The 57671-nt window shown below is 70.7% G+C and carries 32 protein-coding genes and 1 pseudogene (1 of these 33 running past the window's edge); 13 read left to right on the top strand and 20 right to left on the bottom strand.

The annotated features are described in order from the left end of the window. A protein-coding gene (locus BZZ08_RS02175) for an STAS domain-containing protein (RefSeq protein ID WP_198601258.1) crosses the window boundary here: on the bottom strand, positions 1-29 show its 5' portion. 373 nt of this gene lie to the left of the window's left edge; the window shows 29 of its 402 coding nt (coding positions 1-29); the start codon lies at positions 27-29; its stop codon lies off the left edge, out of view. 385 nt (positions 30-414) lie between these two features. On the opposite strand from BZZ08_RS02175, the gene BZZ08_RS02170 reads away from it, so the two are divergent. Continuing rightward, the gene (locus BZZ08_RS02170) at positions 415-777 is read left to right on the top strand and encodes a helix-turn-helix transcriptional regulator (RefSeq protein WP_104630406.1); all 363 of its coding nucleotides are present in this window, start codon (positions 415-417) and stop codon (positions 775-777) included. Between the two features lie 86 nt (positions 778-863). Further along, positions 864-2609 carry a SpoIIE family protein phosphatase gene (locus tag BZZ08_RS02165; protein WP_104630405.1) on the top strand — a complete coding sequence of 582 codons (1746 nt, stop codon included), beginning with the start codon at positions 864-866 and terminating at the stop codon, positions 2607-2609. A 420-nt stretch (positions 2610-3029) separates the two neighbouring features. On the opposite strand, the gene BZZ08_RS02160 is transcribed toward BZZ08_RS02165, so the two are convergent. The 8 genes from BZZ08_RS02160 to BZZ08_RS02125 form a co-directional block, all read right to left on the bottom strand. Next, the gene (locus tag BZZ08_RS02160; RefSeq protein WP_104630404.1) at positions 3030-3710 is read right to left on the bottom strand and encodes a GntR family transcriptional regulator; all 681 of its coding nucleotides are present in this window, start codon (positions 3708-3710) and stop codon (positions 3030-3032) included. A 590-nt stretch (positions 3711-4300) separates the two neighbouring features. Continuing rightward, positions 4301-5269 carry an MBL fold metallo-hydrolase gene (locus BZZ08_RS02155; protein WP_104630403.1) on the bottom strand — a complete coding sequence of 323 codons (969 nt, stop codon included), beginning with the start codon at positions 5267-5269 and terminating at the stop codon, positions 4301-4303. A gap of 331 nt (positions 5270-5600) precedes the next feature. After that, positions 5601-6473 (bottom strand): cupin domain-containing protein, encoded by an 873-nt coding sequence (locus BZZ08_RS02150; RefSeq protein ID WP_104630402.1) that lies wholly within the window; start codon positions 6471-6473, stop codon positions 5601-5603. 83 nt (positions 6474-6556) lie between these two features. Next, a complete protein-coding gene (locus BZZ08_RS02145) occupies positions 6557-9550 on the bottom strand; it encodes a BTAD domain-containing putative transcriptional regulator (protein WP_104630401.1) in 2994 nt (997 codons plus the stop codon). Between the two features lie 227 nt (positions 9551-9777). Next, the gene (locus BZZ08_RS02140; RefSeq protein ID WP_104630400.1) at positions 9778-10281 is read right to left on the bottom strand and encodes a VOC family protein; all 504 of its coding nucleotides are present in this window, start codon (positions 10279-10281) and stop codon (positions 9778-9780) included. Between the two features lie 43 nt (positions 10282-10324). Then, positions 10325-11182 carry a formyltetrahydrofolate deformylase gene (gene purU, locus BZZ08_RS02135; RefSeq protein WP_104630399.1) on the bottom strand — a complete coding sequence of 286 codons (858 nt, stop codon included), beginning with the start codon at positions 11180-11182 and terminating at the stop codon, positions 10325-10327. A 58-nt stretch (positions 11183-11240) separates the two neighbouring features. Beyond that, positions 11241-12587 carry an aminomethyltransferase family protein gene (locus BZZ08_RS02130; protein WP_104630595.1) on the bottom strand — a complete coding sequence of 449 codons (1347 nt, stop codon included), beginning with the start codon at positions 12585-12587 and terminating at the stop codon, positions 11241-11243. Positions 12588-12646: 59 nt separating this feature from the next. Then, positions 12647-13498 (bottom strand): methylenetetrahydrofolate reductase, encoded by an 852-nt coding sequence (locus tag BZZ08_RS02125; protein ID WP_157953303.1) that lies wholly within the window; start codon positions 13496-13498, stop codon positions 12647-12649. Between the two features lie 229 nt (positions 13499-13727). Between BZZ08_RS02125 and BZZ08_RS02120 the strand changes: the two genes are divergently transcribed. The 3 genes from BZZ08_RS02120 to BZZ08_RS02110 all read left to right on the top strand — a co-directional run bounded on the left by BZZ08_RS02120 (position 13728) and on the right by BZZ08_RS02110 (position 16103). Further along, entirely contained in the window at positions 13728-14534 is an 807-nt protein-coding gene (locus BZZ08_RS02120) for an SDR family NAD(P)-dependent oxidoreductase (RefSeq protein WP_104630397.1), read from the top strand. Between the two features lie 10 nt (positions 14535-14544). After that, entirely contained in the window at positions 14545-15429 is an 885-nt protein-coding gene (locus tag BZZ08_RS02115; protein WP_446750224.1) for an NAD(P)-dependent oxidoreductase, read from the top strand. Positions 15430-15518: 89 nt separating this feature from the next. Then, positions 15519-16103, top strand: coding sequence for a carboxymuconolactone decarboxylase family protein (locus tag BZZ08_RS02110; protein WP_104630395.1), 585 nt, complete (start codon positions 15519-15521; stop codon positions 16101-16103). A gap of 53 nt (positions 16104-16156) precedes the next feature. On the opposite strand, the gene BZZ08_RS02105 is transcribed toward BZZ08_RS02110, so the two are convergent. Continuing rightward, positions 16157-16726 (bottom strand): TetR/AcrR family transcriptional regulator, encoded by a 570-nt coding sequence (locus BZZ08_RS02105; protein ID WP_104630394.1) that lies wholly within the window; start codon positions 16724-16726, stop codon positions 16157-16159. Positions 16727-16958: 232 nt separating this feature from the next. Between BZZ08_RS02105 and BZZ08_RS02100 the strand changes: the two genes are divergently transcribed. Together BZZ08_RS02100 and BZZ08_RS02095 are read left to right on the top strand one after the other, a co-directional pair. Then, a complete protein-coding gene (locus tag BZZ08_RS02100) occupies positions 16959-18341 on the top strand; it encodes a carboxypeptidase regulatory-like domain-containing protein (protein ID WP_241965333.1) in 1383 nt (460 codons plus the stop codon). A gap of 574 nt (positions 18342-18915) precedes the next feature. Then, positions 18916-20109 (top strand): MFS transporter, encoded by a 1194-nt coding sequence (locus BZZ08_RS02095; RefSeq protein WP_241965332.1) that lies wholly within the window; start codon positions 18916-18918, stop codon positions 20107-20109. 237 nt (positions 20110-20346) lie between these two features. Here the strand turns inward: BZZ08_RS02095 and BZZ08_RS39255 are convergent. The 4 genes and pseudogenes from BZZ08_RS39255 to BZZ08_RS02075 form a co-directional block, all read right to left on the bottom strand. Further along, positions 20347-20595 (bottom strand): annotated as a pseudogene (locus tag BZZ08_RS39255) (hypothetical protein); the annotation flags it as partial. Further along, entirely contained in the window at positions 20577-21971 is a 1395-nt protein-coding gene (locus BZZ08_RS02085; RefSeq protein ID WP_104630392.1) for a M24 family metallopeptidase, read from the bottom strand. The gene BZZ08_RS02085 and the pseudogene BZZ08_RS39255, both read right to left, overlap by 19 nt. Positions 21972-22394: 423 nt before the next feature. Next, positions 22395-23717 carry a dihydrolipoamide acetyltransferase family protein gene (locus BZZ08_RS02080; RefSeq protein ID WP_104630593.1) on the bottom strand — a complete coding sequence of 441 codons (1323 nt, stop codon included), beginning with the start codon at positions 23715-23717 and terminating at the stop codon, positions 22395-22397. Positions 23718-23727: 10 nt separating this feature from the next. Beyond that, positions 23728-25803, bottom strand: a complete 2076-nt coding sequence (locus BZZ08_RS02075; protein ID WP_241965331.1) for an alpha-ketoacid dehydrogenase subunit alpha/beta — start codon at positions 25801-25803, stop codon at positions 23728-23730. Positions 25804-26287: 484 nt separating this feature from the next. On the opposite strand from BZZ08_RS02075, the gene BZZ08_RS02070 reads away from it, so the two are divergent. Together BZZ08_RS02070 and BZZ08_RS40005 are read left to right on the top strand one after the other, a co-directional pair. Then, a complete protein-coding gene (locus BZZ08_RS02070; RefSeq protein ID WP_104630390.1) occupies positions 26288-27664 on the top strand; it encodes an NADP-dependent succinic semialdehyde dehydrogenase in 1377 nt (458 codons plus the stop codon). Continuing rightward, entirely contained in the window at positions 27664-27816 is a 153-nt protein-coding gene (locus BZZ08_RS40005) for an NAD(P)-binding domain-containing protein (protein WP_107490995.1), read from the top strand. Before BZZ08_RS02070 ends, BZZ08_RS40005 begins: the two co-directional genes overlap by 1 nt. A gap of 89 nt (positions 27817-27905) precedes the next feature. On the opposite strand, the gene BZZ08_RS02060 is transcribed toward BZZ08_RS40005, so the two are convergent. Continuing rightward, entirely contained in the window at positions 27906-28658 is a 753-nt protein-coding gene (locus tag BZZ08_RS02060) for a helix-turn-helix domain-containing protein (RefSeq protein WP_198601233.1), read from the bottom strand. Positions 28659-28996: 338 nt separating this feature from the next. Here BZZ08_RS02060 and BZZ08_RS02055 point away from each other — a divergent pair, with 338 nt between their 5' ends. Then, positions 28997-29911, top strand: a complete 915-nt coding sequence (locus BZZ08_RS02055; protein WP_104630388.1) for an MBL fold metallo-hydrolase — start codon at positions 28997-28999, stop codon at positions 29909-29911. Positions 29912-30122: 211 nt separating this feature from the next. Here the strand turns inward: BZZ08_RS02055 and BZZ08_RS02050 are convergent, their stop codons facing one another. Together BZZ08_RS02050 and BZZ08_RS02045 are read right to left on the bottom strand one after the other, a co-directional pair. Further along, the gene (locus BZZ08_RS02050) at positions 30123-31673 is read right to left on the bottom strand and encodes a PTS ascorbate transporter subunit IIC (protein WP_104630387.1); all 1551 of its coding nucleotides are present in this window, start codon (positions 31671-31673) and stop codon (positions 30123-30125) included. A gap of 16 nt (positions 31674-31689) precedes the next feature. Then, complete coding sequence (locus tag BZZ08_RS02045) at positions 31690-32490, bottom strand: PTS sugar transporter subunit IIA (RefSeq protein WP_104630386.1); 801 nt, start codon at positions 32488-32490, stop codon at positions 31690-31692. Between the two features lie 221 nt (positions 32491-32711). Here BZZ08_RS02045 and BZZ08_RS02040 point away from each other — a divergent pair, with 221 nt between their 5' ends. Next, on the top strand, positions 32712-33728 hold the full coding sequence (locus BZZ08_RS02040) for a serine hydrolase (protein WP_104630592.1): 1017 nt from the start codon (positions 32712-32714) through the stop codon (positions 33726-33728). A gap of 194 nt (positions 33729-33922) precedes the next feature. Here the strand turns inward: BZZ08_RS02040 and BZZ08_RS02035 are convergent, their stop codons facing one another. Together BZZ08_RS02035 and BZZ08_RS02030 are read right to left on the bottom strand one after the other, a co-directional pair. After that, on the bottom strand, positions 33923-34474 hold the full coding sequence (locus tag BZZ08_RS02035) for an EF-hand domain-containing protein (protein WP_104630385.1): 552 nt from the start codon (positions 34472-34474) through the stop codon (positions 33923-33925). A gap of 173 nt (positions 34475-34647) precedes the next feature. Further along, positions 34648-36453 (bottom strand): NHL domain-containing thioredoxin family protein, encoded by a 1806-nt coding sequence (locus BZZ08_RS02030; protein WP_104630384.1) that lies wholly within the window; start codon positions 36451-36453, stop codon positions 34648-34650. Between the two features lie 398 nt (positions 36454-36851). Here BZZ08_RS02030 and BZZ08_RS02025 point away from each other — a divergent pair, with 398 nt between their 5' ends. Both BZZ08_RS02025 and BZZ08_RS02020 read left to right on the top strand, forming a co-directional pair. Next, positions 36852-37796 (top strand): RICIN domain-containing protein, encoded by a 945-nt coding sequence (locus BZZ08_RS02025; RefSeq protein WP_104630383.1) that lies wholly within the window; start codon positions 36852-36854, stop codon positions 37794-37796. A 48-nt stretch (positions 37797-37844) separates the two neighbouring features. Beyond that, positions 37845-38180: a YbaB/EbfC family nucleoid-associated protein gene (locus tag BZZ08_RS02020; protein ID WP_104630382.1), complete on the top strand. Its 336-nt coding sequence runs from the start codon at positions 37845-37847 to the stop codon at positions 38178-38180. Between the two features lie 103 nt (positions 38181-38283). Here the strand turns inward: BZZ08_RS02020 and BZZ08_RS38700 are convergent, their stop codons facing one another. Further along, the gene (locus BZZ08_RS38700) at positions 38284-57594 is read right to left on the bottom strand and encodes a toxin glutamine deamidase domain-containing protein (protein ID WP_206749085.1); all 19311 of its coding nucleotides are present in this window, start codon (positions 57592-57594) and stop codon (positions 38284-38286) included. Positions 57595-57671: the final 77 nt, after the last annotated feature.

The raw sequence follows: 57671 nt of genomic DNA, 5'->3' as shown, positions 1-57671 counted from the left end.
AAAGACACCTTCGGGTCCCTCCCGCACATACAGGCCCTGTCATCCATTACACGAAAAGTATGTCATGTACTTCGGTTCATACAAAGACGGTCCGCAGAAACGCCATGCAAGGTTCACGTGCCCGAGGTCATCCCGATTGGACCTCCGTCACCAGTCACGCCCCCGCGCTGGCGGCCGTCGACATCGCCGACCACTGCCGCCCCAAGGAACAAGCGATGTGGCAGAACCTCTTCACGGCCCCCGCCTACGGTCCCGAGGTCGGCGAGGACCTCGCGCATGGCGAAGCGCCGCTCCCCCGGCGTCCGCGACGGCGCCGCGATGGACGGGGCCGCATCCGGGCTGCCTGAGCATCGGAGCCGGTCCGCCACGGCGGACCGGCTACATTCCCGCCAGGATGATTAGTAGAATCAGTGCATGGCAGAGGCACCTCAAGCTCACTTCGGATGGACGTTCGTCACCAACCACGCGCGGGTGCTGGCGGCCATCGCCGACAACCCGAACATCCGGATCCGTGACATCGCCGCCCACTGTCGGCTCACCGAGCGCGCCGTCCAACGGATCATCTCCGACCTGGAGCAGGACGGCTACCTCTCCCACACCCGGGACGGGCGCACCAACACCTACCGCATCCAGCCGGACCAGGTCCTGCGCCACCCCGCCGAAGCGGGCCTGACCGTGGCCTCGCTTCTCTCCCTGCTCGTACAGGACGAAACCGACCGCGGACGATCGTCCGGCACCACGCTGTCGCCCTATGCTCACACGAGCGGTGCGCGATAGGGGCAGTGTCGCAGTCCGCCCACGACAGGGCGACTCGCTCCCGGCGCTTGTTGCACCGGCGCCGCATGCCCTGACAGCATGCCGTCATGGACGGTCCTCCGCGGCGCGACGGCCGGACGCAACACGACTCCCCCGAGCCCCGGAACCGGCCGCGGCCTGATGCCCTGCGCCACATCACGCTGGACGACGTGCCGACGTCCACCATCGTGTTGGACGACGACGGCGCCATCGTCGCAGCCAATGACGCGGCCCTCAGGATGCTGGGCAGAAGCCTCGTGGAGCTCGTCGGAGAGGACTTCCACGACCTGCTGCACCGGGACGACCATGGGCACACCATGCCCCGCACCAGCTGCCCACTGCGCAGAGCGCTGCTCGAAGGCAGCACCAGCCACGGCGACACCGGGCGGTTCGTCCTCGGGGACGGCTCCCTCGTCCCGCTGTCCTGGGTGGTCACACCCTACGCACTCGGCGCGAAGGCGCCGGGCGGACTCGTCCTCCTGTACAAACCGACCGCAGTGACACTCGCCAAGGGTGATGCAGGAGCCCCTGCTCCCCTGACGGAGCTGGAGCGCCTGGCCCTGCTGGCGGAGACGACCACGACGCTCACATCAACGCTGGACGTGGACGAGGCGCTGCACCGGCTGGTGGCCCTGACGGTGCCCCGGCTGGCGGACTGGGCGGTGTTCGACCTGCTCACCGAACGCGACGAGGTGACGCGCGCACTGGTGATGGAACACAAGGACGGCGTCCTGATCGAGCGGGAGGATCTGCAGGGGCCCATGCCACCGGTCCCCGAGGAGTCCCCGATGCCGCTGTCCAGGGCGCTGCGCGGCGTCGCCTCCTCACTCGCCGGCCCCTCCACCTACCAGGGCGAGCCCGACTCGGGCATCGCCGTCGAACAGCTCCGCCTCTTCACCACGACGGGCATGCACTCCGCGATCATCGCGCCCATCCGCGGTCTGCGGGACGTACTCGGCGCCCTGACCCTGGGTCGCTCGCAGCGCCCTGACGCCTTCACCGCCGCGGACCTGCCGCTGCTGGAGGATTTGACGCGCCGCACGGGTCTCGCTCTGGACAACGCCCGCTTGTACCAGCGCCAGCGCAAGGTCGCCGAAACCATGCAGCGCCATCTGCTGCCGCAGCTCCCCAGCGTGCCCGGCCTCGAGATGACGACGAGGTACCTGCCCGCACCGCACGCCTCCTCTGTGGGCGGAGACTGGTACGACGCTTTCGCCCTGTCCCCCGACGTGCACGCCCTGGCCATCGGTGACGTCGTCGGGCATGATCTCGACGCCGCGGCCGGCATGGCGCAAGTACGCAACATGCTGCGTGCCTTCGCCTGGTCCCAGCCAACGGCCGACCCCAGTGCCGTGGTCAAACAACTCGACGAGGCCGTGATGCACATCGCCGAGGTCCCCATGGTGACCATGATCCTCGGCAGGATCTGGCGCGGTGACGACGGTCTCTGGCACCTGCGGTGGACGAACGCCGGCCATCCGCCGCCCCTGCTCATCGCCCACGACGGCCAGGCCCGCTATCTGGACGACGCCCACGGCGTCCTCCTCGGCACCGGGGCCGACAGACCACGCCCCGACACCGTCACCGTGCTGCCGCCCCGCGCGACGCTGCTGCTGTACACCGATGGGCTGGTCGAGTCCCCGCACCATTCCATCGACCGGGGGCTGGACCGGCTGCGCCGGCACGCGGCGTCCCTCGCCCGCCGTCCACTCCCCCGGTTCTGCGACTCCCTGCTGCACGAGGTGCGACCGGACGACAACGACGACGACGTCGCCATGCTCGCCTTGCGCACGCCGGACCGATCCCAGGCATGATGCCCGCCGAACGGGGACGCCTGACGTCTTTCACATCGAAAGAACTCAACCGCCTCCCCGCTTTCCACCGCCACCACCGCTGAGAGAGCGGGGAGATGTCGCGCGCGGGTGTCAGCGGGATTGGCGCGCGCAGGCGCGCGAGGATCCGCCTGTGGGGTGCGATGGGTGTGGAGGGGCGATGTGGCAGTGGCCGACGCTGCCGACTGCGCGGGAAGAGGAGATCTGGTCCTGTTCCTGGTGCCACGCCGCCACCCATGCGGGTGGCGAGTGGTTCGAGGTCTCGCGGCCGCCGTACTTGCCTCTGGCGATGCGCTGGTCCGGTCGCAGATCAGGGTGCGCCTGGCGGCCTGGGACCGGTGGGCCGCACGGCCGGCCCTCCACCGCCGCCCGATACGCCGGTCCGCACGTCCCGGTCCGGTGTCACCGTCCGGCGAAGAGTTCGGGATGCGCCGTGAGTTCGACCCGGGTGCGACGGATGTGCCCCGTGAGATACCGCTCGCCGTCCTCGGCGTCACGGCGCCGCACGGCGTCCAGGATCAGCCGGTGTTCCGCGTTGACGACGGCGGCCCGCCCCGGGTCCGCCAGCTCCATGAACGCCCGGCGATAGTGCTGCGTCGAGTTCCACAGCCGCTCCGTCATGGCGAGCAGGTGGTCGCTGGGGCAGGCGGCGTAGGTCGTCATGTGGAAGTCCCGGTCCAGGAGCAGGAACCGCTTGACGTCTCTCTGGCTCTCGATCTCGCCCTGGATGCGTTCCAGGTCGGCCAGGTGGTCGGCGGTGAGACGGGGGAGGCTCTCCGTCAGGGTCAGGGGCTCGAGGCGTTCACGCATGCGGTAGTGGATGTACACGTCCTCAAGGCTGAGCACGGGTACGCGTGACCCTCGGTTGGGAAACGACTCCGTGAGTCCTTCCGACTCCAGGATCCGCAACGCCTCTCGGACCGGGATCCGGCTGGCACCGAGACGCGCCGCGAGTTCGTCCTGTCGCAGCCAGGTACCGGGGATCAGCTCTCCGGCCAGGATCTCTTCGCGCAGGATGTCGGCGATGTGCCGGCTCCTGACGCCTTCCGAGCCACCCGGACCACCGGCGCGTACAGGAGTCAAGAGCGGTCACCTCCAAGTAGTCCCGGTCCGCGATGGGCCCCGCTGCAAGGATAGGACACGGCCTCGTGCGGGCGAGGTCCCCGAGTGCCGCGCCCGGCCCCGTCGGCACACCGGCAGCCGGTACGGCCGGGCAGCGGGGCCGGCAGGCGCGGGTCGGGCCGCTCGGTGCCGTCGACGAAACCGAGCATGTCGCGTTCGTCGCCTGGCCGATCGGTTCGAGCGCTGCGCGGACACCGCACTGGCACGGAGGAATGCCTCCTCGGCCGTACCCGCACTGCGCCAGGCCGCCGACGTCGTCGACGATGCGCGCCGCCGAACCGGCCTCCTGGTCCGGGCCCGGCTCCTCGTGGTGTCCGACGGCGCCACCCACGGCCTCGCCGTGTCCCGCGGCCGGGTGGAGGACATGGTCACGGCGGCCGCGGACGCCTTCGGCGCCGGCACCGTGCCGATCGCGGAAGACCCACTGCGACGAGTGGGCCGCGGGGCGGCGCTAGTCCCGCCCCGGGCCGTCGTGCCTGGTCCCCGCCCTCCGGGAGGGCGGGGACCAGACACGACCGGCGACCCGCGGCCGGGGAGGTCATCGGCGCCGCTCACACCGTTTCGGTGGGCGGGAAGAACACGACCTGAGGCTCGGCGTTCTCGTCCAGGCGAAGGCTGTGGTACATCGTGAGCGTGTGGTTCACCCCGAGAGTCTCCACCCCGGCCAGCCGCCCGGACCACTTCTCGAGGAGCGGCTTCGACGCCTCCGCGGCGGCTGCCTCGTACATGGTCTTGAAGTAGACGTAGATGTGGTCCAACCCGACCGTGTCACGAGCCAGTTCGCGCTTCAGCGGCGTGATCTCCAGGGCGTGCCGGGCCGCGTCGCGGACGTCGTGCATGTACTCACGCTGGATCTCGATGTCCTCCCGGGTGCCGAGACGGGTGAGGTGTCCCGTGATCATCGTGTCGAAGTCGAACGAGAGCGCGTGGTCGTGGTGCGCCATGAAGCCCGGGATGTTCTTCGACTGGGCGATGTTCGTGAAGGGCACCCAGCCCGGGTAGATCACGTCGACCAGCATCAGGATCCGCTGCCGCGGCAGGTGGACAAAGCTGTTGCCCGGCGCGTGATTGCTCCCCTTGTAGTGCAGGTCGATCACCTGGCCGCCGACCTCCAGCCGGTACGAGTCCTTGAAGGTCACGTCGGGCAGTCGGCGCAGCGGATCGCTGTGCTCGCACAGCATCGAGTGCGTCTCCTGCTGCGCGACGCGGACGGCGTCGTCCGGGAACTGGTTCACGGAGCCGATGTGGTCACCGTGATAGTGCGTGTACACCACGTGCGTGATGGGTTTGTCGGTCACGTCCCGGATGGCCCGTGTGACGAGTCCGCCGAGCGAGGGCGGCGCGTCGACGGCGACGACTCCGTGATCGTGCACCACGAACGCGCACTGGTAGCCTCCGTCCGTCACCCAGTGGACGCCGCCGGTGATCTCCTCGACCAGGTACCCGCGCGCCGGCACCCTGGGGCCGATCGCGTTGCGGGGAACCGGCGGGATCTCGAATCCACGGGCTGTCTCGGTCATCGCTTCATCCTTCGGAACAGACGGTTCGCCGGGGCTCGGCCTGCTGGCGGTGGCCCCGGCACGGTGTGGGGACGCTCGCGTCGGCCGGCGATCCGGTCCTGCGGGCGGTTGAGGTGCGACTGCGGTCCGTGCACGTGCGGCGGCCGGCCACCGGCCGCGAGGGGACGCGGACCGGCGACCGGCAGTCGAGGAGCTCGGACGGTCCGGCGGGACCAGCAGCGGGGAGAGATCGGCTTCTCCCGCCGGATGGACGGGCCGACCGCGTGGCCCTACCGGAGCACGACGGGTACGCCGCCCCGTACCGGGAGCACGAGGCGGACCGACCCGTACGTCACCGGGTCTCTCCGGCCTCGGGCAGGCTCCGCCAGTCGTCGGGGAAGAAGAAGGCGTCCGAAGTGGGCGGCACCGGAGACTGGACTTCGATCCAACGGGCGGGCTCGTCACGCTCGTTGACGAATCCGTGCGTGCCGTCGGTGCTGACCCACACCAGGTCGCCGGTCTGGGTGACCTCCTCGTTGCCGTCGATCCAGCCGCGCATCCCGCCGCCGATGAAGTAGTAGATCTCCTCGAAGGGGTGGTAATGGACCTTCGCGGCCCGCCCCGGCCCGGAGCGTCCGGCGATGCTGGCGATGAAGGTCGTGTGGTGCTGCGCGCCGAGCAGTTGGTCGACCATCATGCGGATGCCGATGTTCTTGATGTTGGGCCCGTGATAGCCCGGCATGGACAGGTCACCGAAGGGGACCACGTCGGTCGATTCGCTGTAGTGGCCGACGAACCGGTGTCGCGGGTCGTTCTCCGACGGCCGTCCCAGGTACTCGCCGGACAGCGGCTCGGCCGAGATGTGGCTGCGCGCGCCGTCGAACGTCGGAGGCTTCGGCGCCCGGACCGAGAACCAGCTCAGGCCCTGGTCGCCGGCCGACAGCGAGTGCGGCATGCCGACGGGGGCCACCCCGTAGTCACCGGCACCGAGGTCGTACTCCAGGCCCGCGAGGGCCGCGCGGCCGTTGCCCCCCGTCACGAACCACGACTCCTCGAACGGGCAGCGGTTCCAGCCCAGGGTGGCGCCGGGTGCCAGTTCGTACAGGGAGATCTCCATGTGGTGCGACCCGTGGACCTCGCCGACCATCAGCGCCTGGCGCAGTCCGGGCACGTCCTTGACGTCGATCCATTCGCGTTCGGCGGCACGTGAAATGTGGTATGCCATGAGTTCCCTCCACGGTTGACGCGTAGTGGCGGGACCGAGTGTGGTCGCCGGGGTGTTAATCCCCCGGAAACCGTGCGCACCGTTCAGCGGCGCAGCCGGGAGACGAGGCGGCGCACCTCGGCGGACGGCGCGACGCCGAACTCGCGCATCACCGTGGTGTACCGCCGGTACAGCCCGAGCACCGAATCGTCGCTGCCGCTGGCGTGGGCCAGAGAGATGGCCAACTGCCATGCCTGCTCCCGGTGCGGGCTCGTCCTCAGCACCTCGTTCACGAGCCGCCGTGCCTCGCGGTACCTGCTGAGCCGGAACGCGAGTCGCGCCGCCTCGATCCGGCCACCGGTGACGCGTTCGTCGATCTCGGACCGGCGTTGCTCCACCCACAGGCTGGACACGGGCTCCAGGTAGGGCCCCCGGTCGGCGTGGGCCAGCGCCTCGGTCATGGTGCGCAGCCGGATCTCGCCGTCCTGGTGGTCCGCCTGCACAAGTGAGTCGAGCACGACCTGCGCGGTGCCGCTGACCAGGTCGGGGCAGGCGAGGGAGAACCGGTCGCCGTCCTGGTGCGGCACCAGTTCCTCCGGCAGCACCTCGCGCAGGCGGTAGAGCGTCTGCCGGAGGTAGCTGCGTCCGGCCGCGTTGTCACGGCCGTCGAACAGCGCGTCCAGCAGTTCCTGGCGCGGCACCTCGCGCCGGGCTCCGAGCAGGTAGCTGAGCAGTTCCATGCTCTTGCTCAGCCGCGGCGCGGTCTCCTGCCCGTCGACGGTCAGTACGGGCTCGCCGAACTCCTCCAGGGACAGCCGCGGTGCCCGCGCACTGACCCGCAGCGGGTCCTGGCTGGACAGCGTGGCGATCAGTTCGTGCCAGCGCGACATCCGAGTCGGTGAGGCGTCCGCCTCCCTCACCGCGACGGCGGGCACGTCCGTGAGCGCGGCCAGCAGCAGGTGCTGGGACCCCTGTGCCGCGGATTCGGTGAGGGCGAGTTCGGCGGCGGCGTCCGACGCCTCTTCCTCGCCCAGCCGCCAGTACGCCTCCGCCAGGTAGGCGGCGGCGGTGGCGAGTTCGAGCCGCCGGTCACCGCGGCGCATTCCGTCGACGCAGGTCTCCAGTTCGGTGCGTGCCTCGGTGTCACGGTTGCGGATGAGGAGGCTGAGTCCGCGCCACAGTTGGCCCAGTTCTCTGCTGAACGCGTGCTCGGAGGCGCCGCTCGCCTCCGCCTCGGCGAGCGCGCGGTCGGCCGCGTCGGTGTCGCGGTGCAGGCGCAGGCAGAGTTTCGCCTCGTTGAGCAGGCCGAAGACGTGGTAGAGGCGTGAACCCGTCTCGGCGATCAGCCGCCGGCCGCGTTTCAGCGCGGCCCACGCCTCGTCCGGCCGTCCGAGGTCGACCATCAGGTCCACGGCGTCGAAGGCGTGCAGCCAGGGCGGCTGCCACGAGTCACGGCGCACCTCGTACATCTCCATGGCCTCGTCCAGGCGGCCTGTCGCGCGCAGTCCGGCGATGATCCAGGGTGCGCCCAGCACCGACCTCCACGGGTCGAACGCCCCGGGCCGTTCGAGCCCGCCGAGCCGGCCGCGGAAGTAGGCGATCCGCATGAGCAGACCGTCCACGGTGCCCGAGGACCCCGAAACGGGTTCGGGGAAGGGCGGCGCGTCGCCACCGGACAGCGCCAGCAGGTTGTCGGCGCCCTCCCGTGCCCGGCCGGCGGGCAGCCGGTCGGCCACCGTACGCGCCTCGGCGAGTCGGCCGGAGTGCCACAGGCACCACGTCGTGAGCAGCAGCGCTTCCTCGAAGTGCGGTGAGTCGGGCCCCGGGAGCCAGTCGTAGCCGTGCCGGTCCAGTAACTCGTTGCCGCGGCCCCACTGTTCGAGGGCGAAGGACACGCGCAGGACCACGGTGCCGACCTCGGGGGTCGGCGTCCTGCGGGAGGCGTCCATCGCGTCCAGCCACCGGGCCGCCGAGGCGAAGTCCATGCGCGCCACCAGGTCGGGGAGGGCGACCGCGGCCTGCCGCCAGGCGTCCTCCGTGTCCCCCAGGCGCAGGAATATGTCCACGGCCTCCTCCAACGCGCCCTGCTGCACCAGCAGGTCGGCGTGGAGCCGGTGCAGTCGCCGCACCTTCTCCGGGTGCTCCGTCCGCTCGAGTTCCCCGGCCAGGAATTCCCGGAACTGGTGGTGCGGGGTCAGCCGGGTCCCGTCCCTCGACCAGAGCACCGGCAGCCGCTGGGACCGCAGGCGGGTCATCAGCCGGGCCGCGTCGCTCTGGCCGAGCGCCACCGCGTCGGCGACCGAGATCTCGGCCAGGGGGCTGGTGTGCAGCAGGAAGGTGCGTTCGTCGGCCGGGAGGGTGCGCAGGATGTTCGCGGAGAGGTAGTCGCGCAGGGCGTCGGACCTGTCGTCGGCCGCCTCGGCCGACCGCCATCCCTCGAACAGCACCCCCGCCACCCAGCCGCCCGTCATGTCGACGACGCTCTCGACGTCCGCGTCGGACTCGCCGACCAGCCGCAGGGCCTTCGCGGCCTCGTCGGCGTCGAAGGCCAGATCCTCCTCGCCCAGTTCGCCCACGCGGAAGACGTCGCCGATCGACCCGAAGTCGAGTCGAACTCGGGTGCGGGAGAGGAGGACCAGGCTGACGCCGGCGGGCAGGTACCGGGCCAGCGCAGACAGGATGGCGACGCATCCCTCGTCGGAGGCGATGCGTTCGACGTTGTCGCACACCAGTACCAGTCCACTGCCCTGGAGGCTCTCCGCGAGCAGGCCCGCGGCCTCGCCGGTCCGGATGCCGTCGTGCAGGGCGTCGGTGGCGACGTGGCCCGCCGCGGGGACGTGGCCCTCGACCGCAGCCTCCAGGTAGACCAGCAGCCGTCCCGGGGCCTGTTCCGTCCCGTCGAGTGACAGCCAGGCGATGGGACGGCCGAGGTCCCGCAGGGCCACGGCGACGGCCGTGGTCTTGCCTCCGCCGGCGGTGGCACACACCGTGACCACGGGGTGACGGTCGACGAGTGAGCGGATCCGCTCGGTCAGGCGGTCGCGCCGAACGATGTCGTCGCCCGGCTCGGGCGCGGTCAGCTTCCGCCGGATGACCATCCGCCGGCCGTTCGCGTGAAGCCCGTGCTCGTCGTGCAATGTGGCCCGCCCAACTCGAGGTCAGAACACCGTGTCGCCGGGGCGGCACCGGCCGCGGCAGGCCGGTGCCACGTGACGCCCGAACGACCCCACGGTGTCATGGTCGAAAACACCGTGGCGACGGTCAAGCCCGGTTTCCCCGGGATTAACAGAACGGACCGGGAGCGACACCGCCGCTGTCGGGCGGATCAGGCGAAGGCTTCCGGGGTGCGGAAGTACGCCTTGCCGTTCGGGTACGACACCAGTTCGCACTGGAGCCCCCACGGCGAGAGGAAGTACACCCACCGCTGTCCTTCGTGCGGACCCTTGCTGTCCGTGGGGTCCCCGAGCACGCGCAGACCGCGCCGCCGCAGATCGGCCACCGCCGCGTCGATGTCCTCGGCGTACAGGGCGAGGTGGTGTCCGCCGATGTCGCTGTTGCGCGGGGGTTCCAGCCGCTGGTCGGGAGACTGGTACTCGAAGACCTCCAGAACGGCGTGGCCGCCGATTCCGAAGAAGAAGATGCGCGGTGACACGGCCCTGTCGTGCACGTTGAGGTGCTCGCTCATCCAGTGGCCCTCGTCGTCGCGCAGCGGTCCGAGCCGGTACAGGTACGTGAAGCCGAGCACGTCTTCGAAGAACTCGCGCGCCTGGTCCAGATCGGGGACGGTGATTCCGAAATGATCGGCACGGGTGATTCCGGGTATGGGCATCGATGCCTCCGTGTGATGCGGTCTGCTTGCGGGTCCGGGCGGTTCACGGGAAGACGACGGTGCGCTTCCCGTCCAGCAGGACGCGGTTCTCCGTGTGCCAGCGCACCGCTCGGGACAGTGCCAGGCATTCGACGTCCCGGCCGAGGGTGGCGGCGTCGGCCGCGTTCATGGAGTGGTCGATGCGCGCCACCTCCTGCTCGATGATGGGGCCTTCGTCGAGGTCGGGGGTGACGTAGTGCGCGGTGGCCCCGACGAGCTTCACCCCTCGGGCATGGGCCTGGTGGTAGGGGCGTCCGCCCTTGAAACTGGGCAGCATCGAGTGGTGGATGTTGATGGCCCGCCCCTCCAGCCTCTTGCACAGTTCCGGGGAGAGGATCTGCATGTAGCGGGCCAGGACGACGAGGTCCACGCCGAGGTCCTCGACCAGGCCGACCAGTTCCTTCTCGGCGGCCGGCTTGGTCTCCGGCGTGACCGGGATGTGGTGGTAGTCGACGTCGTACGTCTCGGCCAGGTGCCGCAGGTCCGGGTGGTTCGACACCACGGCGGCGACCTCGGCGTTCAATCCGCCGTTGAAGGCCCGGAACAGCAGGTCGTTGAGGCAGTGGCCGAACCGGCTGACCATGATCAGGAGCCGTTGGGGCCTGGAGGCGTCGATCAGCCGCCATTCCATGGAGAACCGCTCCGGCACGCTCGTGAATCCGTCGCGCAGCGCGTCGATCGTGGTCAGGGGGTCGAGCGGCTCGAACTCGACCCGCATGAAGAAGGTGCCTGCACTGCGCTCGCTGAACTGCTGGCTCTCCACGATGGTGCACCCGTTGCCCAGCAGGAACGTCGAGACGGCGTGGACGATCCCCGGCCGGTCGGGGCAGTTCAGGGTGAGGACGTAGCGGGATGCGGTCATGAGGAATCACGTCCTCCACGATGAGGGGCAGCGCCCGGAGGGTCCTGGCGTGGCACGGTCACACCAGGGGCCGGGTGCGGAGCGTGGCGCGGATGTGGCGCTGGACGTGCGGTTCGACCGTGGGCTTGGCCGAACCGCCGTCCGGCTCACCGACCACGATCGTCACCTCGCGGCCGTCGACGGCCTCGTGCTCGTCCACCATGGCCAGCGAGGACCAGCCCCCGACGTTGACGGTGTATCCGGCGTTCGCGGAGATGCCCACGGGCCGGCCGTCGACGAGGATCCGGTCGTAGGACCCGGTGGCGTAGTTGGAGACCGGCATCTCCAGGTACTTCGCGTGCGGCCCCGAGCCGAACAGGCTGTCGGCGATCAGCTCGGCCGTGTCCCGGTCGTTCCAGCGCAGCCACACCTTCCGGCGGTGGGGCTTGGAGGCCATCCCCTCCAGTGCCTCGCGCCCGATGAAGTCGTGGTCGAACTTGATCACCCGGCCGTAGCCGAGATCCCACGGCGTGACGTAGTAGTCCTCGATGTTCTCCGACACGAAGCTGCCGCCGACGGACGCGTTCGCCTCGAAGCCGTCCGCGGACAGCCACTCCCGGAACGGCCTCATCGACTCCCCGGTGTAGATGGCCGGCACCGGCGCGGGGATCCAGCCGGACTCGATGGCGGTGGAGGGATAGGCGCGGGAACCGCCCAGGCGCAGACCGAACTCCTCGCCGGCCGCGAGGAGCGCCTCGCGGACCGTTTCGCCGTGCTCCGAGGGGCCGACCAGTTCCAGTCCGGTGAACTCCTCCCCGGGCGCCCCGATCATGGTGTGGTTGAGAGCGCGGACGGGGACTCCCGCGATCTCGAACTCGCCCATGGCGAAGAACCTGATCCGCGGGAGCGGCGCACCCACCGCCGTCTCGACGATCCGGTGGGTCGCCGGGCCGTTGAGCTGGAACCGGAAGGTGAGGCGCCTGCCGTTGTTGGCCACGGACCGCTCGTCGCGCGTCACCGTGACGCGGTAGTTGCCGTTCTCGGCGTGGAAGGCGGCCCAGTTGGGTGCGACCGGCCGTCCCACCAGGCTGAACTCGTCGTCCTCGAAGGCGAACAGGATGGCGTCCCCGACGAAGTATCCGTCGTGGTTGCACGCCACGAACTGCTTCGCCTTGTTCCTGCCGAAGTTCTTGAATCCATTGACGCCAAGGTCGGACATCAGCCGCAACGCGTCCGGGCCCTTGAAGTATATGTCCGTCATATGGTGCGACTGGTCGAAGAGCACCGCCGTCTCCCGCCACGCACGCTGTTCGTCCCGCCAGTTCGTGTACTCGGCGCGCATGGGGTACACGTAGGGACCCTGCGGAGCGTTGCGCAGCATCTCCACGACGTTTCCGGACTTCTGGATCTTCTCTTCCAGATTCATGAACACCCTCGTTCCTCTGTCCGCGGACTCGGTTGTGCCGGAATTGCCGTTCAGTGACATCAGCCGGCCTTCTCCACACCGCTCGCGCGGTACAACCAGTCGAGCGTGGTGTCGACCTGGTTGAAGGAGAAGAGATGCAGTCCTTCCACCGAGAGATCGGTGAAGGAGATTTCCTCTCGAACGGCCAGCAGCAGATCCAACGGCTCATAGGCGCGTCCGAGCAGCAGATTGCCGACCATTCCGTGCTGTTTGGACAAGAATCGCAGTGACTGACCAACCCCGATCTTGACCGAGAGTTCGATCAGTTTCCTGATCTGCAGCGGGGCCGCGACGCCCATGCGCAAGGGCAGGGTGACGCCGCGTTCGCGGGCCGACCGCAGCCAGCCGGCCAGTGCGGAGGCGTCGAAGCACAGTTGACTGACCATGTAGTCGGCGTGCTGCTGCTTGCGCAGCAGTGCCTCGAAGAGCACGTCGTCGGCGATCTTCGGATGCCCTTCCGGGTAGCAGCCGACGCCGATCCGGGACAGGCCGTGGTCGAACTCGACCAGTTCTTCCAGGATTTCCGCGGCCTCGCTGAACCGGCCGACGGGCTTCTCGCCGTCGCCGCCGATGACGAAGAGCTCCTCGACCCCGAGATCGGTCACCCCTCGCACGAAGTCGCGGAGCGCGGCCCGGTCCTCCACCATGCGTGCCGCCAGGTGCGGCACGACCCGGTGCCCGGAGCGGCACGCCGCGGCGACGTGATCGAGTGTGCGCGCAAGACCGAACCGGGGAGAACAGGTCACGCTGACGGTGGTGCCGACGGGTACGGCGTCCACCTTCTCCTGCGCGCCTTTCAGCGGGACTATCTCGATGCTCGAATTACGGACGAGCTCGTCGACCGAAAGTTCCGGGTCAGCAGAATGCGCCATTGCGGTTCTCCGCCTTCTTGAGCTGGGGCACATCGGGGTCCCTCATGCGGTGCACACCGGAGAGAATGCGAGTGACCTTAGGGCAGGGGACGTTAGCCACTTGTTAATCGAATCCACGCGGAGTTAGCGGATCCGTTAGCCGGTCTTGCCGCCCGAGCGCTCCGCGGAGACGCTCGCAGTGGCGGTGCCGAACCACCGCGCAAGCAATCCGCGAATGGAGACCTCAGCAATGACTCTTGGGATTCGACTGGACGGACGGACGGCACTGGTGACGGGAGGCGGCAGCGGTCTCGGCCTCGCCATGGCCGAGGCCCTGCACGCACAGGGCGCCGCGGTGGCCGTACTGGGGCGCACCAAGGCGAAGCTGGACGCCGCCGAGCGGCAGATCGCGGCGGTCGGCGACGGCCGCGTGCGTTCCGTGGTCGCCGACGTCAACGAGGACGACGCGGTGGCCGACGCGCTGCGCCAGGTGCAGGAGTGGCAGGGCCGGCTGGACATCGTGATCAACTGCGCGGCACCGCTGCTGGCCGTGAGCCCGCTGGCGGAAGCGGACGAGGCGGTCGTGAGCGAGGCGCTCAACGCCAAGACCGTCGGTTACCACCGGGTCGCCCGCGCCGCGCTGCCCCTCATCGAGAAGGGCGGCACGGGGCGCATCATCAACGTCGCGGGCATGGCGGCGCACGTGCTCGTTCCCAACATCGGTGTCGCCGCGGTGGTGAACGGTGCCGTCGTCGCCCTGACCAGCTACCTTGCCGCCGAGGCGGCCCCCCACGGTGTCCTCGTGAACGGCATCTCGCCGGGCATGACCCTGACCCAGGTCTGGCACGACCGGCACGCGGCCACCGCGAAGGCGAAGAACATCACGCCGGAGCAGGTGCGGGACGGGATGGTCGAGAACCTCGGTATCCGGCTGGGCCGCTGGGGCCGCCCCGAGGAGATCGCGGCCGCCGCCCTGTTCCTGGCCTCGGACCTCTCCTCGTACGTGACCGGCCAGACCCTCCAGGTCGACGGCGGGCTCGGCAAGTCCGTCATCTGACGGCCGGTAAGTGGCGAGTGAGGAGCTTCGTGTGACACACGTGTCGATTGCCGGTCTCGGCAACATGGGCCGCGGCATGGCCCGCCGCCTGCTCACGGAAGGGCATGGGGTGACGGTCTGGAACCGCTCGCCCGAGGCCGTCGACGAACTCGTGGCGCTGGGTGCCGAGCGCGCCGGCACCGTCGCCGAGTTGTTCGCCGCCGGGCCGGTGCTGTCGGTGCTGTCCGACGACACCGCCGTGGCCGAGGTGTTCGACGAGTCGGTGCTGGCCCAGGCGGGGCCGGACGCCGTCCATGTCGGGATGTCGACCATCTCGGTCGACGCCGGTCGCGCCCTGGCCGAGCGTCACATGGTGGCCGGGGTCCGCTATCTGGCGGTCCCGGTGCTGGGGCGGCCGTCGGTGGCGGAGGCGGGGCAGCTCAATCTCCTCGCCGCCGGGGACAGCGCTCTGATCGAGTCGCTGCGGCCTGTGTTCTCCTCGCTCGGCCGGCGCACCTGGCAGGTGGGCGACCGGCCGTGGCAGGCCAACGTCGTCAAGATCACCACGAACCTCCTGATCATCCACGCGCTGGAGGCGATGGCGGAGGGCTTCACTCTGGCGGAGCGGCACGGAGTCGACGCGCACGACCTGCACGAGCTGATCGTCGGGACCGTGTTCCCTGGTGCGGTGTACGAGGGCTACGGCAGGGCGATGGCGGACCGCGTGTACCTGCCCGCCGGCTTCCGCACCGCGCTCGGCAGCAAGGACCTGTCTCTGGCCGGGGCCGCGGCCGCGTCGGCCGGACTGGAGCTGCCCACGCTGTCCGCGCTGCGCGAGACCTTCGAAACGGCCGTCGGCCGGGGCATGGCCGACCACGACTGGGCGTCCATCGCCGAAGTGCTGCGCGGGGACTGACCCCCGCGGCTCCATCCACCACCCCCGTCCGACCCGTGCGCGCAGACCCGTGCGGGCCGGACCCCATCTGATACGAGGAGGGTGCTGACATGGCACTCGTACCGTTGGTTCCCAAGGCACGCGTGGACGCGGCCGATCTCCCCCTGATCGAGGCGGGCGAGGAGTCGTTCGGCACGCTGCTCAACACCTGGCTGGCCATCGCCAACTGTCCCGGGATGTTCTCGACGTACCTGCCCTTCATCCGCTCGGTGACCGGTCCCGGTGCGTTGGACGGGCGCGTCAAGGAACTCACCGCCGTCTACGTGTCGTTGCTGAACCACTGCCGGTACTCGGCGAGTCACCGCTGCTACTCCGCCCTGCGCAAGGGCATCACCGAGGCCGACCTGGAGCGGCTGGCGGCCGGGGACTTCGCCTCGTTCTCCGGCATCGAGCAGCTCGCCCTGCGGTTCACTCGTGCGCTGACGCTCGACATACCGGTGACCGGCAGGGACGCCGGTGTGACCGGCGTCGATCCCGAGTTGCTGGCACAGGTGCGGGACGCCTTCGAGCCTCCGGCTCTGGTGGAGTTCGTCATGTCCGTCAGCCTCTGGAACGCCCTCACCCGCTTCCACCGGGTGATGGACCTCGATCTCGACCTCGGCGAGCCGCCGGCCGCGGTGGACGCCGCCGTCTGAGCACGTGCGGACCCGTCTCCCGGCCGAGCGAGACGGCGGCGTACGCCGGACTGTCATCCGTGCGCCACGGTCGCGCCGTCGATGAGCCGACGGGCCGCGGCATCGGTCCGTGCGACGTCGTGGGTCACCAGACGGTCCTGGCACAGCCCACGCAGCCCGGAGACGAGCAGTGTGGCGCCGGCCCGTGCCTGCTCCGGCGGGTGACCCAGCCGGATGTAGGCGGCGGCGATCGGGGCGACCATCGTCTCGACGGTGTCGGCGGCGAGGTCGCCGTACTGCCGCGGATCCGTCGTGGCCAGGCTCAGCAGTTGCAGCAGCATGCGCACCGCGCCGGCCTGCTCCCCAGCGGTCATCGTCTCCCACAGGGCGTGTGCGGCCCGCCGGAGGCCGGCGTGGTCATGGACGTCCTCGAACATCGCGTGGGCGTCGGGACGGTTCGCGAGCAGTGCCTGCGCCAGCAGGTTCTCCCGGCTGCCGAAGTAGTACAGGAGCATGCGCTTGGTGGTGCCGACGGCCTCGGCGAGCGGGCTCAACGACATCTGCGCGACACCGTGCTGTTGCAGATGGGACACCACCTGCTGCAGCAGTTCGGTTCGTTTGGCGACATTGACGGGGCGGGGCATGGCTTTGACTGTACCGGTCGGTACGCGTAAGGTCCCCACGTATTAGTGATCCGATCGGTTCATTAATGGACCGACGCTACGGCGACGGCCGAGCGCGGAGTACGTGGAGGGGCGTCATGGAACTGGCCGCACTGCCGGGGACGATCACGGAGCGCGGGGCAGGAGGGCCCGCAGGCGCGATGCCGCGGAGATCCGGTCGCGGGCAGGTCGGCGGCATGCGGGTGGTGGGGCTGTGAAGCACCGGATGGAGGGCCCCCGGGGCGTATCGCGGGCCAAGCATCTGGCCGAGATGCTGATGTTCCCGACCGTGCTCTTCCTCGGCCTCCTGTTCTGCTTCTCGGCCGCCTTTCACGCCCCCCAGCCGCACCACACGAAGGTCGTCGTGGCCCAGCCGGCCCTGGAACGCCAGGTCGACACCGCGCTGCGGCACGAACATCCCGGCGGCTACGACGTCACCGCCGTGGCGGACGCCCGTGAGGCCCGACAGGCGGTGCTGGAACGAGACGCGGTGGCGGGTTACGCCGTCGAGGGGACACACAGCGTGCTCTACATGGCGCAGGCCAACGGCATGTCCCTGGAGCAGGCCCTGACCCAGGGGTTCACCCGGCTCTCGGCCCACGACCACCAGAAGCTCACGGTGGAGGACGTGGCGCCCACCGTGCGCGAGGACCGGAACGGCACGACTCTGGTCTATCTCGGAGTCGCGTGGAGCGTCCCCGGTTACATCCTCGCGACGACCCTGCTGCGGGCGGTGACCTTCAACCGCCGCAGGAAGCTGATCACGATCGCGGGTGTCTCGGCGCTGTTCGGCACCGTGGGGTACCTCGTCGGCGTCTGGCTGGACTACCTTCCGAACGAGCCCTCGGCCCTGGTGATCGGTTGTCTGCTCACCGCTGCCGTGGCCACGTTCTCCGCGGGGGTCGCGCCCTTCACCAAGCAGTTCTTCCCCCTGGTGGGCATGGGCCTGTTCATCGTGTTGAGCGTCCCCACCAGCGGCGTGGCGCCCATCCCCCTGCTGCCCACGTTCTTCCAGGACCTGCACCTCTTCATGCCGCTCGGCAACGCGGTGGACGCCCTGAAGGGTGTCCTGTACTTCGACGGCGCGGGCGTCCTGAGGCCGGTCCTCGTGCTGTGCGCATGGGTGGCGGCGGGTCTCGCCCTGCTGGGTCTCGACGCGTGGCGGCACCACCGCGAGGCGGCGCGCGGCGCGGCGGACGACGACGAGGAGGACGTTCCCGAGCCGCCTGTGGAGGACCCGTCCCTGGAGGCGCCCACGCCGACCGCGCTGCCGGTCCACCGCCACCACCACTTCGGCGAGGCGCTCCCGATGCTGGAGGGCAGCGTCCATGACGTCGACCACCGGCCCGTCCACCACGCCGCCGTGACCGTGATGGACACCCGGGGGCACCAACTGGTGCGGACCGCGACGAACGGCCAGGGCGAGTACGCCGTGACCGGCCTGCCCGAGGGATACATCACCGTGGTGGTCTCCTGCGCCGGCCGGAGCCCCGTCGTGCACCAGAAACTTCTGCAGTCGGGTGTGGCCGTCCGGGCCGACTTCCTCCTGGACACCCGCTCCCCCCGGCCGCCGTCCCCCTTGATGCCGCAGCACTGAAACGGACACCTCCTCCCGGCTTCCGGGCACAGCTGGGGCCGTCGCCCAGGTCGACGACGGCCGGGAGCGGGCGGCGGTCGACCGGGAGGCCAACGCCGACGTCCCCGCCGGCATGCGGGCACTGGCCGAACGGATCACCGACGCGGGACTCCGACGGCGGCGCTGGGCGCCCTCTCCTCCCGGCCCTCGCGGAGGGCACGGCGACACCCACGTGGTCGGCCCCGCCGGGCGGGCCGGCGCGACGCCCGTGCCGCCGTGGGCCGCGCCGCGATTTCCTGTGACTTAACACCCTGCCCACCACACTCGGGCCCGCCAACGGCAGACCGGGGCAGCACCTCACAGGAGTCTCAACTCAGCGCGCAGACAAGGAGCAGCGGACTCGGCCCTGACCACGACTCCGCCTGGTCACCGAACGGCCCCTCGTCACCGGGACCACCGGGACGGCCCTTTCGAGCCCGACCTCCAGGAGCACATGATGACGCAGTCGCCATCCTCAACCGAGTCGGCGGACACAGCGGCCCCGGAAGCGAGGTCTCCTCGTTGGTACCGCTCCCTCTCGCGGGAGCACCGGCCCGTGTTCTGGGCCGGGTTCGCGGGTTGGGGTCTGGACGCCTTCGACTTCAACACCCTTCCGCTGGCGTTGGGGGCCATCGCCACGGCCTTCTCCCTCAGCTCCACGGAGTCGGGCTGGATCATGACGGTGACCCTGCTGGCCTCGGCGGTCGGCGGGGCCCTGGCGGGACTGCTGTCGGACCGGCTGGGCCGGGTGCGGGTCCTGATGATCACCATCGCGACCTTCGCGGTGTTCACCGCGCTGTCCGGCCTGTCCCAGAACTACGAACAGATGCTGGTGTTCAAGGGCTTTCAGGGTCTCGGATTCGGCGGTGAGTTCGCGGCCGGTGCTGTACTGATCGCCGAGGTGGCCCCCGCCGAGCAGCGCGGCCGACTTCTGGGCTATGTCCACAGTTCCTGGGCGATCGGGTGGGGTTGTGCCGTTCTCGCCTACACCTTGATCTTCAGTTACGCCGGGCCGGATGCCTGGCGCTACCTGTTCTTCCTCGGGATCCTGCCGGCCTTCGCGCTGCTGTTCGTGCGGCGCAACGTGAAGGACTCCGACGCGTCGAAGGAGAACCGCCGGCGGGCCGCCGGGCGGACCACGTCACTCTGGAGCGGACTCGCCGCCCTGTTCCACCGCGACCTGCGGCGCACCACGCTGCTCGCGGTTCTGGTCGGGATCGGTGTGCAGGGCGGGTACTTCGCCGTGTTCACCTGGCTGCCGTCCTATCTGCACACGGAGCGCGGGCTGACGGTCGTCGGGACCGGTGGCTACCTCTCCGTCGTCATCGCCGGCTGCTTCCTCGGCTACGTCTGTGCCGGACACCTGCACGACTGGATCGGCCGCCGGCCCACGTTCATCCTGTTCTCGGTCAGCGGGGTGGTGTGCGTCGTGGCGTACACCTGGATACCGCAGGGGGCCAACAGTCTGCTGCTGGTGCTGGGCGTGCCATTGGGAGTGGCGGCGTGCGGGTCCCTGGCCGGGACGGGCGTGTTCTTCAGCGAGTTGTTCCCCAGCCGGGTGCGCGGCACGGGAGTCGGTGTCGTCCACAACTTCGGCCGCGGAGTCGCCGCGTTCTTCCCCTCCCTGGTCGGGGCGTTGTCCTCCACGTTCGGGCTGAAGGCGGCGATGGGGGTCGGGGCTCTCGGATACGTGCTGGTGATCATCGGGGTGCTGGGGCTCCCGGAGACCAAGGGCCGGCAGATCGCATAGCGCCTGTCCGTGGCGCGGTCCGCCTGCCGTCGCGACGGTCGGCGGACCGCGCCGCGAGCGTACCCCGGGGGCTCCTGGTCCCCGAAGGGAAGCACGTCCAGGTCCCCGGCGAACTCCCCGATGTCCGGGAACATCAGCCCGAGGGTGTCGAGGGATGCGTCGTCGCGCGCCTCCGCGCCATGAACATCCGGCTCGGACCAGATGCGCTTTCCCATGGCGGTGTAGTGGTGCCCTGGTGACCTGGCCCCCGGAGAGCGGGATGACGTCGTACCAGTCGCCCCTCGCACGCCCGTGCCCTGACCCGGGGTGGTAGCGGGCCGCCGCGGTGCGGGCCCCCGCGGTGCGGGCCGGGACGGTGGGCGGATCTCGCGGGGGCAGCGCTCGCTGAAGTTCGCGAGAACGGGTGTGATCGGCGTCGTAGAGCCCCGCTCGTTCCAGGGACCGGTCAATCAGTGCGCCGATGGTGGTCAGCAGGGTGCGTTCGTCCCCCCGCCGGCGGCCGTGTTGAGGTGGGACTGCGAGTCGCGCAGGGTCGGCAGCGCCCCACCCACGGCGTAGTACCTCTGCCCGGCGACGATGAGGTCCTCGGCGGGGAACTTCGTGATCACCTTGCAGCCGTCGGCGGTGACCACGACCTCCTCCTCGATACGTGCCGCACCCACACCGTCCGCCGCGGGCCAGTAGGTCTCCAGGGCGAACACCATGCCCTCCTGCAGCACTTCGGGGTGTTCGAGCGAGACCAGCCGGGAGAAGATCGGCTTCTCCCAGATGGACAGGCCGACGCCGTGGCCGTACTGGAGGGCGAACGCCGCCTCCTCGTCGGGGAAGCCGAACTCCTGCGCCGTGGGCCACACCGAGACGATGTCGGCAGTGGTGGCTCCGGGGCGTACCAGTGCGATCGCCCGGTCCATGTACTCCCGGGCCCGCTTGTAGGCGTCGTGCTGAGCCCGGCTCGCGGAGCCGACCGCGAAGGTGCGGTAGTAGCAGGTGCGGTAACCGTTGAAGCTGTGCAGGATGTCGAAGAAGGCCGGGTCGCCGGGGCGGATGAGCCGGTCGGAGAAGACGTGGGGATGGGGCGAGCACCGTTCACCGCTGATGGCGTTTACGCCTTCGACGTATTCGGAGCCGAGGTCGTAGAGCGTCTTGGCGACCAGGCCGACGCACTCGTTCTCCCGCACGCCCGGGCGGAGGAACCGGTAGAGCTCGTCGTAGGCGGCGTCGACCATGGAGGCGGCCTGGGTCAGCAGGGCGATCTCGTCGTGGCTCTTGATCCGCCGGGCCTCCATGAATATCTGCTGGCCGTCGACGACGTCGATGCCCTCGTCGCGCAGCGCGAAGAGGACGGGAAGCTCGATGACGTCCACGCCGAGCGGCTCGTTCGCCAGACCGTACTTCTCCAGCTCCCTCTTGATCTTGCGGGCCACCGAACGGGCGATCTCCGCGTCGGGACTGATGGCCCCGCGGAGGGTGGATATGCCGGCCCTGGCACCGGACTCGGCACGCGGCCGCGCCGCACCGTGGTGCGGCGCGTGCGGGTCCGCGTCGGCCTCGGCCGTGGTCTCCGACAGCCAGGGGTTGTACAGCTGGTGGTGCTTGGCGGCGGAGCCGAAGTCCCATGAGATCGGGTCGGTCCTCCGGGTGAGCAGACTGAAGCGGATGAGCTTGTCCATCGCCCACGTGCCGATGTGTGTGGCGGTCATGTACCGGATGTTGGAGAAGTCGAAGGCCAGTACGGCCCCGCAGTCCGAAGCGTCGAGCTGCGCCTTGAGCCGCGCCAGTCGGTCACCGCGCAGGCGCGTGTAGTCGATCCTCTCCTCCCAGTCGACCGCGTTGGTTCCCGTGCTGGCCACGCTGCTGATCATGTGGAACTCTCCTTGCTGACGGGTCCGTTCAACCACATTCACACTGTGTGTTGGTACTGAACATTACGAGGCGTGAAAACTCACCGCAAGACTGAGTCGCGATGCTTCTCCGGCGCCGCTCTGCACGGCAACGCAACACGTTATGACGGATGACATCGACGATTTCCTCGCCTGGGCCAACCTTGACAGCGAAGCTGACGGCACTGACTGTGTTATGCGCCACTGAACAAAGTAGGGGAGCGCACTACGGACCGGCGGGGGCCTGCCGAAGAAGGGCATCATGCGCTGTCTGAAACGTCATGTCGCCCGCGAGCCCTACCGCGGAGGTCACTCCACCCGACGCGCAACGGCCGCAACACCGCCCGGAGCGACCTCGACGATGGCCGGCGGGTCCGGGCCGCGGGTGCGGCCCGGACCGTCGAGTCACACCAGCAGCCGGTAGGGCCGGGCGACGGCGTCCACCAGGGCGTCGAGCCACCGCGCCGCGAGCGCACCGTCCACGGCACGGTGGTCGACGGAGAGCACGAGGGACAGGGACGAGGCGGCGACGACCTCGGCCTCGCGCACCACGGGCACGGATCGGATCGCGCCCACGGCGAGGATCATCGACTGCGGAGGGTTGATGATGGCGGAGAACTCGTCGACCCCGTGCATGCCGAGATTGGTGACGGTGATCGACCCGCCCTCCAGGTCCCGCTGCCGCAACGCCCCCTCCTCCGCCGCGCGGACGAACCGGCGCACCTCTGCGGAGACCAAACCGACCGACTTCTCTCCGACGCCGCGCAGCACCGGCGTCACCAGCCCGCGCTCGGAGGCGATCGCGACCGCGACGTCGGCCGACTCGTAGTGGAGCAGCGCGTCCTCGGTCCACACCACGTTGGCCTGCGGTACAGCGGTGTGCGCTGCGGCGACGGCCTTGACCAGCAGGTCGTTGACCGAGATCCGCACGTCCGCACCGGCATTGAGGTCCGCACGCAGCCGCAGCAACGCGTCCACCTCGACCGACCTCTTGAGGTAGAAGTGGGGCACCTCGCGCTTGCTCTGCGTGAGCCTGATCGCGATGGCGCGGCGCAGTCGGCTGTGCGGTGTGACCTGGGCCGGTTCACCGAACCCCAGGGGCAGTTGTGCACCTGTGTCACCGGCTGCCACCGCGGGCGTCGGTGGCGCGGGCGGTGCCGACGCCTGCGCCGCCCGTTGGACTGCCTCTTCGGCGTCGCGCCGGACGACGCGTCCGCCCGGCCCACTGCCGGTCACCGTGGCGATGTCGATGCCGGCGGTGCGCAGCAGTCGGCGTGCGAGCGGGCTGGCGAAACGACGGCCGCCGGAGAAGGCCGTGCCGGGCTCCTGCGGGCCCGCCGGTTCCGGCGCCTCAGCGGGTGACACGGACGAGACGTCCGCGGGCGGCGCGTCCTGGGCAGGAGGCGCCTCGGGGCCGGCCTCCTCGGGGGTGCCGACGGCTTCGACACCCAGCCCGGCCAGGACGGCGTCCAGGTCGGAGTCCCGTTCAGCGTGGGTGCCCAGCAGCGCCATCGGCGCGCCGACAGGGACCCGTGTGCCCGGTCGCACCAGGGTGCGCAGCAGCACCGTCTCCGTTTCCGCCTCCACCTCGACCTGCGCCTTGTCGGTCTCGACGACCGCGAGCGGGGCGCCCGCGGTGAGTTCCGCGCCCTCGGGCACCAGCCATTCACCCATGATCACGTCGGTGGCTCCGGCCGCGACCTCGGGAACACGCATGAGTTCAGCCATGATCTCCACCTCAGGCGTTCTTGACGGCTCGCAGAGCCGCTACCACTTCGTCGGTTCGGGCGACGGCGGCCCGTTCCAGGACCTTGCTGATGCTCGGGGCCGCCTCCCCTCCGGTGACCCGCTGCACGGGGGCGTCGAGCCAGTCGAACAGGCGCCGGGCGATCTCGTCGGCCAGCCAGGCTCCGTACGAGGTACCTCGCGCGCCCTGTTCGACGACGAGGACACGGTTCGTACGGCGCACGCTCTTCTCGATCGTCGTCCAGTCCAGGGAGGCGCGGTCGAGCCACCGCAGGTCGATGAGGTCGGCCTGCACGTCGGTGACGACGTCCAGCGCCTCCAGGCAGTGGCCGACCATGCTCAGGTAGGAGATGACGGTGACGTCGTCGCCGTGGCGCCGCACGGCCGCGCGGCCGACCGGCAGCGCGTAGTCCAGGTCGCCGGCCGGCACCCGGCACGAGGTCGGGTACAGGTCGACGTGCTCGAGGACCACGACCGGGTCGTCGCAGGCGAGCGCCGTGTTCATGAGGCCGATGTAGTCGGCCGGGTCCGAAGGCGCCACGATCCTCAGCCCGGGAGCGGTGGCGAGGATCCCGGCCGGGTCCATGGAGTGCTGCGAGCCGTACCCGGCCCCGGCGGCGAGCTTGCTGCGCAGTACGAAGGGCACGGCGGTGGTGCCGCCGAACATGTGCCGGGCCTTGGCGACCTGGTTGAACAGTTGGTCCGCCGCGACCCACATGAAGTCGGCGTACATGAACTCCACGACGGGCCGGTAGCGTCCGTCGATCGCCATCCCGGCCGCCAGGCCGGTGAACGCGTTCTCGCTGATCGGGGTGCCCAGCACCCGCTCGGGGAAGCGCTGCAGGGGCGTCTTGGTCGCCCCGTTGGTCCCGCCGTTGAGCCGGTGGACGTCCTCACCGAGGACCACGATGCGGTCGTCCTGTTCCATACGCCTGGCCAGTACGGCGGAGACGGCGTCGATGAAGCGCATCTCCTCCTTCTCCCCCGCCGGTTCGTCCGTGGCGTATCGGAGCCCCTGCAGCTCGGAGAGCTCTCCGCGTACGCCGACGTCGACGAAGGCGGTGTCCGGCCACAGGTCCCCGATGATGCGCCTCTCCCCGGGCTTGCCGCCGGACACGGATTCGAGGAAGGAGTCGCCGATCTCCGCCATGGTGTCGGCGGCCCGTGTCCGCAGCCCGCTCACCTCCTCCTCGGTGAGCAGTCCGGCCTCGATCGCGTGGGTCTGCAGCCGGGTGAGCGGGTCCCGGTCGCGCCACTCCTTCTCCTCGGCCTTGCTGCGGTACCCGAAGGCGCTGCCGGGGAAGGGGCCGTTCTGGTGGAAGTAGCGGTAGACCTCGGCCTCGACGACGGTCGGACCGTTGCCCGCCCGCATATGTGCGACGGCCTCCGCCATCGCCGCGCGTACGGCGAGGGGGTCCATGCCGTCCACCCGCCAGGACGGGATGCCGAAGCCCGGACCGCGGGCCGACAGCCGGGGCTCCGCGGTCACGTCCGCGACGTGGGTGGAGACGGCGTAGAGGTTGTTCTCCACGAAGAAGCACAGCGGCAGCTTCCAGGCCGCGGCGAGGTTGAACGTCTCCAGCACCGAGCCGATGTTCACGGCGCCGTCGCCGAAGTAGGTGACGGTGACCGCGTCGGTGCCTGCCTGGCGCTGGTTCCAGGCGAATCCCGCGGCCTGGGGCACCCCGCCGCCGACGATCGCGTTGGTTCCCATCGCGCCGGCCTGCCGCCACATCAGGTGCATCGAGCCACCGCGGCCCCGGCTCCAGCCCTGGTCCAGTCCGCAGATCTCCGCGAGGGTGCGCCGCAGCACGTCCACGACCTCGCCGGTCAGTTCGGGCAGGCCGGTCCCCGGTGCGACGACGTGGCCGAACGCCTTGGCGAGGAACTGGTGGTGGCCGCGGTGGGATCCGTTGACGAAGTCGTCGGAGCGCAGGTCCAGCAGGGAGCCGACGGCGCCGCCCTCCTGGCCGATGCTGGAGTGCGCGGGGCCGTGCACGAGGCCCTTGGCGGCGAGTTCCAGGACGTACTCCTCGAAGGTCCGCACCCACTGGGTGAAGGCCAGCATGCGAAGCACCACGTCCGGGTCGGCTTGTTTCCGGTCCGCTGCGGTGAGGCTCAGTTCAACCCACGGTTGCGCCGCGGAGAGCTTGGAATGTTTGGCCACGATCAGCCCCTCTCGTCTCAATGAATCCACTACGGGCGTCCCAGGGCTGAGGTTTCAGGGGTTCCCGATGGGTGGAGTTCGGCTAATGTAGGGGCACGATTGGATCCAATGCAACAGGTAAGCGTGAGCCGTCCTCTCCTCTGTCCGGGGTCCGCCGGTTCGAGGTCTTCGCCTACGAGGCCTCCGCAGCCGGTTCGGTGCCGCCGCTCAACAGCGCTGCCGGAGGCCACCGTCTGGCGTTCTCGTTCTACGGGTACGACCTCGACGAGGCGTCATCTGCCTGGGGACGCACGGGACCGACCTGGCGGGAGCGCCCACGGCCAAGATGGAGTCGTGTCATGATGGATCCAATCAAGCCAGGCCGCCGTGCATCAAGGAGAACCTCATGCCGATCGCCACTGTCAATCCGGCCACCGGTGAGCTGGTCCGGTCCTTCCCCTCAATGAGCCCGGAGGAGGTGGAGGAGCGGCTGGCGCTGAGCGTCGAAGCGGCTCGGGAGATGAGGAGGACCACCTTCGCCCAGCGGGCCGCGTGGATGCGTACCGCCGCCGATCTGGTGACGGACGAGTCACGGGACACCGCCGGCCTGCTGACCGAGGAGATGGGCAAGCCGATCACGCAGGCCCGCGCCGAGGTCCTCAAGAGTGGCCGCACGATGCGCTACTACGCCGACCACGCCGAGGAGATGCTCGCCGACCAGCCACTGGGCGATCCCGCGGCGGTCGGTGCTTCGGCCGCCTTCACACGCTACGAGCCGTTGGGAGCCGTCCTCGCGGTGATGCCGTGGAACTTCCCGATGTGGCAGGTGATCCGCTTTGCCGCACCCGCTCTGATGGCGGGCAACGTCGGACTGCTGAAGCACGCCTCCAACGTGCCGCAGACGGCCCTCTACCTGGACGATCTGTTCGCTCGTGCCGGCTTTCCGAGGGGCGCCTTCCAGGCCCTGCTGATCGGCTCGTCGGAGGTGGAGCGGATCGTCCGGGACCGGCGGGTGGCCGCCGTCACGCTCACCGGTTCCGAGCCGGCGGGGCGTGCCGTCGCAGCCGTGGCCGGATCCGAGGTGAAGAAGACCGTGCTGGAACTCGGCGGTTCCGACCCCTTCGTGGTGCTGCCCAGCGCGGACGTCCAGGCTGCTGCGCGCACCGCTGTCGCGGCGCGCACGGTGAACAACGGGCAGTCCTGCGTCGCCGCCAAGCGCTTCATCGTCCACACCGACGTCTACGACGCCTTCGTCCAGGCGTTCGTCGAGGGTACGAAGGCACTGGTGGTGGGCGCTCCGATGGAGGAAGCGACGGACGTCGGACCGCTCGCTACCGAGACGGGCCGCAGGGAACTGGTCGAGCTGGTGGAGGACGCCGTCTCGCTCGGAGCGCGGCTGCGGTGCGGTGGCGCTGCGACCGAGGGGCTGGGCTGGTTCTTCGAGCCCGCCGTGCTGGAGAACGTCACGCCCGAGATGCGGCTGTACCGGGAAGAGGCGTTCGGGCCGGTGGCGGTCGTCCTCCGAGTCGCTGATGTGGAGGAGGCCGTGTCGGTGGCCAATGACACGGCGTTCGGGCTGAGTTCCTCGGTGTGGACCACGGATCCGGAAGAGGAGCGTCTCCTCGTCGAACGCCTGGATGCCGGTGCGGTCTTCGTCAACGGGATGACCGTGTCCCACCCCGAACTGCCCTTCGGCGGCACCAAGAACTCCGGTATCGGCCGGGAACTGGCCACCGAAGGGCTGCGCGAGTTCTGCAACCTCAAGACCGTCTGGAGGGGCTGATGGCGACGATCGGCTTCGTCGGGCCGGGATCGACGGGGTCGGCGATCGCGGGCCGACTGGTCTCAGCGGGTCACGACGTCGTGGCGTGGAACCGGTCCGTCGAGCCGCTCACGGAGTCGGTGAAGCCGGGGCGCGTGCGGCCGCCTCGGTGACCGAGGCACTCGCGGCGCCGGTGCCGTTCTCGATAGTGCCGTGCGTCGGCCACTGTGGGCCGAACGGCGACGACACCCACCCGGTGCGTTCAGGTGCGCAGGGAGGGCAGGTGCGTGACGTCGGGTGCGGGGGCGGCTGCCGTGTGGGCCCGCTCGTCACTCCGTCCGCCGACGACGAACCACACGGCTTCGACGGGCGCGTCGGACTCGTTGCTCAGGCGGTGGGGCGTCATGGAGTCGAACGTGACCGAGTCTCCCTCGGTCAGGTCGTAGGTCTCGAAGCCGATCTGGACACGGATCCGGCCGGACAGGATCAACGCGTACTCGCGGCCGCCGTGCCGCATCATGTCGTCGGGGGCGCACGAGGCGCTACCGGGCTCGTAGCGCACGTGCAGGAAGTCCACCCATGGGTCCGCCGCCTGCGTCAGCCGCTCCCAGACCACTCCCGGGAACCGGATCCGTGCTCGGTCCCCGACGTGCAGCACCGGACCGTCCACTGCTCCGAACCGGCTCACCACGGCACTCGGACCGCCCGGGGCCGACGAGTCCGGTTCGGCTGCCGGCGGGGCGGGCCGAGCCGCTCCCGGCGAGCCGGGATCCGCCGACACGAGATGGTCCAGCGACAGGTCGAGGGCCTCCACCAGGGTGTAGAGGGTGCCCACGCTCGCATTGGTCTTGTTCCGTTCGAGCTGGGAGAGGAAGCTCGGGGAGACGCCGATCTGGCGCGCCAGCGCCCGCAGTGACATCCCGCGTGCTTCGCGTGCGGCCCGCACCGCGGGACCGATGCGCTGTCCTGCCGCTCTCGCCGACCGTACTCCGTCGGGGTCCGTTGTGCTGTTCACGCGATCTCCTTCACCCTGACGACCTCGTCGCGGAACGCTGCGTGCCGATCACGCGCCGTCCGGTCCGGCAGATGCGGTGCCCGCCGACAATGTTGAGTGTCACTGTACAGAGGAATACGGCTGGTGAACACCGTGCCCCCGCCGGAGGCCGGGTCCGGCCTTGTCTCTGCCGGAAGTGGCGATGAGGTGAGGTTGTTGCGATGAGTTCCACACGTTGGTGTGGGTTATGTGATGGGCCGTCACAGACTCTGATCCCGAACTGTCGTGGAGAGAGTAGGGACGGAGTGACCTCGTCACTTCGTCGATGACTTCGGTCGATGCTCTCCAAAGGACGCAACATGAATCAGATCAACGTCGCACGCCCGGACGCACCGTTAAGGGACGAAGCAGTTCCGTCGCGCTACGCGCTGAAGGTCGGCGACATCGATGTCACAGTGATCAGCGACGGGGTGCTGGCGATCAACCCCGTGACGCTGGCCACCAACGCCGACAAGGCCGAGCTGTCGGCCTGGCTCAGTGACAACTTCCTGCCGCCCGAGGTGATCGACTACCCGCTGAACGTGTCCGTGGTGCGGAGTGGGGACCGGACCATCCTCATCGACTCCGGGCTGGGTACGGAGTTCCCTGGCTTCCCCCGGGCGGGGCAGTTGGCCATGAGGCTGGACGCCGCAGGGATCGATCCCGCGTCCGTCACCGACGTGGTGCTCACCCACTTGCACATGGACCACATCGGGGGGCTGCTCGTCGAGGGCCTGAGGGGCCGACTGCGCAAGGACCTCCGGGTCCACCTGGCCGCCGCCGAAGCCGAGTTCTGGGAAGCACCCGACTTCTCCCGCACCGCCATGCCGGCGCCGGTGCCCGAGACGCTCGTCACGACCGCCTCGCGGTTCCTGGATGTGTACCGCGGCCAGTTGCGGCCGTTCGAGACCGAGTTCGAGGTGGCGCCGGGCGTGCTGATCGAGCGCACTGGCGGTCACACTCCCGGCCACAGCATCGTCCGCCTGGAGTCGGGCGGAGAGCGGCTGACGTTCGCCGGCGACGCCGTGTTCCAGTGCGGGTTCGACCAGCCCGGCTGGTACAACGGCTTCGAACACGACCCTGAGGAATCGGCTCGGGTCCGGATGCGTCTGCTGAGGGAGATGGCGGCGAGCGGTGAGCACCTGATGGCCAGCCACCTGCCGTTCCCGTCCGTCTGCCACGTGGCGACCGCCGGCAACGCCTTCCGTTTCGTGCCGACGGTCTGGGACTACTGAGCCTCGGCGTCGCTGCCGATTCGGTCAGCGTCGTCCCTGGACGGGGCGGATGCGGGCAGGCTGCGGCGAGCACCGCAGCCTGCCCGCGCCGCCCCGGGCCGCGCGTCCGCCGCGTGTGCAGCCGCCCGTCGGGCGGCCGGGGGCTCTCCCGGTCGACCGCTCGACGGTGCTCTGTGCGAGCGTCGGACACCGGGCGGTGGCCAACGACCGCTCAGGGGGCGGGCGGTGGTGTGGGAGCGCCGCGCGGTGGGGCGATCTTCGCGTACGTCGCCGTCCCCGCAGCCTGCGCGGGAATGACGGCGTCCGCTGCCGCGGGGGCGGCGGTGACGCCGCCGCCCGGGATCCAGCCACGGTCGACGACCTTGGTCTGCATGATCCAGGCACCGGCCAGGATGAGCAGACCGAAGATCAGCATGCCGATCAGACCCACGGTTCCGTCGAGCTTGCCGATGCTGCCGAGCACGGCACCGAACCAGCCGAAGTCGGCGTCGCCGAAGGTCGTGTTGGCCTCTCCGAACGAGCCGAGCGCCTTGAGCAGGATCGCCGGCAGGAACGTGATCAGCAGACCGTTGAGGAAGGAGCCCACCGCGGCGCCGCGGCGTCCGCCGGTGGCGTTGCCGTAGACACCGGCCGCGCCGCCGGTGAAGAAGTGCGGCACCAGGCCGGGCAGCACCAGGGCCAGTCCGAAGGCCGGGTTGAACACCCAGATGAGGGCCGCCAGGCCCGTCAGACCGCCCAGGAAGCTGAAGATGAACCCGATCAGTACGGCGTTCTGCGCGTACGGGAAGACGATCGGGGCGTCCAGGGCCGGCTTGGCACCGGGCACCACACGTCTGGCGATGCCCTGGAAGGCGGGCACCAGTTCACCGAGGATGGTGCGGACGCCGAAGAGGATGACCGCGACGCCGATACCGAACTGCAGGCCCTGCATCACCGACTGCATGATGTAGTTGCCCACGTTGGCCGCCGGGTCACCGCCACCGCCGGCGAACGCCTTGAACGCCGCGTCCTGGCCGACCTTGGCAAGGAACAGCACGGACATCACCAGGTAGATGAGGACCATCGACAGAGCGGTGGCGACCATGGAGTCACGCAGGAAGCGCAGCCCCTCGGGCAGCTTCATCTCCTCCGTGCTGCGGCTGTTCCTGCCCACGAGCTGCCCCGTGGCGCCGGACACGATGTAGCCGGCGGTGCCGAAGTGTCCGATGGCCAATGTGTCGTTGCCGGTGACCTTCTTCGTCCAGGGATGCGCGAAGGCCGGGAGGGCGACCAGCAGGATGCCCAGCAGCACGCCGCCGCCCAGCACCACCGCGACCGAGCCCTGCCCGGCGGTGGCCATGACGATGGTCAGCAGCGTCGCCATGAACAGCATGTGGTGGCCGGTGAGGAACACGTAGCGCAGCGGCGTGAACCGGGCCAGGGCCAGGCTGACCAGGAACCCGAGGATCATCAGCCAGGCCACCCGGGCACCGAACTCGCTCTGCGCGATGCCGACGATGGCCTCGTTGGTCGGAATCACGCCGTGGGTGCCCGTGGTGCCCTGGATCATCCGGCCCAGCGGATCCAGGGACGAGCTGACCAGCCCCGCGCCTGCCCCGACCAGCAGCAGGCCCAGGGTCGCCTTGATGGCGCCGCCGACCGTCTGCCCGACGGACTTCTTCAGAGCGGCCAGGCCCACCGCGGTGATGATGCCGATCAGGTAGGCGGGCTGGCTGAGTATCTCGTTGACGAGAAACTTCGCAATGTCTATGACCCAGTCCATGACAGGTTCTCTCTCGTCACACGTCGTAGGTGTCGCGCAGGACCGCGTCGACCTCGGTGGTGCTGCTGAAGTCGCGGACGACCTTCACGGGGATGCCGACGTCACCCAGCGTTCTGGCTATCTCCTGAGAGGTGAGGATGGCGACGGCTTCCGACGCCTTCCCCTTGGCGGAGATGGTGTCGGTGGCCTCCACCGACACCTGACGGGACCAGCCCCAGCGGTCGAGGACCTGCTCCAGGGTGTTCTTCAGGAACAGACTGGTTCCCACGCCGTTGCCGCAGACGGTGAGGATCTTCTGCTCCGACAGGGCCGGAGCGGCGTCCTTGGCCGAGGCGGCCGGTGAGCCGCCCTGGCCGTCGGCGCCGGTTGGCTCACCCTCCAGCGTCCGCAGCACTTCCTCGGGGCTCGTCGCCTGCTGAAGGGCGCGGACGTTGTCGCCGTCGGCGAGTACCTTCGCCAGCGCCGCCAGCGCCGCCGTGTGCGCTTTCGAGTCGACAGCGGCCAGCGCCACGACGAGTTGCACCGGATCATTGGTCTCGTGACCGAAGGCCACGGGGGAGGCCAGCCTCACCCAGGACATGCCGGTCTTCAGCACCGCCTCGAAGGGGCGGGTGTGGGCCAGAGCGAACCCCGGGGCGATGACGATGTACGGGCCGTTCTCCTCGACGTTCCGTACCATCGCCTCGGTGTACTCGGCCGTACTGATGCCCTCGTCGACCAGCACCTGCCCGGACGCGCGAACGGCGGACCTCCAGTCCTCCGCTTCTACATCGAGCCGGATGCCGTCGACCGACAGAAGGTCGGTGAGTGCGCTCATGACAGTGGAACCTCCTTCGTGGGCGTAGTCGGTCGGTTCCAGCTCATGGCTGTTCCGCCGTTACACCCCTACTTGACCATCCGTGACCTGATATGTGACGCCGGTAAGCTGTGAGGAGCGTCTCGCCGTCCGGAAATAGGGAAACGGCCGACGACCAGGAATGGACGCACCCGTCGAGATACCCAATGATCTCGAACTTTGATTCGATTATCATCTCACCCGTGCATGAGACCCCACCTGTTCGACGACGCGGCCGCTCTCGCCGGGAGCAGCGACGTCGTCGCAGGGCCAGGCGGCGCCGCATAAGGTGGACCGTGACGTCGGTCGTGATCCTTGTCGGCGGCGTCACCACGTATGCCATCACCGGGAGCGACTCCGGTGAGTCGTCCACGTCCGCCCAGGGGAAGGCTCCCTCCCCGTCGGCCGTCTCGGCCCGGGCGAAGGCAGGCGAGGCGCCTGCGGACGCACCAGAGCCGTCGCCGTCGCCCACCTCGACACAGAAGCCGTTCGATCTCCAACCAGCTCTGGCTCCCGTGACCGCGCTCTTCGGCGCCAACCGGATGTCCGTGGCGATGCTGGATGTCGAGAGCGGTGCCATGGCGACGTACGGGCACGACGCCTTCGACACCGCCAGCATCGTGAAGGTGGACATCCTCGCGACCCTGCTGCTTCAAGCGCAGGACGAGGGCCGGAGGTTGAGCACCGAGGAGCGCGCCCAGTCCGCTGCCATGATCCAGAAGAGCGACAACGACTCCACCAGTGCCCTGTGGACCCGCATAGGCAGCGCCTCGGGGCTCGACGCGGCCAACGAACGGCTCGGCCTGTCGCAGACACAGGGTGGTTCAGGGACCGTCTGGGGCATCACCCAAACCACAGCGGAGGATCAGATACGCCTGCTCCAGTCCGTCTTCGGCGACAAGTCGCCCCTGAGCGAGGCGTCGCGGGCCTACATCCAGGACCTGATGCGGCACGTCGTGGGAAGCCAGACCTGGGGCGTGTCCGCGGCAGCCGACTCGGGTACGACCGCATTGAAGAACGGGTGGCTCAAGCGGACTCAGACCAAGAAATGGGACGTCAACAGCATCGGTCGGATAGAGCATGAGGGCCGCGTCTATCTGATGGCGGTACTTCTCAACGGCTGCAGCACCCAGGAAGTCGGCATCAGCATCGTGGAGCAGGCGTCGCGTGCGTCGGCGACGGCGTTCTCCCGGAAGCTCGGGGAGAAGTCCCCTACCTGACGCCCCGGCCAGAACCCGGGACCGTGTCGACGCCTCGACGGGATCGGAGGCAGGCCGCTGCCGGGCTTGAGTCTCCCCCGGGAGAGGGCCCACGCCGGCGGACATGAACAGCAACGATCTCGTCCGGAGAGCGGCTGACCCGCGGCGGTCGGTGCCGTCCGCCGCCCGTCCGGCCGGCCGACCGGGGCCGCGGGTCAGCGGAAGGAGTGACCCGCGACGGGCCCGCACACGTAGTTGCCCGGCTCGGCGGGGTCGTCACTGATCCAGAACTGGATCCACAGCGTGGCGAACTCGGACCGGCCGAGGTGACCGTCGGCATCCTGGTCGAGACGGTCGAACACGTCACCGGTCGCGATCCCCCGCCCGTGCCACAGGTCGATCAGCCTCTGGTGCTCGTTCCTCGAGATGCGGCCGTCACCGTTCTCGTCCACCGCGTCGAAGACCGTGTCGGCGGTGGCGGCCACCGCGTCCCGCATGGTGGGCAGCCGGTCGACCATGGCGAGGAGGTCGTCCATGTCGATTCTGCCGTCGTTGTCCGTGTCGACGGCCTCCGCGAGGTGCTGCCACCATCCCAGCAGCACCTCCTCCACCCGCGCGGCCAGTTCGCCGTCCGCCCGCACGCGGGGCAGCCGGCTCCACCGGGTCGTCAGGGCCGCGAAGTCCGCCTCCTCCAGGCAGCCGTCGCCGTTTGCGTCGAAGGCATCGAACATGTCCTGCAGCTTGGTCCGCTGAAACTCACTGGCCATCACAAGCCTCTTCTCTCGCGGTGCTGAAAGGATGCTGTCCGCGCGCGCCGGTCTCCCAACAGCGTGTGAGAGCGCGAGGTGTCACAGCGGCGCCGCCGAGCGCTCTGCCCGTGCACCGAGCGCCGGTTTGAACGCGTGGCGCGCCCTCCGCCAGGCCACCGGACACCGACCGGTCAGGCAGTGTCGACGCCGGTCAGCACGAGCGGAAGCCGGTCGCTCGCTCCCTCGACGAGCCGGACCGGGATCTTCCAGTCCTTCTGGTGGACGTGGCATGCCGGGTACGGGACGTCCGGGTCGTCGTCGCAGGACGCGGCCGTCGCGGAGACGTGCAGCACGCCCTCGGGCACCGACGGGTCGAGATCGAGGGAGCGGGACAGGTCGGTGCCCGCGCCCTCGCCCGTGCGCAGTAGTTCGGGTGGGGTGGCGGAGACGAGGAGCCGTGTCGCGGGCCCGTAGCGCAGGTCCAGCTTCTGACCGGCGGGCGCCCGGAAGGCCACTTCCAGGCGCAGGGTGCCCGGCGCCGTCTCCGTCGTCTCCCGCCGTACGCTCTCGCCGGCCCCCGCGCCCAGGGCATCCTGCGGCAACCGTAGCCGGGTCAGCCGGTGCCGGGCCGACTCGACGACCAGGATGTCGTCGCCGTCGACCAGGGCGTCACTGGGCTCGCGCAGGTCGGTCGCCAGCGTGCTCACCTCACCGGTGGGCGGTGCGTAGCGGCGGAGGGCGTGGTTGTAGGTGTCGGCGACGACCACCGAGCCGTCCGGCAGGGCCGTGACGCCCAGCGGATGCTGGAGCAGTGCCCGGGCGGCGGGGCCGTCGCGGTGCCCGAAGTCGAAGAGTCCGGTGCCCACCGCCGTGCGGACCGTGCCGTCGAGCTCCACCCAGCGCAGGGCGGAGGTCTCGGAGTCGGCCACCCAGAGCCGGTCCTCCGTCGCGGACAGCCCCGACGGCTGCGCGAACCACGCCTCGGGGCCGGGCCCGTCGACCAGCCCCTCGTTGCCGGTCCCGGCGGTGACGGTGACACTCCCGTCCCGCGGATCGTAGGCCCAGAGCTGGTGCACCCCGGCCATGGCGATCCACACCCGGCCGTTCCACAGGGCGACGTCCCAGGGCGAGGAGAGGCTCACGGCACGGGCGGCTCCGCGGGCGGGCTCGCCCGGTCTCCCCTGCTTGCCGGTCCCGGCCAGGGTGGTGACCTCGCCGGTGACGGGCTCGTACCGGCGCAGGGCGTGGTTCACGGTGTCGGCGACGACGACCGAGCCGTCGCCGAGCAGGGCGAGTCCCTGCGGCTCGCTGAACTCGGCCCTTTCGGCCGGGCCGTCCGTGAAACCCCGTCTCCCGCTTCCGATCCGCCGCACGGGGCTTTCCCCGTCCTCGGCGAGCTCCACCAGCTGGTGCCGGGTGGTGTCACTGACCAGGAAGGTGCCGGAGGGCAGTCGCACGGCCTTGCCGGGGAAACGCAGGGTCGTCGGCTCCGGCTCCGGCGCCACGTACGGGGCGTCGCCGCGCCGCAGGGTGCCCTTGGCCGCGTGCTGGGCCTCCAGTTCCTCGACCAGCCGCAGGATGGCGCGTGCGTGTCCCTCGCCCGGGTACTGGGCGACGACGTAACCCTCGGGATCGATCACGGCGAGGGTGGGCCAGGCGCGTACCGCGTACTGCCCCCACGTGACCCGCTCCGGGTCGTCCAGGACGGGATGCTCGACGCCGTAGCGCTCGACGGCGTCCAGGACGGCCCGGTGTTCGGCCTCGTGCGTGAACTTGGGCGAGTGCACACCCACGATCACCACGGTGTCCCTGTGCCTCTCCTCCAACTCGCGCAGTTCGTCCAGGGCGTGCAGGCAGTTGACGCAGCAGAACGTCCAGAAGTCGAGGACCACGATCCGTCCGCGAAGCGCCGCGAGACTCAGCTCCCGGCCACCGGTGTTGATCCAACCGCCCCTGCCCACCAGTTCGGGGGCGCGGACCCGTGCACGCTTCACCATGGTTCGAGCCAATCACACCGGCCGGGAGTGTGCGACGCCTGCTCGTCCCGAACCAGGCGGGCGGACCAGGCGAAGGCGGTGACCGCCCCGCCGCAGTGCGACCATCCGGCGAGAGCCCCACAGGACGCGGAGATCGAGGTGTCCGGCGGGCCGGAGTCCGGGGACGATCTGCCCGCCCTCCCTGTGGACACGCCCGCGGCGGCAAGCACCCGAGTCACCATCGCCCCGCACGGCACAACACCGAGTGAACACTGTTGTGATCGCCCGGCCGCGCAGGGCCTGAAGACAGCATCACACCGTGTGCGTCATACGGCACTCGAACGCTAAGCTACGCTGCGACAGTCGGCTCATCATCTTTCCATGACCGCTCCGTGGTTTCCGAGTTCACAGGAGACTGAGTGCCTCCCCAACCCAAGCCGCAGGACCCCTCGCTCCTGGACGGGGCCTCCTCCCGCTTCGCCGATGCGTTCGTCCGGCGCACGACGAAGTCCTCACAAGGCACCAACCCACGCCCTCGGCCGTGGAAGTGGCTGGTCGCCGCCGGTGCCCTCACCGCGGTAGCGGTCCTGGTCGTCTTCGCCGTCGCCAACCTCCCGTCCGACTCGGCCGACAAGAAGAAGACCACAGCGTCCGACGTCCTCTCACCGGCCGCCTCGACTCCCGCATCGCACAACCCCGCGTCCACGCCGGGCAAGTCGGACGGTGGCAGGGCTGCCGCGCCCGGCACCGGCGGTTCGGGCGGCGGCGGCCCCTACGGCCTGCCGGTCACGAAGGAATCCGGTGGCACCGGTGGCGACGTCGCGGACCCGCCGGAAGCCGCGGCCCCGCCGTCGGCCCCGGCCGGCACCGGTCCCGCGTCCGGATCGGGTTCGGCCCCGGGCGGCTCCAACGGTGGTTCGTCCTCGGGCGATTCGACCGACACGAAACCGCAGAACAGCACCCAGCGGGATCAGTCGGACGTGGCGCCGGGCGTCTCCGTCTACAGTCACGACAGCGGTCGCTGCATCTCCGCGCCGGCCGCCAAGGACGGCACCCGCCTGCAGATCTGGGACTGCGACGGCAGCTCCTCCCAGAAGATCGACTTCCGTTCCGACGGCACGGCCCGGATGTACGGCCTCTGCATGGACCTGGCGGGCGCCTCCGACGGCAGCGGCACCCCCGTCCAGCTCGCCCGGTGCAACGGCGGCTGGGCCCAGAAGTTCAAGGTGAACAAGTCCCACGACCTGGTGAACACCGTGATCGGCAAGTGCGTCGACATCACCGACAAGCACACCGCCAACGGCACAAAACTCCAGCTCTGGACCTGCTACGGCACCGACAACCAGAAGTGGAGCAAGCGCTGACCCGGCGCCCCACCCCCTACCCGGCCCTCACACGATCGGAACGCAGACGTGAACCTCGACGGCGGCCCCGGCCTTCAGAGACTCCTCGACAACACCCGGCAGCTCCAGCAGGACCTGGCCCGTGCCCAGGAGGCGTTCAGTGCGCTGACCGTGCAGGGCACGGCAGGGGGCGGCGCGGTGAAGGCCACGGTCGACAGCAACGGCGTACTCACCGATCTGCGGATCACTCCGGCCGTGGCCGCCCCGGACAACGCCCAGGGCCTGGCCGACCTGGTCCTATCCGCCGTACGGGAGGCCCAGCGGGCGCTGGCGGTGCGGCATGAGGAGCACTTCGTGCCGCTGCTGAAGTCACTCGACTCCCAGCTCGGCAACTTCCCCGGCTGATCGGCCGCGGCCTCGCACGGCAGCGCGTCATCACGACGCCGGGGCCGCCCTGGACCTGCCACGGTCCGGGCGGCCCCGGCGTTTTCGCGCCGGGGGCCTTTCCTCAGACCACGTGCTTCAGGTTCCCGCCCAGCACCAGTTCGCAGAAGCGGGCCGCTCCGCCGCCTGCCTCGGCGGCCAGCAGCCGCGGGTCCGGTTTGATCACCCGCGCCTGCGGATCGAGGTCGATCGACATCACGATGCCCTGTGCGGTCTGCGGCGCCCGGGTCACCTGAGCCGTGGACTGCTCCAACCAGCGGATCTCACCCATGATGTTCATCGCCCACACCTGGTCGCCGGGGACCGCGCCCAGGACGAGCGAGCGGGCGCCGGGACCCGCCTCCAGCAGCAGTCGTTCCAGTCGTGCCACCTCCTCGGCCACCGGCCCCTGCCACGTCCGTTTGGCCAGCGCGATGCGTTCGCGGTAGCCGAGCGGTCCGGTGGACACCGTGCCCATGGGGTCGAGGGGCGCCTGTTCGGCCTGCCGCCGGTGCCGGGCGGCCCGGACCTCCGCCTGCTCGGCGAGTCGGCCGACGACCCGCCGGCGCGTCTCGTCCTTCGTGGTGGTCGCGTAGGCGCGGGCTCGGTCCGCCAGCCGATCGAGCGCCTGCGCGCGAAGGGCGTGGTCGTCGGCGTCGATCCGCCCGTACTCGTTCAGCAACCGGTCGAGATCCGCCACCCGCGACAGCGACCGGAGGCCGGACGCCGCCGGATGCGTGGTCTGCTGACGGAACCGCTCCGGGTCGAGAAGATCGGCCTGCTCGACGCTCTCCGCCTCCTCGGTGAGCGCCGCTGCCTCGGTGAGCGCCGCTGCCTCGGCGGGCTCGGCCCTGTCGTCGGTCACCGGCGCGTCGGTCGCCGTGTGTTCCTCGGCCAACGGCAGGGTGACCACGCGGCCCACGTGTCCGACGGGGACGAGATACACCCGTGCATCGTCCGCCGTCAGGCGGTACCGAACCGGATCGGCCGGCAGCGCCGCCCGCAGTTCGTCCCAGTTCAGTACCCGGCCGATCCAGCCGTGATCGCCCCGCAGTACGAACCCCTGCTCGTGCAGGAAGTCGTCTCCGAACCGCGTCCAGTCACCGGTGAGCACGGAACCGTCCGGCAGCACCAGCGTCCCTGCTGTGCCCACCTCGTACCGGTACGACCGCGAGGTGTGCGGATACGGACGGCTGAAGGAACGGAACTCCTCCACTGCCTTGCCGCCGGGTGCTTCCGGACCCGTGAGCACATGTTCCTGCTCCCGCTCCAGCAGCCCGAACCGCGGCGCCATGACCGTGATGCCACGCCCGGCCTCCCAGCCCTCGGCCCGCGGATCGAGGCCGTGCTCGCGAGAGCCGCCCTGGAGGGCGGTGGTCACGACGGGCGCGTGCTGCTCCACGGTCGACAGTGTGGCGAGGCCCGTCCGTTCGTGGTCCAGCAGCTCCACCAGGGTCCGGACCTCGGGCTCGGTGAGCCGCTCGGTCGCGCGCGACCGGAGCGACCTCACACCCCGCTCGATCTCCGCCGCGCTGGTGGACATGGTCCGTACGGCGGGAACCAGTTCGTCCAGCGCCTCGGCGACGCGCTCCGGCAACTCTCGTCCGGAGAGGATTCCGACGGCCCGGCCCACCTGTGCGGCCAGCATCGCCAGTTCCGCGGCCTTGGTGTCCATCTCCGCCAGGGCCGCTTCGACGCCCACGTCGGCGAGCCCGGCCGCACGGTCGGTCAGCGAGTAGGGAACTCCGAAGTTCGAGGCGACGTCCAACGTCTCGTGGAGCGTGTGGTACGCCAGCTTCTCCCGGTGGTCGTAGTGCAGGCGCCAGAACGCGAAGATGCCCCACGCCTCCGCGGCGATCTCGTGCCGGGACGCGCCTGCCCATCGGGCCAGCTTGAACATCCGCATGGCGGTGTTCGACTGTCCCGCCCACACGGGAATGCGCAGCGTGCGCGCCAGGATCGTGGACGGAGCGTGCTCGTCCCGCGTCGAGGGGTGCTTCGTGCCGTCCTTGAGAACGTTCTGCGCGCGGTGCGCCGAGGAATGGGTGCGCCGGCCGTCCGCGCCGACGAGGACCGTGGTCTGTTGGTCGTGCAGGGTGTCCTCGGGCAGCAGTCCGCTGCCGTACGTCTGCGGGTAGTGGGAACTCTCCTTGAAGTACTCCATGAGGTCGTGCAGGACCATCATCTTGTCGCGGAAGCCGAACCCCGCGGGGTCCCGCAGGACGCCCGCCATGCCACCCCGGTCCCCCACCGTCGTCGCCAGGTGCGCCGAGTCCTCCGGCAGGTTCCGCCTGTTGAAGTGCCTGAGATAGGCGCCCAGTGGCGTGCCGTCGGCGTGCGAGACGCCAGCTTCCATCTCGGCGAGCATCCGCTGCCCGTCGGGAAGGCCCCGGACGTGCGTGTGGATTCGGGTCAGCAACACGTCCAGGAGCGGCTCGACACGACCCTCGGACTCCACCCGGAGGGCGAGTTCCTTCTCCGCGTGCCGGTTCGGCTTAGCCGCGAGCCACCCCATCACACCGCGGGCCAGGTCGGAGTAGGTGTCGACCTTGATGTCCTGCCGCTTCGCACCGAAGTCCGGGTGCCTGCCGACGCTTCTGCTCAGCAGGTCGTGGTGGCCTCGGTGCCCGGTGGGCTCCACGATCAGGCGCGACAGCCTCTTGCGGATCCGGTCCCGGTCGGCTCGGAACGCCTGCCACTCCCGCTCGTCGAGGAGATCGCGGCGGTACTCCTTCTCCAGGCTTCGCTCGATGTGTCTGACGAGATCGGCAAGGTGTTTCCGCTGCTCGCGCAGCACATCTGCGGGGAGCGTGGCTATCTCGTCGCGGAGCTCCTCGATCTCCTCGGCCGGATCGACGATGGGTCCCGCGGGACGGGAGCGCATGCCGAACCAGCCCGAGACCCAGCTGCGGACCGACGGCGCCTGTGTGGGGGCGTTCGCCTGCTTGATCCGCAGGTCGAGCTGGGCACGCAGGTGCTCCAGGTTCCGTTCGAGGCCCTCCTCCAGATCCCTCGCCGTCTCCCGGAAGTCCCTGGTCAGGTCGTGGCCGCCGACGGTGACGGCACCGCCGGGGAGTTTCTCGCGGCTGGTGCCCAGCTGTTCGGAGAGATCTGCCGCGAGGGTGCGGGCCGATGCCTCGTCGCCCCGCAGCAGCTCGGCCGCGACGGTGGCGGTCGCCACGCGGTACGTGTCCGCCGCCTCGCGCACCACCCGCTCGGAACCGAACACCACGGCCGGCGATCCCAGCAGCTGCCCGGACCGCTCCATGAGGGCGAGGAACCGCGAGGCCGGCAGCTCGCTCAGCTGTGCCGGGAGCAAGGGGTCGTCCCGGCCGGAGAGGTCGCCCAGCCCCACCTCCTCCATGCGGCGCTCGGCCGCGTCGAACCGGGACAGGGCGCTGTCCAGCACCTGGGCGTGAGCGGCGGCGGAACGGGTGTCCGCCGACGCACCGGCACCGTGGATCCGCTCGCGGAGGGCGACCTCGCGGGTGAACGCCTCGGCCAGACCTTGCGCCGCCCCGGCGAACTCCTCCATGGCGTCCAGCCGTTCGGCCGGTGCACTGCGGGCGAGCGTGTCGCCCATGGCCGCGGCCCGCGCGAGGCGCACCTGCCGGAGCGTCGGCCGCCCGGCGCCGGGCTCCGGGACGGCGGTCCGGGCGGTGCGCGGGACCGCGGCGAGGTAGGCGTCGCCCCGCCGGTGGACGGTCACCTCGGGGAGGGTCGCGGAGGTGTCGTCGACGGCTCCCGGGTACGACGTGTGGGTGCCGTTCTCCTCGACGACGGTCAGGTTCACGGCCAGGGTCAGCGCGGTCGCCCGGGCGGCCGCGTTGGCCGTCTCCGCGTTCCAGCCTCGCGCCGTGCGCAGGTTCCGGCGGACCAGTCCCCGGGTCTCCTGCGAGGTCAGCCGGGAGCGCAGCGCCTGGGGCAGTCGCCCGCCGTCGGCCGACATCCGCTCGCGGATCCGCTCCCGCAGGCCCGGTTCGCCCCGGAAGGCCCGCTCCAGTGCCGCGGCCACTTCGCTGGTGTGGAAGACGGCCTGCGGGTCGAGGCCGAGACCGGCCGGGATGTGCGCACTGCGGGCGACCTGTGCGGCCAGGCGCGCAGGGTCGCCGGTCCGGCTTCCCCTGGCCGCGAGGACTGCCGCGTAGAACCCGTTGCCGTCGCCCTCGGGCCGGTGCAGGTCGAAGAGCTCGCGTCGGCCGTCGGGCTCGGTGACCGTGATGCTGCGATGATCGGACGCGGCGTCGAAGTACCGGTGTCGCACGGAGTCTTCGCTGCCCTGCCCTCGCTGCCAGGGTGCGTCGGAGTGCGCGGGCCGTGTCTCGCCTTCCTGTCCGGCGGCTGTCGCCACCGTGGACGGTTCCCCCTTCGGAGCCTCCCCCTTCACAGTCGCCGCGTTCGGGGGCTGCGCGTTCGGGTCCTGCGTCATGGCTGCCGGGGCCTTGCGGCTCGCCAGTTCGGGGGCGGCGGGTGACGTGAAGACCGCCTGGGACGGTGCCGGGGTGTCCTTGAGCCGACTCCGCCCCTGCGGGGTGCCGTTGAGCTGGTGCCAGTTCGTCAGGCGGTCGGTGGCCTCGCGTACCTCGGCGTAGGTGACCGCGAGAGCGTCGGCGTGGGCCCGGAGGGCCTCCAAGTCCTCCTTGACCTCGGTCAGCCGCTGCTCCGCCACCGCCCGCTCCACCTGCGCCCGGGCCAACTCGATCCGCCCGTCGCGCACCTCGGTCCAGCCCTCGTGGGAGGGTTCGGCGAACGGGTCCTCCCGCTCCAGGGCGTCGAGGGCCGCGCGGGCGTCCTCGACGGACAGCACGGGCAGCGGGTCGCCGCCGCGGAGTCCGGCCAGGGTGCGTTCGGCGGCGGCCAGCGCGGTCTCGCGCTCGAAGCCGTCACCGCGGCGCAGGTTCCAGTAGGTCTCGTCGGCGGTCGTCCAGGCCTTCTCCGCGTCGGCCACCGCATCCCAGGACGCGGACACCTCGGCCGGGAAGCGGGTGTCGTCGATCAGGCCGAGCTGCCGGGCGACGTCCTCGCGCACCCAGGCGAGCACCTCGGCCTCGGTCTCCACCGCCTGCGGCAGCCGCTGCGGATTGCCGAAGGCGCTGCGGACGAACCGGGCCGGGGTGCTGTCCTTGACGTGGTGCCGCACATGGGCGACGGACATCCACGTGGTGGGGATGGCGAACAGGAACGTCCGGGTCTTGTCCGGCTTGATGTTCACCGACGCGAGCTGCTCGCCGGTCTGGCCCGAGGCCGCCGAGTCGAGCCCCTGCGCCCCCGACCCGCTGCCGATCTGGTTGGTGCCGAGCGCCGGGGAGGTGGTCGTCGGACCGGCGTGCAGGACGTGCTCGGCCGCTCCCGCCCGGTCGGCGGACGCCCCCGCGCCGTGCGTGCTGCGGTGGGCGTGCTCGAACTTCGCGCCGTCCGTGACGGTCAGCAGCCGCGCCCCGGACAGGTGCGGCTTGGAGTACAGGGTGAGGCTGCCGTCCGCGCCGCCCCAGAAGCCGCGGTCGGTGAGCCCCGCGACCTGATAGCCGTCCGGCGTCAGCGTTTGCCCGTAGAACGCGGCCAGCGCACCGTTGGACGTGCCGTCCTCCAGGCTCTGGGCCGGTCCGGAGCCGGCCCGGGTCAGAGGCGTGTCCTGGGCCCGCGTCAGCAGGTCGGGACCGGGCGGACCGTGGGCGGGCAACGGCAGGGACGCGTCGTAGGCGGCGCCCAGCGCCAGCGTGTTGGCGGTGTGCAGCCCCTCCAGCCCGACGATGCCGCGTACGGCGAAGCCCTGCTCGGGCATCTCGAACGGCTTGGTCCGCGGGTCGCTGCCCGGGTGCGTGACTTCGTGCCAGCCGCCCGCGCCGAACGCCCGCGGCAGCTCGGCCCGGTGGGGCTGCGCGTGCTCGTCCAGCTCCGGCGGCGCCAGCGGATCGGGGCGGTCGGCCGTCGCCGCTCCGGCGGCCTGCCCGTCGGTCAGCTGCGGGTCGGGGCGCATCAGGCTCATCGGCAGGTGTTCGACGAGCCGTCCTACGTTCTGCTGGACGGAAACGCTGTGCTTGCGCCGCCCCGTCCACGTCCGCCACCAGTCGCCGGCCGCGTCAGGCACCCGCTCCGCGCCGCCGCGCCGCGCCGGTGCCGGGGTGACGGGTGCGGAGTCCGTGATCTCCAGGTCGAGCTTCAGCTCGTACTGTGTGGCGTACTCGCCGTGGGCCTGGGAGATCGCCACCGTCGAGATGTCGACGGTGCCCTCGCTCCGCGTCTGCGCCCGGGTCTGCGTCGAGGAGCCCGTCTGCGTGTACGAGGGTCCCGCCATCGGGACCGCGGTGTCACCGGTGTGGGCGCCCTCGGTCACGGCGATGCCGATCATCCGGCCCGTGCTGCGCCCCTCGGCGCGCTGGACGGACTCCACGGCGTGGCGGGCCTCTTCCAGCTCCACGCTGTGGCCCAGGCCGCCGAAGCCGTCCGGGGTGGCACGCACGGGTACGAGCTGGGCCCGCAGCCTCACTTGGCGGTGGCCGACCCAGGTCTCGGCCCACTCCGCCCCCCAGCGGCCGATGCGGGCGGGCACGGAGGCGCCGGTGCCGCCGCTCATCTCCTTGCCGACGGCCCGCATCACGCGCCCGGAGACGAGCCGGCGCAGTTGCTCCCGGTCCTGTGTGGTGAGCCCCAGGGGCGCCAGTTGCTCCTCGAACCGCTTCAGTGCCGCCGCCGTGTTGAGCGGGTTGACCGGCCAGCCGCCGAACGCGCCGCGCAGCCAGGGGAACGGCGACCACGAACGCCGCTTGTACAGGGGTACGTCGCCGAAGGCGTCCTTGAGGGCCCCGAGACGGTGGGCGTTCTTCTCCGGGACGTGTACCAGGAGGCCGTCGGGGACGACGACCCTGCTCCCTGCGGCCGAGGCCAGGGACGCCGGCATGTGGAGGACGCGGTGCGCCCAGGTGCCCAGCCGGTCGGAGGCGGCCGCGAACTCGTGCAGGAGCGAGGCGGCCACCAGTACGTGGCGCCCGCTGTCCCTGCGGGTGACCTCGGACACCGCGGAGCGCTGCACCGTGACCGACGTGGACAGGTCCCTCCGGTAGGGGCTGAGGACCAGGCCGTAATTGCCGGTGACGCCCGTTCCCGCGTCGTGGGTCCTGCGGAAGCCCATTTGGCCGCCGAAGAACAGGGTGTGGGTGCGGGCGCTGCGGCCGGACGCCTGAAGGGTGCCGCCGACCACGGAGTCGGAGTTGATCGTCTCCGCCCGGGTCAGTGCGGTCAGGCCCGGCAGGACGGTCGTGCGGTGGGCGAGCCACGTCGAACGGTTCAGGTACGGCGCCGCCGCCCACAGCTCCGGCGCCCGCCAGCCCATGGGGGTGGAGGCCTGGTCGTGGTTGGCCCGCAGCGTCTTGCTGTCGGTGAGCTGGATCGCCGCGTCGTGGACCGGGGCGCCCTTCCGGCCGGCCGTCCACGAACGCCCGGTGGCCTTGTCGAGCGTCGTCTCCAGTGCCCGCGTCATCTCGGGGCCGGACGTGACGGAGACCGTCTGGTGCGGATGCGACGCCAGCACGGAGGCCTCCCGGCCGGCCGCGTCCTCCAGCGCCCTGCCCGTCCCCAGGGCCAGGTCGAGGGCCTCCTGCCGGGTCATCTCCGGCGCCGTCCCAGGGACGTCCTGCGGCCGCGCGCCGGATTCGGTCCGTGCGGTGGTGGCGGACCCGGCGGCCGGGGCGTGCTCGACCGGGACGCTCAGCAGCACTCTGCCCAGTCCCGCCGACTCCTCCGTGCCCGGCCGGGGGGTGAACAGGGGGCTCTCCGGCTCGCCGAACACGAAGGGCTGGGTGCCCAGCACGTTGAGGAGCACCAGGCCCCGCATCCACCGGCGGGGGCGGGAGTAGCCGCCGCGCTTGGCGTCGAGGCGCAGGTCGTAGCTGTAGAGGTGGGAGCCGGCGGTGTTGTACGACATCTGCTCGTTGGCCGCGGACATGCCGTAGCCGCTCTCGGAGTCGGTGCGCCCACCCGCGCGGACGCCGGCCGAGAGGGTTCCGGTCTGGAGTACGCCGCCCAGGTCGCTGGGGGTCGTGTCGCTCAGCGAGAGCATGCCCTCCACCCCCACCTGGCCGCCGCGGGAACCGCTGCGCTGGCCGCCGACGACCTCGGTGCCGGGAGCGCTGAAGCGCACCCGTAGGTCCTGCTGGTCCCCCTCGTAGCGCCGTCCGGTCAGCTTGGCGTCGATCCACACGTAGCGGTGGCCGCGGGAGAGCGTGGCCGACTCCACAAGGTCGATGCGGAGCCCGGTGGTCATCATCGTCTCGACGTTCGTCGCCAGGCTGTGGTGGGCGAGCTGGTTGTAGATCTCCAGGGTGTTGTTCAGCACCGTCTTGAAGTGGTCGGCACCGCGCCAGCGGGGGTTGTCCGGGTTCAGCTCGCGCAGGGGGGCGACGAGGTCCGGATAGGCCCTGCCGACCTCCTTGAGCACGGCGTCGGCGAAGTGTTCGGGGAACGTCACCGTCCTGCCGTCGACGACCTTGCTGACGGTTCCGTCGGTGAAGGTGAACTCCTCGACCCGGCTCATGCCGAGCGTCGTCGGATCGTTCTCCGTCAGATAGCGCGGCGCCCGCGGTTCCGGCGTCGTCCGCTCGGGCGCCTTGTCCAGTCCCGCCAGTCGGCGGGCCTCGGTACGGGTGATCCGTTCGATGGCGTAGGTGTCGAAGACCCGGGTGGCCGGTTCCTCGCTCCAGTTCCGCGGCGCGTGCTTGCGCAGCCTGCCGGGACGGCCCCCCTCGCCCGGCCCGGGCCTGAGCGGCGCGGCCTGCTTGTTCGGCGGCGCGGTGACCGTGACCTTCTTGTGCACCAGGTACAGGCCGGTGTCGGTGGTCTTGGCCTGCCCGGCGATCTTCACCGCGGCGGTCCCGCCCGAGACGGTGCCGCGGTTGCGCGCGGCGGCGTAGCGGGCGGTCAGTCCGGCCTGCGCCCGCAGGTTGAGCGCGCCGCCGTCCAGGTCGAACAACTGGAAGGCGGGGCCCAGCACGGCGCCGACGTCGACGGTCCGCGCCTTGCCGACCTGCCGTTCGTTGCGCGAGGTGCTCTGCGCGATGTCGCGCAGCTCCGCCGCCTTCGTCTCGCTGATCAGCACCGCTTCGCCGGACTCGACCCGCACGGAGAACACGCCGAGCAGGTCGGCGCCGTGCGTGCCGCCGAGCAGCGGCGGGGTGAACACGGGACCGGAGTTCAGTACGCGGGACATCGCGTGGAAGCCGCTGGTGGAGAAGAACGCGCCGATCCGTTCCGCGGCCACGGTGTCCGGGCCCACACCGGCCTGCTCGACCACCCAGTCGTGGATGTGGCCCACGGGACCGAAGTCCTCGGTGCTCACCAGCCGGTAGCGGGCGTCGCCCGTCATGGTCATGCGTTCCGGCAGCTCGCCCGCGGGAGGTGCGCCGCTGGTCATCGAGTCGGGGATGCGCACCGTGAGGCCGTCGCGCACGGCGAAGCCGAACCCGGCCGCCTGCCGGATCGTGTCGCCGTCGGTGATCGCCTTGCCGTTCAGGTCGACGGGCCGGCCGCGCTGGTCGTGGACCGAGAACTCGTACCAGACGTCGTCGACATGAAGGTGCGAGGCGTCCGAGGCGCGGGACTCGGTCTGGTTGATCACCTGGCGCTGCTGGTTGTACTTCACCTGCTTGCCGAAGTTGACCTGCGCGTGCAGCCGGGCCCACGGTGACAGGAACGACTTGAGGGGGCCGAGGGGCACGCTCGGGGACAGACCGAAGGAGGTGCCGTTGGCCTTGACCTGTCCACCGGTCGTGGTCGACCGGCGCATGACGTCGTTCTTGACCGGGTTCGCGTAGCCGAAGGTGAACCGTTCCCATGTGCCGTAGGGCCGGGCGGTGACCCGCAGGACGCGGGCCCCGCCGTTCGCCGTCCGGTAGCCGAACGTCTTGCCGTCGCCGAAGAACCCCCGTGCGTCGTCGCGCAGGGCGCGGCTCACCTGCTCCAACAGGACGGGGGTGCCCTGCTTCTGTCCCTTGGGCAGCGCGGGACGGGTGCTCTCCCGGGTCGCCAGCTCCCGGCCCAGCTCGCCCACGACCTGGTCGATGCCACGCAGTTGGGGGTTGCTCTGGCCGAAGGCGAACGAGCGGCGTACGACGTCCGGCGGCAGTTCGGTGAGCCGGGTGCCGACGCCCTCGGCCATCTGAACGGGCAGCCGGGTGCCGTCGCTGAACTTCACCGGACCCGTGGTGATGGGCGCGGGCGGCAGCTCGCGGTCGAGCCGCGGCGGCCGGCGTTCTTCCAGGTCCACGCCGATCGTCGCGGGCCGGGTGGTGGCCGTGGGGGGCTCGGGGGCGGCGCCGGCCTTCTCCTCCAGCTCGGGGACGGTCTCCAAGGGGGTGGAGCCGAGCAGGCGTTCCGGGACCCCGGCCGGGGCGGTGACATCGGCGGCGGTGCCGTCGTGCAGGGGGTGACCGGGGACGCCCTCGGTGGTCGGCAGGAACGACACCGCCCGCTCGGGCGGGTGGACGGGGGTGCCCGACTGACCGTCCAGGAACACGACACCGTCGCGGTCGTGCAGCACGTTCACGACGTGGTCGATTCGGCCGCTCGCGCGCTCGACGACCGCCATGCCCCGTGCTCCGACGGGCGCGGCCGACATCGCCTCCACGATCTCCGTCACGTCGTGCACCGGATCCGGCACCCGGTCCAGGTAGTTCGCCAGGTAGTTGTGCAGGCCAGAGGTCTCGTCCTCGGGCTGCCGCACGCCGCCCGGCCGGGACGGAGCCGCCTGGTGCGTCGCGCCCTCCCGCAGCGACAGGTCCACGGCGATGGCGGTGAGGACGCAGTTCGTCCCGAACTCGGCGCCTCGTTCCCGGTACGGGTTGACGTCCTCCAGCCACGCGTACGCGGCCCGCAGTTCCTCGTGCGGCCGGACCGGATCCGAATCGCCCGAGGCACCCAACTGCCTCGAGGTGTAGGCGGTGACGAACTCGGCCACCGCGGTCCGCGTCTCGCGGACCAGCGCCGCGAGGATGTTCATTACCTCGGGGTCGGCCTTCTGAAGCCGCCCGAGCACCTCGAACGTGCTCTTGATCAGAGCACTCTCCGCGTCCCCACCGTCCCTCTGGACCTGTGCGACAGCGCTCTTGAAGATCTCCCCGTTCTTCGGATTGACCGGAACGTCCTTCAGGGCACCGCCCCCGTGGACACCGTGGAAGGCCACCGCCGCCAGGCCGTTCCCGGTGACCTCGACGGACGGGTGGTAGGTCGTGAGGTAGTGCTGGACCTGATCGGCCCACGTCCGCTTGTGCCCGTGACTCTGCGTCAACCGGTCCAGCGTCTGCACGGAGCCGTCGACGCCGTCACCGATGCGTTCGGAATCGGTCACCAAGGCCAGAGAGGAGTCGAAGACGACCTTCCTGCGGGTCTCTTCGGCCCCGAGTCGGCTCAATTGCCTGTTCCGCAGGACCGAATCGAAGAACCGGCGGCCCTCCACCGCTCCGTAGTCGAAGTTCGACCGATTCGAACCTTCACCGAAGTGAACACTGTTCTCCAGCCCGCTCCCGCTGATCTGGACGAACATGTTCGGTTCCGGGAAATACACGCTGCGCGGGTCGATTGTGGCCATCGCGTTCCGCACCGCCAGATCCATACGCCCGGCGGCGACGACGGCGTCGGATCCATTGACGCGATAGCCGCCGCTCACCACGTCCGGGAACATGTCGTCGGTCGCCTGGATCTTCTCCGCGAACGTGTCGAACAGCGGATGTCCGTCGACGTTCATCGACTGCACGTCGGCATCGCCGACATGCAGATAGACAGCCTCGTTGTGCCCCGCGAGATCGTCGATCAGCGCCGTCGAGAGCCGGTCACGGACCACGGCCTCGCGGATCGCACCGTAGGGAATCTCCTTCTGCGCCCCCTGAGCCCGCAGGCTCTCCTTCGGCTGAACCCAGGTGAAACCGATCACCGAGACCGGGAAGGTCCCCTTCCCCTCCCAGTACCGGCGGAACTCCTCGACCTTTGCCTGCACGGCGGCGGCGTCCGCCTCGCGCCCGTTGAGGCCGATCACCAGACCGAAACGCCCCAGCAGGGGACTGCCGTCCCGGAAACCCTCCGCGTACCTGTCCGCGAGGGCCACCAGGTCGACGCCCTTCGTCGCCGGGACCGTGGCCACGAAACCGAACGTCCCGTTCCCACGCTCCGCACCGGCGAACTTCGCCAGACCGTCGTACTCCGCGACCGGGGTCAGACCGTAGTAGTCCGCGACCGGGGCGAACTCCTTGGCTCCCTCGAATCGAGGCGCCAGGGAGGCGGGCCGGCCACCCGCCGCCGACGTCCCTGCCGGGGACTGCGCCGCCGCCGACATCTTGGCCTTCGCCGCCTTGCCGACGGGCGCCTTCTGCCCCGCCGCCGCACCGCGCCCGTTCGGCTTGGCACCGCCTGGCCTGAGGTCGCTCCCCAGTCCCGCCACGTGCCGCGCGGTCCTCTCCACCCGCGCCCGGAGGTCCAGGTGCGCGAAGGTGTCCCCGACCGATCCCAGCTCCCGGTATGCCTCGATCACCCGCTCGGCGTCGACGGGCTCGTGCCCGAGCCGCGTCAGCCGCCGGTTGACCCGCTGGGTCAGGTCCGCGTCCAGATCCAGCACGCGGGCGACGCCGGGGCCGGCGTACCACCGGCCGAGTCCGGCGTGCCGCTCTCCGGTGAGGGTCATGACGAACTGGGCGAAGGAGTCGGCGTTCATCAGCGAACGCCTGCCCAGGGCGTACCAGTTGTGCTGCTTCGCCGGGAGGACCGATTCGTCCGCCCCGGTGTAGGTCAACGGATCGCGGGCCTGCCGGTTCTCCAGCCTGGGGGCGCCGAGAGCGTCCTCGACCCGCTCCATCTCGTAGCTGCTGTACTGGTAGTCGTCCGTCCCGGCGTACCGGTGCGTGGCCTCGTGGACGAGGGTCCACGCCAGGTCCCAGTCCTTGTCGTTCGCCTTGGTGAGGTGGATGGGGCCCTTGCGTGCGAAAACTGGTGCGATCTCGTCGCGCTGCATCCGGTGGGGGTCCAGGAGACGGCCCGTCACGTCCCGGGCGACCGGATCGACCCAGCCCACCGCGCCGGCCTTCTCCGCCAGTGCCGCGGCCAGGTGGTACGAGGTCCTGCCCACCAGGGTGACGGCCGCCGTGCCGGAGTCGAGTCCGGCGCCCACCCGCTCCAGCACCTGGGCGAGGTGGGCGAGGAAGGGGGCGGCCTCCTGGGGTGTCGCCCGCTGGAACAGCGGGAAGCTGCTCGTCAGCGCGTCGAGCAGCGCCCCCTGCGGAGCACCGTCGACGGCGCGCAGCTCCCGCAGGGCCAGTTCGACCCGCCGCTTGGTGTCGGGCAGCACCCGGCGCACCGTGTTGGCCCAGCGGTCGGGCGCCGCGATCTCGCCGAGCGTCGAGATCTTGACGTTTCCGCTGCCGTAGGCGCGGTCCGTCACCTCGTCGAACTGGTCGCCGTGCTCCCGGTGGCCGGGCCCGAGCCCCAGTTGTTCCGAGGTGGCGGTACGGGACGGATTGCGGACGTCCCGCCACAGGCCACCGCCCTGCTGCCCGGTGTGGGTGTGCGGCAAGGCCGTACGGTCGTACCTCCACACGGTGACCGGGACGTGGACATCCTCGGTGACCGTCGGGTCGGCGGCCTGCGGGGGCTGCTGCGGCACCGGGGTCCGCCGCTCCGTGTCGACCCGGCGGCCGTCCCGGACCAGCCGGGCGGCCAGTTCCCGGGCGGCCCCGGGGCCGTTGCGGTGCAACTCCCAGCCGATGTCGGCCAGCTCCCGAAGTCGCTCCCGCTGCCGCATGCCGGGGACCCAGGATCCCTCGGACTGCCGGATGTGGAAGGCCTCGCGCGTCGCGTCCAGCGGCAGTCCGTGCAGCAGGGGCTCGTCCTCGTAGGCCTCCCGCAGGGCCTGGTCGAGGGTCACCTGTTCCCGCTCGGGCTCCAGTACGCGGCCCGAACTGGCCGAACCCTGGACGAACTCGGGTTCTTCTTCCATCTGGTCCTGTGCGACGCCCTTGCCCTTGCCGACGACCGTGGTGTCGTCCGCCCACGTCCGCGGGGGCTGCTGCTCGACGTCGTCGCGTACCCCTCCCGGACGAGCGGTGTGGGGCAGGCCCGCGAGACGGGTGGCGACCGCTTCCGCGCGAAAGACGCTGTTGCCCCGGGAGAAGGCCGTTCCACGCGAGGATTCCAGGCTCCGGTGGGCCTGGTGCACCCGCCAGGCCGACACCCTTTCCCGGCCCATGGCGGTGAGCAGGTCGTTCACCGAGTGGACGAAGAGATCGTCCACGTCGGGGTTCCGGGGCCCTCCGTAAAGGGTGTCGGCGATCCGGTTCGCCCGGTCGGCCGGCGGCCCGTTGCGTACGGCGTCGTCCAGTCCGTCGTAGGCGTCCCGGACCCGGAGGTCGAAGAACGCCTCCTCCCTGACGCCCCGGGGCAGCCGGTTCTGGATCTGCCTGCCCAGTTCCGTCTGCTCGTCGTGCGGCAGCCGTTGCCAGGCGCTGGCGCCGGTCACGGCGGCGGTCTCCTCACGCAAGCCCTTGATCCAGTCTTCCAGCCGGGGAGCGACCAGAGCGTCCAGGATGCTCCGGACCAGCGGGAGGAACCTCTCGACCTGCTTGCGGTCCTTCTCCAGGCGAGTCCTGGCGTGGTATTCCGCCTCTCCGGTGATGCGCAGGTCGCCGCGCTCCGCCGCGAACCGGTCGGCGAGACTCCGCAGGACGGTGAAGTCCTGAGCCCGGCCCAGCCGGTCGATCTCGCGCCCGATCTGCCCGCGCACCGAGGTCGCGAGGTCGGAGACGGTCTTCGCCACCGTGCCCTTCGGCTTGGCGCCCAGGGCGCGGTTGATCTCGATGTTCACGGTGGACAGGACGCTGTTCAGCTCTGTGCGCGCCTTGCGCTGGTACGACGCGGCAGTCGTCCGCGGGTTCTCCGGAGCCGATTCGCCGCGCAACTGTTCGATCCAGTCCTGGCCGGGCCGGTTGACGAACTGGTCGACCATCCGCTCGGCGTGGTCGCGCCGCGCCGTGACCGCCGCCTTGGTCTTCTCCGTGGTGGCCCACGAGGCGGCCTCGGCGGCGGCCCGCGCGACCTGCTCCTCCAGGTCGGTCTTCAGCGCGGCCCGCCCGTTCGAGAACGTGTCCGCGAGGCCGCGCAGTGCGTCGAACGTCGTGGGCGTGCCGAGCCGGTCGATCTCGCCCTGGATGTGCGCGGCGATCCGGTCGTGCAGTGCGCGCAGCATCCCGGTGTCCGGGCCCTGGGGCCGCACGCCCTCGATGTTGCGCAGCGCCTGCGGCAGGTCCCAGTCGTGCAGTTCGCTGTGGACCAGGCTCTGGTAGGCGGTCTTCGTGTACGTCAGCTCGTGGCCCGGTTCGGTGTGCACCGCGCGGCTGCGGACGCGGGCCAGGGTCGTCGTGGTGTCCGTCGCCCCCGTGTGGGTCTCCTGGCTGACGAACTCCCAGCCGTCCCTGCCGTACGCCATCACGTTGGCGACCTCGAAGAGCTGCCCTTGCGTGACGCCCCCGTAGTACTCGCCCGCGCCGTACCAGTCCGTCGGCCGCTGCTCCCTGCGGAACACCACCGGGGCCGGCATCTTGGTGTCCGGTGACTGGTAGTGCCACACCGTGATCCGGCCCTCCCGCGCCGAGGGCGTGACGGCGTAGGCGCAGCCGTTCATCGTCGGCGTCAGCACCAGGCGGGGGTCGGACAGGCCGGGATGTGCCGGCACGTCCGCGTGACCGACGTTGTCCGCGTAGTCCTCCGAGCCGCGCGTCAGGTAGGGCACGAAGACGGCGTTCACGTACTCGCCCTCGGGCCTTGGGGCGGGCAGGACCGTGTCCTCGCTGAAGGAGAAGCGGTCGGCGCCGTAGTGCCCGACGTACCACTCGACCGCCGGGGCCAGCGTGAACACGGCCTTGCCCGCGGTGTCCACGCCCTGCTGCGACAGGACGAAGCGGTGCTCCGACAGGTGCCCCGCGCGGCCCGGCGAAATCGACAGGGCACTGATGAAGTCGTCCAGGTCCTTCGGTGCCAGACCCGGGGCATGGGTCTCGAGACCGGTCTTCATGTCCAGGGACAGCACGTGCGTGGCGAGGAACGACTTGGGGTCGGCGCTCAGGTGCGCCTCCGGATGTGCGGAGTGCGCCGGCGCAGCGGTCTGCGTCGCGCCCGACGGATCTGCGGACCGACCGGCGGTCGAGGTGGCCGCCTGCTCGGAGCTGCCACCGAACAGGCCCGTTCGGTCGCCGTGTTCGGACAGCCGTCCGGCCAGGTCCCAGGCGGCTTCGGCACCGTGCAGGTGCAGCTCGCGGCCGATGCGGCCCAGCTGGTGCAGACGGGTGGGCCGCTCCGCGCCGGCGACGGCGGGATCGGTGTGCTCCTGGATACGGAAGGCGTCACGCAGTTCGCCCGGTGTCAGGTCGCGCAGCAGAGGATCCCGCGTCTGCAGCTCGCGAAGGGCCCGTTCCTGGTCGAAGCCGTCCTCCGGCCCCTCGGTGCCCTCCTGCACGCCGGAGTCCTGGCCGCGGTCCACGGTTTTGCCCTTGTCCACCGTGCGCGCTGCCGTGGTCTCGGGCCGGTCCTGCCGGGGCGCCCCCAGGATGTGGTCGGCGATGGCCTCCACCTGCGCGGGGACCGACAGGGACGTGAACGCCTCGCCGGTCTCCGACGCCAGCTGCCACGCCGCGTCGCCGACCTCCTCGTAGGACACGGGCCGGCCGGCCCTCGTACCCAGCTCGTCGTTGACCGCCTCGGTCAGACGCTCGCTCTCGGTCACGAAGTCCGCCACGACCGCGGCGCGTTCGGCGAGTGTCGACTGCGGGGTGAGGATGCCGACGTTCAGCAGGTCCTCGTGAGCCCGGTCGAGCCGGTCGGCCGGGAGATCCTCGATGCCGCGTTCCGCCAGGATGCCCCGGATGGTCTCCGCCGGCTCGGCCGGATCGACGGACGGGACCGGGCGGTGCGGGGCCGCCGTCGGCCTGCCGAAGTTCTCGTCCAGGGTCCGTGCGACGACGAGGTCCGCCCGCTGGGCGGGCGTGAGGTCCTGGAACTCGGTGCCGAACTGCTCGAACAGCTCCTGGTGCACCTGGTGGATCCGCTGGTTGTCGGGATAGCGGTCCGTGTACCGCAGCAGCGTTTGACTCGCGGCCTTCCGCATCTGCTCCTGGGAGCGCAGCATCTCGTCGGCGACCAGCGTCGCCAGCGTCTTCGCCGGGAGCTTCACGACGTCGGGACGCTGTTCCAGCAGGTGCTGGTGGGCATGCTCCGCCTGGGCCCGGGTGCCGGTGAACTCCGAGGACCGCCGGACGATGCGGCCCACCTCGGCGGGCAGGTCGAAAGGCTGTGCGTCGTCCTGGCGAAGTGCCTGCGCGGGCTGCCGCGTTCTCTGCTGTTGCTCCGAGGCGTGGGCACTCGCGTCGGGTGTGCGGCCGCTCCCGGGCGCGCCGGCCGCGTCCCGGTCCACGGTGACCTGCGTCTGCGCGGCCGTCTCCGTCCGCGTGGGCGTTTGTGTCCGCGGGCGAGAGGGAGCCGGTGCGTCGCCCGCGGCGTCGTGTGCGGGGGCGGGTGTCCGGTGCTCGGGGGCAGCGTTGCCGTCCGCGGAGGCGGGCCGGTCCGGGGTGTCCGGGCGGGCGGCCGGGCGGCCCTCGGCGGACGGGACCCGATCCGCGCGCCAGTCCCGGAAGGCCGGGTAGGACCAGCTCCGCAGCTCGGGCACGAAGTCGCCGTCGCGCAGGTCGTCGAGGCGGGCCTGGAAGCCGTCCTCGCCGCGCGACTCGTGCGACAGCCAGGCCGAGGTCCGGTGCCCCTCGGGGGCGAACAGTTCGTCGTACCGGGTGACGCGCTCCGTGCGGAAGTCGTTGCCGAGTCTGCTGAGGGTGTCCTCGTGCAGGGGGAGGGCCTCGGTGCTGCCGGGGTGGCCCGCGATCTCGTGGAAGGCGTGCGCGGCCTCGCCGACGACGGCCTGGAGGTCGCCCTCGTGCCGGATGCGGTCGGGCAGCGACGTACGCAGGTCGTCGCGGGCGCCGGACCACTCCGCGGCGGTCTCCCCGGCCTTCGCCGGGCTGTCCAGCCGCTCGTCGAAGTGCCGCTGGGCAGTGGCCCGTACGGCGTCGAGGTACTCGGCGACCACGCGCTCGCGGCCGCCCTCGCCGAAGCGGCCGAGGAAGTCCTCGCCCAGCTGGGACAGGTGGTTCTGCGCGAAGGCGGTCTCCTCGGCCACCCGGCCCCGGACGAAGTGCTCCTTGGCGATACGGCCGGGGAGTTCGTCGATCGCCCGGCTCGTCCTCAGGTCCCACAGCGCGCGGGGGCCGGCTCCGTCGCCGTGGCGGAAGACGAGGTCGTGGTCGGTGCGCAGGTCGTACTCGAAGTCCTGGCGCACCTTGGCCACGAAGTCCTCGGACAGCGCGTCGCGGCCCCGCGAGTTCCACCGGATGACGTCGTCGAACTGCTCGCCGGTCGCGGTGCGGATGTCCCGCTCCCGGGATGCGATGGCCCCGAGGTCGTCGGACACGCCCTCCAGGAGGGCGTCGATCCGGCGGCCGGTGCGGGCGGGCAGTCCCCCGCCGGTCTCCCCGTGGTGCGGGTACTGGTCGAGGATCCCGTCGAGCTGGGCCTCCTTGGTGAGGTAGTACTGCTCCAGCACGTTGTAGTCGTGCGACCGGTCACGGAAGGGGTCGGCGGGCGCGGTGGTGCCGTCGTCGGGGTGGCCGTACAGCTTGCTGTCGTCCTTGACGAATCGGTTGAGGTCCTTGTCGAAGACCGACTTGGTGGGCGCGTGCTGGAAGTCCGGCAGCAGTTCCCCGTCACCGAACCGGTTCGCCTTGTAGGAGTCGATCCGTTCCTTGACGACAGCGGCGAACCTCTCCTTCTGGTCGGCGCGCACGACGTACTTGTGGGCGCTCGCCCCGGCGTCGTGGACGATGCGGTCGAACGCCTCGGAGGAGACGCGTCCGGTGCTCTCGACCTCGGCCCGGAACTGCTGGGTGATGTCGTGGCGCCACTGCCAGTGGGCGTTGCGCATCTGGTGCCCGTCCCGGGCGATGCGCGTGCCGCCGAACACGTTGTTCTCGACGAACGTGTCGTACGCCTTGTTCCACGAGGCGGTGAGTTCCTCCCCGCGGAACTCCAGCCGGGCTTCGGCCTCGACGACGGGCAGGGTGCGCTCGTTCTGCTCCTGCCGGTAGGTGTGCCACTGCTGCTCGGGCGTCGCGCCGCCGTCGGGGGCGGGGGTGAGCGGGCCCTGGTGGCCGCGCGCGTCCGGTGCGGCACGGTCGGGTCGGGCGGGTACGGCGGCGGCCTCGTGGCCGGGCTCGACGGGACGCGCGCCGCGGTGCGCGGCTCCCTGGGGTCCGTCGTGGGCCGTGGTGCCCGATCCCGCTTCGTGGTGGGCGGCCGCTGGAGCCTCGGAGGCGGACGAGGACACGGAGTCCGGCCTGCGGACGGGGGCCGCGGGGGTTTCGACGCTCGCCGCCGGCCGCACCGGCGTGCCCTGCGCGGGAC

This window comes from Streptomyces sp. MH60, from assembly GCF_002939385.1.
Taxonomy (GTDB): Bacteria; Actinomycetota; Actinomycetes; order Streptomycetales; family Streptomycetaceae; genus Streptomyces.
The sequence above is the reverse complement of the archived record's forward strand: the minus strand, read 5'-3'. Positions and strand labels throughout refer to the sequence as shown.

Bases quoted from the DNA above. Each gene is read 5' to 3' on its own strand.
- BZZ08_RS02170 (WP_104630406.1), top strand. From the start codon at position 415: ATGGCAGAGGCACCTCAAGCTCACTTCGGATGGACGTTCGTCACCAAC.
- BZZ08_RS02165 (WP_104630405.1), top strand. From the start codon at position 864: ATGGACGGTCCTCCGCGGCGCGACGGCCGGACGCAACACGACTCCCCC.
- BZZ08_RS02155 (WP_104630403.1), bottom strand. From the start codon at position 5,269: ATGACCGAGACAGCCCGTGGATTCGAGATCCCGCCGGTTCCCCGCAAC.
- BZZ08_RS02150 (WP_104630402.1), bottom strand. From the start codon at position 6,473: ATGGCATACCACATTTCACGTGCCGCCGAACGCGAATGGATCGACGTC.
- BZZ08_RS02145 (WP_104630401.1), bottom strand. From the start codon at position 9,550: ATGGTCATCCGGCGGAAGCTGACCGCGCCCGAGCCGGGCGACGACATC.
- BZZ08_RS02140 (WP_104630400.1), bottom strand. From the start codon at position 10,281: ATGCCCATACCCGGAATCACCCGTGCCGATCATTTCGGAATCACCGTC.
- purU (WP_104630399.1), bottom strand. From the start codon at position 11,182: ATGACCGCATCCCGCTACGTCCTCACCCTGAACTGCCCCGACCGGCCG.
- BZZ08_RS02130 (WP_104630595.1), bottom strand. From the start codon at position 12,587: ATGAATCTGGAAGAGAAGATCCAGAAGTCCGGAAACGTCGTGGAGATG.
- BZZ08_RS02125 (WP_157953303.1), bottom strand. From the start codon at position 13,498: ATGGCGCATTCTGCTGACCCGGAACTTTCGGTCGACGAGCTCGTCCGT.
- BZZ08_RS02120 (WP_104630397.1), top strand. From the start codon at position 13,728: ATGACTCTTGGGATTCGACTGGACGGACGGACGGCACTGGTGACGGGA.
- BZZ08_RS02110 (WP_104630395.1), top strand. From the start codon at position 15,519: ATGGCACTCGTACCGTTGGTTCCCAAGGCACGCGTGGACGCGGCCGAT.
- BZZ08_RS02105 (WP_104630394.1), bottom strand. From the start codon at position 16,726: ATGCCCCGCCCCGTCAATGTCGCCAAACGAACCGAACTGCTGCAGCAG.
- BZZ08_RS02085 (WP_104630392.1), bottom strand. From the start codon at position 21,971: ATGATCAGCAGCGTGGCCAGCACGGGAACCAACGCGGTCGACTGGGAG.
- BZZ08_RS02080 (WP_104630593.1), bottom strand. From the start codon at position 23,717: ATGGCTGAACTCATGCGTGTTCCCGAGGTCGCGGCCGGAGCCACCGAC.
- BZZ08_RS02075 (WP_241965331.1), bottom strand. From the start codon at position 25,803: ATGCTGGCCTTCACCCAGTGGGTGCGGACCTTCGAGGAGTACGTCCTG.
- BZZ08_RS02070 (WP_104630390.1), top strand. From the start codon at position 26,288: ATGCCGATCGCCACTGTCAATCCGGCCACCGGTGAGCTGGTCCGGTCC.
- BZZ08_RS40005 (WP_107490995.1), top strand. From the start codon at position 27,664: ATGGCGACGATCGGCTTCGTCGGGCCGGGATCGACGGGGTCGGCGATC.
- BZZ08_RS02055 (WP_104630388.1), top strand. From the start codon at position 28,997: ATGAATCAGATCAACGTCGCACGCCCGGACGCACCGTTAAGGGACGAA.
- BZZ08_RS02050 (WP_104630387.1), bottom strand. From the start codon at position 31,673: ATGGACTGGGTCATAGACATTGCGAAGTTTCTCGTCAACGAGATACTC.
- BZZ08_RS02045 (WP_104630386.1), bottom strand. From the start codon at position 32,490: ATGAGCGCACTCACCGACCTTCTGTCGGTCGACGGCATCCGGCTCGAT.
- BZZ08_RS02035 (WP_104630385.1), bottom strand. From the start codon at position 34,474: ATGGCCAGTGAGTTTCAGCGGACCAAGCTGCAGGACATGTTCGATGCC.
- BZZ08_RS02030 (WP_104630384.1), bottom strand. From the start codon at position 36,453: ATGGTGAAGCGTGCACGGGTCCGCGCCCCCGAACTGGTGGGCAGGGGC.